The sequence below is a fragment of the Pseudomonas putida genome (assembly GCF_025905425.1).
GTDB lineage: Bacteria > Pseudomonadota > Gammaproteobacteria > Pseudomonadales > Pseudomonadaceae > Aquipseudomonas > Aquipseudomonas putida_AF.
Genome location: NZ_CP109603.1, coordinates 3,762,205 through 3,817,892, shown reverse-complemented (window position 1 = coordinate 3,817,892; position 55,688 = coordinate 3,762,205). Strand labels below are relative to the sequence as shown.

The 55,688-nt window shown below is 62.1% G+C and carries 51 protein-coding genes, 1 tRNA gene and 1 pseudogene (1 of these 53 running past the window's edge); 24 read left to right on the top strand and 29 right to left on the bottom strand.

Annotated features, from left to right (window positions below; translation table 11 throughout):
- The 4 genes in view from OGV19_RS17005 to wecB are tightly spaced (at most 13 nt apart) and all read right to left on the bottom strand, a layout consistent with a single transcriptional unit that may run on beyond the window.
- Nucleotides 1–1,503, bottom strand: partial view of a glycosyltransferase gene (locus OGV19_RS17005; RefSeq protein WP_264309817.1) — the 5' portion only. 297 nt of this gene lie to the left of the window's left edge; 1,503 of the gene's 1,800 nt are visible here — the first part of the coding sequence; its start codon is at nt 1,501–1,503; the stop codon falls past the left edge of the window.
- Between the two features lie 8 nt (nt 1,504–1,511).
- Nucleotides 1,512–8,981, bottom strand: a complete 7,470-nt coding sequence (locus OGV19_RS17000; protein WP_264309816.1) for a methyltransferase domain-containing protein — start codon at nt 8,979–8,981, stop codon at nt 1,512–1,514.
- Between the two features lie 13 nt (nt 8,982–8,994).
- Nucleotides 8,995–10,257: a UDP-N-acetyl-D-mannosamine dehydrogenase gene (gene wecC / locus OGV19_RS16995; RefSeq protein ID WP_264309815.1), complete on the bottom strand. Its 1,263-nt coding sequence runs from the start codon at nt 10,255–10,257 to the stop codon at nt 8,995–8,997.
- Nucleotides 10,254–11,396 carry a non-hydrolyzing UDP-N-acetylglucosamine 2-epimerase gene (gene wecB / locus OGV19_RS16990; RefSeq protein ID WP_264309814.1) on the bottom strand — a complete coding sequence of 381 codons (1,143 nt, stop codon included), beginning with the start codon at nt 11,394–11,396 and terminating at the stop codon, nt 10,254–10,256. The genes wecC and wecB overlap by 4 nt, the downstream gene beginning before the upstream one ends.
- Nucleotides 11,397–12,084: 688 nt before the next feature.
- Between wecB and OGV19_RS16985 the strand changes: the two genes are divergently transcribed.
- Nucleotides 12,085–12,417 (top strand): ComEA family DNA-binding protein, encoded by a 333-nt coding sequence (locus OGV19_RS16985; RefSeq protein WP_264313959.1) that lies wholly within the window; start codon nt 12,085–12,087, stop codon nt 12,415–12,417.
- A 49-nt stretch (nt 12,418–12,466) separates the two neighbouring features.
- Here OGV19_RS16985 and OGV19_RS16980 read toward each other — a convergent pair whose 3' ends face one another.
- On the bottom strand, nt 12,467–12,634 hold the full coding sequence (locus OGV19_RS16980) for a DUF2897 family protein (RefSeq protein WP_264309813.1): 168 nt from the start codon (nt 12,632–12,634) through the stop codon (nt 12,467–12,469).
- Nucleotides 12,635–12,816: 182 nt separating this feature from the next.
- On the opposite strand from OGV19_RS16980, the gene pyrF reads away from it, so the two are divergent.
- Nucleotides 12,817–13,518: an orotidine-5'-phosphate decarboxylase gene (pyrF, locus tag OGV19_RS16975; RefSeq protein WP_264309812.1), complete on the top strand. Its 702-nt coding sequence runs from the start codon at nt 12,817–12,819 to the stop codon at nt 13,516–13,518.
- Between the two features lie 95 nt (nt 13,519–13,613).
- On the opposite strand, the gene OGV19_RS16970 is transcribed toward pyrF, so the two are convergent.
- Complete coding sequence (locus tag OGV19_RS16970; protein ID WP_264309811.1) at nt 13,614–14,639, bottom strand: acyltransferase; 1,026 nt, start codon at nt 14,637–14,639, stop codon at nt 13,614–13,616.
- 149 nt (nt 14,640–14,788) lie between these two features.
- Entirely contained in the window at nt 14,789–15,790 is a 1,002-nt protein-coding gene (locus tag OGV19_RS16965) for an NADP-dependent oxidoreductase (RefSeq protein WP_264309810.1), read from the bottom strand.
- Nucleotides 15,791–15,975: 185 nt separating this feature from the next.
- Here OGV19_RS16965 and OGV19_RS16960 point away from each other — a divergent pair, with 185 nt between their 5' ends.
- Entirely contained in the window at nt 15,976–16,737 is a 762-nt protein-coding gene (locus OGV19_RS16960) for an SDR family oxidoreductase (protein ID WP_264309809.1), read from the top strand.
- Here the strand turns inward: OGV19_RS16960 and OGV19_RS16955 are convergent.
- Nucleotides 16,730–17,890, bottom strand: a complete 1,161-nt coding sequence (locus OGV19_RS16955; protein ID WP_264309808.1) for an MFS transporter — start codon at nt 17,888–17,890, stop codon at nt 16,730–16,732. The two genes, OGV19_RS16960 and OGV19_RS16955, sit on opposite strands and share 8 nt — an antisense overlap.
- 229 nt (nt 17,891–18,119) lie before the next feature.
- Here OGV19_RS16955 and OGV19_RS16950 point away from each other — a divergent pair, with 229 nt between their 5' ends.
- The 3 genes and pseudogenes from OGV19_RS16950 to OGV19_RS27870 all read left to right on the top strand — a co-directional run bounded on the left by OGV19_RS16950 (nt 18,120) and on the right by OGV19_RS27870 (nt 21,575).
- A complete protein-coding gene (locus OGV19_RS16950; RefSeq protein ID WP_264309807.1) occupies nt 18,120–19,517 on the top strand; it encodes an aminotransferase-like domain-containing protein in 1,398 nt (465 codons plus the stop codon).
- Nucleotides 19,518–19,634: 117 nt separating this feature from the next.
- Nucleotides 19,635–20,666, top strand: a pseudogene (locus tag OGV19_RS27875) (methyl-accepting chemotaxis protein); the annotation flags it as partial.
- A 27-nt stretch (nt 20,667–20,693) separates the two neighbouring features.
- Nucleotides 20,694–21,575 carry a methyl-accepting chemotaxis protein gene (locus OGV19_RS27870; protein WP_413470140.1) on the top strand — a complete coding sequence of 294 codons (882 nt, stop codon included), beginning with the start codon at nt 20,694–20,696 and terminating at the stop codon, nt 21,573–21,575.
- A gap of 131 nt (nt 21,576–21,706) precedes the next feature.
- Here the strand turns inward: OGV19_RS27870 and OGV19_RS16940 are convergent, their stop codons facing one another.
- Nucleotides 21,707–22,897, bottom strand: coding sequence for a benzoate/H(+) symporter BenE family transporter (locus OGV19_RS16940; protein ID WP_264309805.1), 1,191 nt, complete (start codon nt 22,895–22,897; stop codon nt 21,707–21,709).
- Between the two features lie 142 nt (nt 22,898–23,039).
- On the opposite strand from OGV19_RS16940, the gene OGV19_RS16935 reads away from it, so the two are divergent.
- Nucleotides 23,040–23,642 carry a glutathione S-transferase family protein gene (locus OGV19_RS16935; RefSeq protein ID WP_264309804.1) on the top strand — a complete coding sequence of 201 codons (603 nt, stop codon included), beginning with the start codon at nt 23,040–23,042 and terminating at the stop codon, nt 23,640–23,642.
- Between the two features lie 124 nt (nt 23,643–23,766).
- Here the strand turns inward: OGV19_RS16935 and OGV19_RS16930 are convergent, their stop codons facing one another.
- The 5 genes from OGV19_RS16930 to OGV19_RS16910 form a co-directional block, all read right to left on the bottom strand.
- Nucleotides 23,767–24,138, bottom strand: coding sequence for a glutaredoxin family protein (locus OGV19_RS16930; protein ID WP_264309803.1), 372 nt, complete (start codon nt 24,136–24,138; stop codon nt 23,767–23,769).
- Between the two features lie 59 nt (nt 24,139–24,197).
- Nucleotides 24,198–24,743, bottom strand: coding sequence for a GTP cyclohydrolase I FolE (gene folE / locus OGV19_RS16925; protein ID WP_264309802.1), 546 nt, complete (start codon nt 24,741–24,743; stop codon nt 24,198–24,200).
- A 69-nt stretch (nt 24,744–24,812) separates the two neighbouring features.
- Entirely contained in the window at nt 24,813–25,373 is a 561-nt protein-coding gene (locus tag OGV19_RS16920; RefSeq protein WP_264309801.1) for a Smr/MutS family protein, read from the bottom strand.
- Between the two features lie 160 nt (nt 25,374–25,533).
- The gene (locus tag OGV19_RS16915; RefSeq protein ID WP_264309800.1) at nt 25,534–25,854 is read right to left on the bottom strand and encodes a hypothetical protein; all 321 of its coding nucleotides are present in this window, start codon (nt 25,852–25,854) and stop codon (nt 25,534–25,536) included.
- A gap of 90 nt (nt 25,855–25,944) precedes the next feature.
- The gene (locus tag OGV19_RS16910) at nt 25,945–26,535 is read right to left on the bottom strand and encodes a cysteine hydrolase family protein (protein WP_264309799.1); all 591 of its coding nucleotides are present in this window, start codon (nt 26,533–26,535) and stop codon (nt 25,945–25,947) included.
- A 179-nt stretch (nt 26,536–26,714) separates the two neighbouring features.
- On the opposite strand from OGV19_RS16910, the gene prmB reads away from it, so the two are divergent.
- Entirely contained in the window at nt 26,715–27,623 is a 909-nt protein-coding gene (gene prmB, locus OGV19_RS16905) for a 50S ribosomal protein L3 N(5)-glutamine methyltransferase (RefSeq protein WP_264309798.1), read from the top strand.
- Between the two features lie 105 nt (nt 27,624–27,728).
- Here prmB and OGV19_RS16900 read toward each other — a convergent pair whose 3' ends face one another.
- Entirely contained in the window at nt 27,729–28,517 is a 789-nt protein-coding gene (locus tag OGV19_RS16900) for a hypothetical protein (RefSeq protein WP_264309797.1), read from the bottom strand.
- A 101-nt stretch (nt 28,518–28,618) separates the two neighbouring features.
- Complete coding sequence (locus OGV19_RS16895) at nt 28,619–29,581, bottom strand: alpha/beta hydrolase (RefSeq protein WP_264309796.1); 963 nt, start codon at nt 29,579–29,581, stop codon at nt 28,619–28,621.
- Nucleotides 29,582–29,825: 244 nt separating this feature from the next.
- Here OGV19_RS16895 and aroC point away from each other — a divergent pair, with 244 nt between their 5' ends.
- The 3 genes from aroC (at nt 29,826) to OGV19_RS16880 (ending at nt 32,729) form a co-directional block, all read left to right on the top strand.
- Nucleotides 29,826–30,917, top strand: coding sequence for a chorismate synthase (gene aroC / locus OGV19_RS16890; protein ID WP_264309795.1), 1,092 nt, complete (start codon nt 29,826–29,828; stop codon nt 30,915–30,917).
- A 121-nt stretch (nt 30,918–31,038) separates the two neighbouring features.
- Nucleotides 31,039–32,193, top strand: coding sequence for an MFS transporter (locus tag OGV19_RS16885; RefSeq protein ID WP_264309794.1), 1,155 nt, complete (start codon nt 31,039–31,041; stop codon nt 32,191–32,193).
- Nucleotides 32,193–32,729 carry an oxidase gene (locus OGV19_RS16880; protein ID WP_264309793.1) on the top strand — a complete coding sequence of 179 codons (537 nt, stop codon included), beginning with the start codon at nt 32,193–32,195 and terminating at the stop codon, nt 32,727–32,729. Before OGV19_RS16885 ends, OGV19_RS16880 begins: the two co-directional genes overlap by 1 nt.
- A gap of 115 nt (nt 32,730–32,844) precedes the next feature.
- On the opposite strand, the gene OGV19_RS16875 is transcribed toward OGV19_RS16880, so the two are convergent.
- Nucleotides 32,845–33,117, bottom strand: a complete 273-nt coding sequence (locus OGV19_RS16875; RefSeq protein WP_027596016.1) for a DUF3509 domain-containing protein — start codon at nt 33,115–33,117, stop codon at nt 32,845–32,847.
- Nucleotides 33,118–33,383: 266 nt separating this feature from the next.
- On the opposite strand from OGV19_RS16875, the gene OGV19_RS16870 reads away from it, so the two are divergent.
- Both OGV19_RS16870 and OGV19_RS16865 read left to right on the top strand, forming a co-directional pair.
- Complete coding sequence (locus OGV19_RS16870) at nt 33,384–33,908, top strand: ankyrin repeat domain-containing protein (RefSeq protein WP_264309792.1); 525 nt, start codon at nt 33,384–33,386, stop codon at nt 33,906–33,908.
- 61 nt (nt 33,909–33,969) lie between these two features.
- Nucleotides 33,970–34,500 (top strand): hypothetical protein, encoded by a 531-nt coding sequence (locus OGV19_RS16865; protein WP_264309791.1) that lies wholly within the window; start codon nt 33,970–33,972, stop codon nt 34,498–34,500.
- A gap of 135 nt (nt 34,501–34,635) precedes the next feature.
- Here OGV19_RS16865 and OGV19_RS16860 read toward each other — a convergent pair whose 3' ends face one another.
- The gene (locus OGV19_RS16860; RefSeq protein WP_264309790.1) at nt 34,636–35,574 is read right to left on the bottom strand and encodes a ZIP family metal transporter; all 939 of its coding nucleotides are present in this window, start codon (nt 35,572–35,574) and stop codon (nt 34,636–34,638) included.
- A 127-nt stretch (nt 35,575–35,701) separates the two neighbouring features.
- On the opposite strand from OGV19_RS16860, the gene OGV19_RS16855 reads away from it, so the two are divergent.
- The 4 genes from OGV19_RS16855 to OGV19_RS16840 all read left to right on the top strand — a co-directional run bounded on the left by OGV19_RS16855 (nt 35,702) and on the right by OGV19_RS16840 (nt 39,030).
- Nucleotides 35,702–35,893 carry a PLDc N-terminal domain-containing protein gene (locus tag OGV19_RS16855; RefSeq protein WP_264309789.1) on the top strand — a complete coding sequence of 64 codons (192 nt, stop codon included), beginning with the start codon at nt 35,702–35,704 and terminating at the stop codon, nt 35,891–35,893.
- 154 nt (nt 35,894–36,047) lie between these two features.
- Entirely contained in the window at nt 36,048–38,120 is a 2,073-nt protein-coding gene (locus OGV19_RS16850) for an LTA synthase family protein (protein ID WP_264309788.1), read from the top strand.
- A 157-nt stretch (nt 38,121–38,277) separates the two neighbouring features.
- Nucleotides 38,278–38,514, top strand: coding sequence for a hypothetical protein (locus OGV19_RS16845; protein WP_264309787.1), 237 nt, complete (start codon nt 38,278–38,280; stop codon nt 38,512–38,514).
- A gap of 183 nt (nt 38,515–38,697) precedes the next feature.
- Nucleotides 38,698–39,030 (top strand): ribonuclease E inhibitor RraB, encoded by a 333-nt coding sequence (locus tag OGV19_RS16840; RefSeq protein WP_264309786.1) that lies wholly within the window; start codon nt 38,698–38,700, stop codon nt 39,028–39,030.
- Nucleotides 39,031–39,067: 37 nt separating this feature from the next.
- Here OGV19_RS16840 and OGV19_RS16835 read toward each other — a convergent pair whose 3' ends face one another.
- Nucleotides 39,068–39,868, bottom strand: coding sequence for a c-type cytochrome (locus OGV19_RS16835; protein ID WP_264309785.1), 801 nt, complete (start codon nt 39,866–39,868; stop codon nt 39,068–39,070).
- Between the two features lie 528 nt (nt 39,869–40,396).
- Between OGV19_RS16835 and OGV19_RS16830 the strand changes: the two genes are divergently transcribed.
- Nucleotides 40,397–41,113, top strand: a complete 717-nt coding sequence (locus tag OGV19_RS16830) for an amidotransferase (protein ID WP_264309784.1) — start codon at nt 40,397–40,399, stop codon at nt 41,111–41,113.
- A gap of 40 nt (nt 41,114–41,153) precedes the next feature.
- Here OGV19_RS16830 and OGV19_RS16825 read toward each other — a convergent pair whose 3' ends face one another.
- The 3 genes from OGV19_RS16825 to OGV19_RS16815 form a co-directional block, all read right to left on the bottom strand.
- Nucleotides 41,154–42,125, bottom strand: a complete 972-nt coding sequence (locus tag OGV19_RS16825) for a magnesium and cobalt transport protein CorA (protein ID WP_264309783.1) — start codon at nt 42,123–42,125, stop codon at nt 41,154–41,156.
- A gap of 63 nt (nt 42,126–42,188) precedes the next feature.
- Nucleotides 42,189–42,908, bottom strand: a complete 720-nt coding sequence (locus OGV19_RS16820) for a lysophospholipid acyltransferase family protein (protein ID WP_264309782.1) — start codon at nt 42,906–42,908, stop codon at nt 42,189–42,191.
- An 89-nt stretch (nt 42,909–42,997) separates the two neighbouring features.
- Nucleotides 42,998–43,687: a crotonase/enoyl-CoA hydratase family protein gene (locus tag OGV19_RS16815; RefSeq protein WP_264309781.1), complete on the bottom strand. Its 690-nt coding sequence runs from the start codon at nt 43,685–43,687 to the stop codon at nt 42,998–43,000.
- A 199-nt stretch (nt 43,688–43,886) separates the two neighbouring features.
- Here OGV19_RS16815 and OGV19_RS16810 point away from each other — a divergent pair.
- Together OGV19_RS16810 and OGV19_RS16805 are read left to right on the top strand one after the other, a co-directional pair.
- Nucleotides 43,887–43,976 (top strand) — tRNA-Ser (locus OGV19_RS16810).
- Nucleotides 43,977–44,083: 107 nt separating this feature from the next.
- Nucleotides 44,084–45,303 (top strand): IS3 family transposase gene (locus OGV19_RS16805; RefSeq protein ID WP_264309780.1). Its coding sequence is split into 2 segments (ribosomal slippage): nt 44,084–44,432 and nt 44,432–45,303, totalling 1,221 coding nucleotides; the frame shifts between segments, so codons are not numbered across the junction.
- Between the two features lie 189 nt (nt 45,304–45,492).
- Here OGV19_RS16805 and OGV19_RS16800 read toward each other — a convergent pair.
- From OGV19_RS16800 to OGV19_RS16790, 3 genes are all read right to left on the bottom strand, one after another.
- Entirely contained in the window at nt 45,493–47,634 is a 2,142-nt protein-coding gene (locus OGV19_RS16800) for a TonB-dependent siderophore receptor (protein WP_264309779.1), read from the bottom strand.
- A gap of 197 nt (nt 47,635–47,831) precedes the next feature.
- On the bottom strand, nt 47,832–48,212 hold the full coding sequence (locus OGV19_RS16795; protein WP_264309778.1) for a hypothetical protein: 381 nt from the start codon (nt 48,210–48,212) through the stop codon (nt 47,832–47,834).
- Nucleotides 48,213–48,276: 64 nt separating this feature from the next.
- Complete coding sequence (locus OGV19_RS16790) at nt 48,277–49,488, bottom strand: MFS transporter (RefSeq protein ID WP_264309777.1); 1,212 nt, start codon at nt 49,486–49,488, stop codon at nt 48,277–48,279.
- A gap of 107 nt (nt 49,489–49,595) precedes the next feature.
- Between OGV19_RS16790 and OGV19_RS16785 the strand changes: the two genes are divergently transcribed.
- Entirely contained in the window at nt 49,596–50,480 is an 885-nt protein-coding gene (locus tag OGV19_RS16785; protein WP_264309776.1) for a LysR family transcriptional regulator, read from the top strand.
- 49 nt (nt 50,481–50,529) lie between these two features.
- On the opposite strand, the gene OGV19_RS16780 is transcribed toward OGV19_RS16785, so the two are convergent.
- Nucleotides 50,530–51,279: a 3-oxoacyl-ACP reductase family protein gene (locus tag OGV19_RS16780; protein WP_264309775.1), complete on the bottom strand. Its 750-nt coding sequence runs from the start codon at nt 51,277–51,279 to the stop codon at nt 50,530–50,532.
- A 118-nt stretch (nt 51,280–51,397) separates the two neighbouring features.
- Between OGV19_RS16780 and OGV19_RS16775 the strand changes: the two genes are divergently transcribed.
- The gene (locus tag OGV19_RS16775) at nt 51,398–52,351 is read left to right on the top strand and encodes a LysR family transcriptional regulator (RefSeq protein WP_264309774.1); all 954 of its coding nucleotides are present in this window, start codon (nt 51,398–51,400) and stop codon (nt 52,349–52,351) included.
- 101 nt (nt 52,352–52,452) lie between these two features.
- On the opposite strand, the gene OGV19_RS16770 is transcribed toward OGV19_RS16775, so the two are convergent.
- Nucleotides 52,453–52,923, bottom strand: a complete 471-nt coding sequence (locus tag OGV19_RS16770) for a GreA/GreB family elongation factor (RefSeq protein ID WP_264309773.1) — start codon at nt 52,921–52,923, stop codon at nt 52,453–52,455.
- Between the two features lie 2 nt (nt 52,924–52,925).
- Nucleotides 52,926–53,309: a hypothetical protein gene (locus OGV19_RS16765; protein WP_264309772.1), complete on the bottom strand. Its 384-nt coding sequence runs from the start codon at nt 53,307–53,309 to the stop codon at nt 52,926–52,928.
- A 131-nt stretch (nt 53,310–53,440) separates the two neighbouring features.
- On the opposite strand from OGV19_RS16765, the gene earP reads away from it, so the two are divergent.
- Nucleotides 53,441–54,574 carry an elongation factor P maturation arginine rhamnosyltransferase EarP gene (gene earP, locus OGV19_RS16760; protein WP_264309771.1) on the top strand — a complete coding sequence of 378 codons (1,134 nt, stop codon included), beginning with the start codon at nt 53,441–53,443 and terminating at the stop codon, nt 54,572–54,574.
- Between the two features lie 48 nt (nt 54,575–54,622).
- Nucleotides 54,623–55,192, top strand: a complete 570-nt coding sequence (gene efp, locus OGV19_RS16755) for an elongation factor P (RefSeq protein WP_264309770.1) — start codon at nt 54,623–54,625, stop codon at nt 55,190–55,192.
- A 58-nt stretch (nt 55,193–55,250) separates the two neighbouring features.
- Here the strand turns inward: efp and OGV19_RS16750 are convergent, their stop codons facing one another.
- Nucleotides 55,251–55,679 carry an organic hydroperoxide resistance protein gene (locus OGV19_RS16750; protein WP_264309769.1) on the bottom strand — a complete coding sequence of 143 codons (429 nt, stop codon included), beginning with the start codon at nt 55,677–55,679 and terminating at the stop codon, nt 55,251–55,253.
- Between the last annotated feature and the right edge of the window lie 9 nt (nt 55,680–55,688).

The window sequence follows — 55,688 nt, the reverse complement described above, 5'->3', positions numbered from 1 at the left end:
GATCAAGCTCTCGAAGGTGCTCCCGGCGAAGCTTGCAACGGTTTCCTTGCTTTTGTACTGGTTCGCCCAGTTAGCCTGGTGCACAAAAATGTTCGGGCACAGGCTGGCCAGGCGCTCAAGGAACATGGGCAGCGCCCAGGCGCGCAATTGTTTCGCCTCTTCACTCCATGGGGCCTGCAGCTTGTACTCGATACCACAGCGCGCCAGGGTTTTGAGCATGAGCGGGCTGGCCGAAACGATGGAGGTCCCACATGTTGCAATGCCGATGCTTTCGTCAAGGAAATCGACAATCACGATGTCGGGGCGCGATTGCTCAAGCTGTTGCCAGTGTGCTTTAGAGGCATCCCATTGAATACGCTTGGCCTCGGCGTCTTCGGTCTCGACCTTGAACCGAGCATCGAGGCAGGGCGGCGCCATGTAAGCGATAACCGACGATTGAGACATGTAAAAACACACCTCGAAGCGTTCCAGGGTTTCTCTTTGAAACGTGAACAAATTGTGCGAAGCGCTTGAGCCGAGAATGGCAACGCGAATCTTCCCCGCGTTGGCTTTCACCGGGTTCGGGCGCGATGCCTTGACCTCAAGCCGGGCTTTTTGCGACAACAGGTTGTTCAATACCGTTTCGTCGGCACCAAATACGTTCTGTTGCTCTGCCTTGATTTGCTGGCGAACGGTGCTCAGCTTCTCAAGGTACTTGTGGGGCATGCCCAGCGGAGACTCTCGCAGCAGCTGAGTCAGGTATTCAAGCTGGGTAGTCTGCAGGCCGAACCGTGCAAACAGCTCGGGATCGAACCCGTTCACGCATTCAGGGGCGCTGAGTATCCGCGCGCGGGCGCCAAAGAAGTACGAGTCGCTGAGCGGGTGCTTGGTATACAGGTAAAGCGGTTCCGCTCTCGTCAGATGGATGTGCTCGGCTGAAATCCGATGCTGTTCCAGCGTTGAGACGACGAGGTGGTGGGCGTACTGGGTAATGGCGTGTGACTTGGGCCCTGCGGTCTTGTCGACCAGCGTCAGCGCAATTGCCAGCGTGTCGTATTCGACCGGGCGATGGCACTCATCCGAAGGCAGAAATTCGATACCGTTTTTAAGCGATATCAGCAGCACCTCCGAGATGTTGTGCTCAGAGGTGGCCTCGGTTTGAATCAGCTCGATGACCTGCTCATGAATGCAGTCATCATCATCGATGCGCGACGTTACCAGTACCGCCTCGTCAACGTCCTTGATGAGGCGCAGGATTTCGCGACTGACCATGGAGTAGTCGCTGACCTGAAGCGTTCGCGCATTCAGGCCAGAACCACTTAGCAGCGTCTCCAGGCGCGTTCGGTGCAGGGTCGGCAGTGCCTTATCAACGAAGATGATCCATTCGAAACCCTGATTGCTCTGGTTGACCAAAGACGGGAGAGCAGTATTGCTAAAGATCTCCAGTCTGTAGGTCAGCCACAGTTCATCCTTGATGCCGATACCAAAGTTGGTAAAAACGAAATGCTTCAAAGCGGGTTTCATCATCGTCTTCAGTGATTCTGAATCACAGCAACTTCCCGTTCCGCCATTTTGTCGCTGGCGCTTTGCCCACGAACGCGCTTGGCTGCGGCGTTGGACTTCGCAACGAAGGTGTTGCCATTGTGGTACATGTCCTCGATCGCTTTCGCCAGTTGCTCGTGGCTTTCTGGCTCGACCACGTATCCAGACTGGTTGTCGACGAACTCAGGGACTGCCGCTACAGCGGTCGTCACAGGAACCAGACCTGACGACATGGCCTCATCGCGGGATACGCCTTGGGTGTCCATGCGGCTCGGGCACAGGAAAATCCCGTAGTCTTTATGGGTTTGAGCGATTTCCGTGTGGTTGAGGAAGCCCTGTTGGATTTTCACGTTGGCGTAGCTGCGCAGCGGAGCCAGGGTTTCTTCAAACAGAGGGCCGTCACCGATCAGGCAGAACTCCATGTCATTGAACCAGGGCTTGGTCGCCAGGCTCTGGATTGCCTTGACGGTCAGGTCGTTGGCGTAGGTCTTCGAGGCATAAGGGCGAATCGAGAGCACTTTCTTGCGCTGCTCGGCCGATTTCTCCCGATGATCGAACAACTCGGTGTTGATCGGGTTGTGAATGATCTCGTACTGGCCTTCTGGCAGGCGGAACCCAAGGTCCTCCATCACTTCTTCGGCGAAGTAGCGAGACACGAACACCAGCTTGAGGTTCGGGTGCATCGGTTGCAGCAGGCCGCGCCAGAACGTCATGCGTTTTTCGCTGGCGAGCTTGCCCAGGTGCAGCTGTTCGTCAGTCACGAAGTTGAACTCACGACGCCACCAAGGCTGAATATCCGCGCCGTGTACCCAGACAGTGATGCGTGTGCTGTTCAGGAACGGACGCAGGACATTCCACATCTGCTCGTCGAGGAAGTGCACAAGGATCGATTTGTAGCGATTCTTCTCGAGCATTTTCGACAAGGTCGACGTGCAACCCGTGACGACATCGATGTTCTGGAATTCGTGGTAGCTCACCGTTTCGTTGGGCCGCAGACGGAACACGTCTACATCGATGCCGTGTTCCTGGTAGGCCGTAACCCGGGTGTGTACGAACTTGTTGCGATACAGGTCGGAGTAAGACGGGTAGTGGTTGGTCAGCAGCAGGTGCTCGCCGCGGCCCATCATTTCCGAGGGCTGCAGGTTACGATGCCCCAGCACCAGTGCCTTCAGGTCTGTGCTGCCCGCAGAGTAGGCGCGCAGGCCAAAACGCACGAACACAGCTTCTGGCGGAACATCGGCGGTCTGGTTGCGGTTCGCATACTGCATGACGTGGCTGATGCGCTGTTTGTCAGCATCCAGGAACAGCACGACCAACTGCAGATTCAAGCCGGGCGTGCAGTCGAGGAACAGCTTGAGGCGGCCATCTTCGCAACCCATTTCGTCGACGCGGACTTCCTGTTGGGCGTAGATGTATTCGTGCTTGCCGTCGGCGAGCTTGGAATGCACGCGCCAGTTGTCGCCGTCGACCAGCAGGTCAACGAACTTGTTGCGAATGACGCCAAACATGTCGGCCAAGCCGCGGCCAGTGATTTCAGGCGCGTCGTGGCTGATTTGCAGCGGCGCGATCGATTGTGCACGGGCTTGCAACTGATCGATGGTCATGCCCATGTTCAGTTCGAGGTCGTTGACCTTGGTGCTGATGCTCTCGTGTTGTGCCGCGCCGTTCTCGCAGTAGTTGAACGGATCGATGGCCAGGCCTTGAGCGTGGGTGTACTGCATCGATGGCAGGTTCTTCAGCCAGCTGCGCAGGGGTTGGGCGGCGACGATCTCGGTCGCAACCAGCGAACGGCGGGCGCTCAGCGACGGCGTCGGGCGGTAGGCCTGTTCGTTCGACAGCAGTTCGGCAGTTTGGCCTTTGCAGGTGAAGTGGGCCGCTTTACCGATCACTTGGGCGCGGCTGTAGCGGGTTGCCAGCGCCAGGTCGAGCAGGTAGTTGGGGCCGTAGTAGTCGCCAGGTACGAAGGCGGCAACCCAAGGGGTATTGCCGACCAGCTCACCGAGAGACGTCTTCTTCAGTTGGGCAGGCTTGAGCACCAGGATACGTGGGTCGTCAGTCACGATGCTGCTCTGGTAGGCATCGCTGATGATGACCATGCGCACTTGGCTATAGGTCTGGCGGTTCAGGTGGGCACGCAGCATGTCGAACTGCTGGCGATTTTGGGCTTCGCAGACAACCACGATCTCCGGCAGGCGCTGGGCCTTCGAGGTGCCGGTGACCTTGCTCATCACGTATTCCAGACGCTGGGTATAGGTGTGCTCCTGCATCACTTTACGCAGGGCGGCCAGCCGCAGCTTGTCGCTGTTGAGCGGGTCTTCTGCCAGCAACTGCAGGCGACGCAGCATCTCTTCGCCATTGTCGGTGGTGACAACCAGGTCGCCGAACAGCAGGCGCACACCGCGTGAGAAGTTGCTCACGGTCAGGGTGTTGCAGCCGAGCAGCTCGAAGACGCGGCGGGCAAACATCGATTGCGACTGCTTGATCGAGTTCAGGTTGATCGCGTAGCGGTAACCTTTGTAAGCCGTGTCGATTTTCTCGAAGGGCAGGGTGCCGACGATGTACGGCTGGTATTCCTCGGGGAACTGGTAGTTGACATCGTTCTTGCCGAAGTTACGGTCGAAGATTTCCAGTGGGCGGAACTTGGGCAGCTCGGTGACGAAGTTGCCCAGGTCGCGGGTACGCTCCGGGTAACGGGCGTAGTAGGCGCCGGCGAAGCAGAAGGCGTCCTTGCGCTCGTACAGCTCGATCGGGTTATGCAGCGCAGGCTGGCAAGCGAACGGCAGCAGATAGACGCGGTCATGACCCAGTGCGCCCTTGTAGCGGTGGATGCAGTCGATATCGGTGGTGAACACGTGATCGAACTGCTTGACCGTCGTCAGGAAGGTCTCGAAGTGGACCGGGTCTTCCTTGTTCCAGAAGACAGTCGGCACTTTGTTCTGGCGGCACCAGGCAATAATGTCCTGCAGCTCCTGGCCGTTGTGGCCGACCTTGCTACCCCACAGGTCATCCTTGCCGCGCCAGGCAGACTCGATGAACAGCAACTCGGGGCCGAAGCCTTCGATTTCGGCTTTCCAGTTGGCCGGGGTGAGCGGCATCAGGTCGCATTCATAGCGATACGAGCCGAAGGTGAACTCGTCCATCACGCACGCCACTTTCAGGCGGCTGACGGGCTGGTCGACCTGGCGCAGCAGGGTGGTGCGGCTTTGTTCGCTAGTAGGCAGGGCCGCTGGCAGCTTGAGGTAGTTTTCGTCCTGCACGGCAGGTGGTGGCGGCAGCAGTGCCTTGAGCGGTTCGTTGGCCAGCAGTTTTTGCTCATTTTGCTGGCGTTGCTGGTTGGCCTTGCGGTAAAGCCGCAGCAGGCGCACCGGCAGCTTGACCAGGCCGCCCAGGGAGCTGGCGCTGTTCTTGATCTGGTAGCCGAGCTGATAGGTCATGCTGGAACGCGTCTTGACCAGACGCTGTTCAGCCAGGTGGCGCTGGGTGTTTGCCCGGTCCAGGTTTTCGTTGAGCTCGTCGATCTTGCGTTGCTGAACGGTGCTACGCTCCAGCAGCTGATTGAGGCTGGCCTTCAACTGCGGAATCTGCTCGCCGGTGAGGGCGCGGTACTTCATGTTTGCTGCGCCAAGGCCTGCCTTGGACGAATTGAGTTCGGCTTCCAGTTGCAGGCGCAGACCTTGCCATTCCTCGTTGGTAGCGGCGAGGCTGGCCTCGGCCGCCTGGCGGCTGACGCTCTCCAGCTGGAGCTGCTCCTCAAGCATGGTCTTGGCCTGGTTCAGGGACGCAATGGTCTCCGTCAGCGAGGCCCGGGCTGCTTCCGACTGGGTGTTGGCCTGGTTCAGTGCTTGCAACCGGTCTTCCAACACGGCGCGTTGTTCAACCAAAGCATTGATGGAGTTGACCTGAGCGGCATGCTCGCGCTGGCTCTGTGCCTGAACATCGTTCATTACCTGCAACTGAACTTCCAGCTCAGTCTGGCGGTTTTGCAAGGCACTAATCGTGTTCGCTTGAATGGCATTGGCCTGCTGGCTCTGAGCCTGCAGTTCGTTCATGGTCTGGCGCTGATCGGCCAGCTCTGTTTCCAGTTCAGCTTGACGGGCTTTCAACAGAGCGATGGTTTCAGCCTGAGCGGCGTCGGCCCGTTGGGTTTGGGCCAGCAATTCGTTCATATACTCCAACTCGCTTTCAAGTTCGGCTTCCAGTTCCGCTTGGCGCATGCGCAGCGTGGTGATCGTGTCGTCCTTCTCGGCAATATCCTGATCGCTTTGGGTTTGCAAACGGGTCATTGCCTGAATCTGGTTTTCCAGCTCGGTTTCCAGGGCTGCCTGGTGTGCACGCAGAGTGGCGATGTCTTCAACGTGAGCTGTGTTGGCCAGATGGGTTTGTTCTTGCAGTTCGGCGGCCTCTAACAACTGGCTTTCCAGTTCGGCATGGCTCGAATGCAACGCTGCAATGGTGTCCAAGTGCGCAGCATTGGCCCGGTCAGCCTGGTCCTGCAGCTCGGCAGCCAGGTGCAGCTGGGTGTGCAGATCGGCATGGCCCGATTGCAAGGCTGCGATGGTATCGAGGTGGGCAGCGTTAGCCTGGTCGGCCTGCGCTTGCAGCTCGGCAGCCTGTTGCAGCTGGGTGTGCAGGTCGGTGTGGCCCGACTGCAAGGCCGCGATGGTGTCGAGGTGTGCAGCATTGGCCTGGTCGGCCAGAGCCTGCTGCTCGGCAGCCTGTTGCAGCTGGGTGTGCAGGTCGGTGTGGTCCGACTGCAAGGCCGCGATGGTGTCGAGGTGTGCAGCATTGGCCTGGTCGGCCAGCGCCTGCAGCTCGGCAGCCTGTTGCAGCTGGGTGTGCAGATCGGCATGGCCCGATTGCAAGGCTGCGATGGTGTCGAGGTGGGCAGCGTTAGCCTGGTCGGCCTGCACTTGCAGCTCGGCAGCCTGTTGCAGCTGGGTGTGCAGATCGGCATGGCCCAATTGCAAGGCTGCGATGGTGTCGAGGTGGGCAGCGTTAGCCTGGTCGGCCTGCGCTTGCAGCTCGGCAGCCTGTTGCAGCTGGGTGTGCAGGTCGGTGTGGCCCGACTGCAAGGCCGCGATGGTGTCGAGGTGTGCAGCATTGGCCTGGTCGGCCAGAGCCTGCTGCTCGGCAGCCTGTTGCAGCTGGGTGTGCAGGTCGGTGTGGTCCGACTGCAAGGCCGCGATGGTGTCGAGGTGTGCAGCATTGGCCTGGTCGGCCAGCGCCTGCAGCTCGGCAGCCTGTTGCAGCTGGGTGTGCAGATCGGCATGGCCCGATTGCAAGGCTGTGATGGTGTCGAGGTGGGCAGCGTTGGCCTGGTCGGCCTGCGCTTGCAGCTCGGCAGCCTGTTGCAGCTGGGTGTGCAGGTCGGCTTGGCCCGACTGCAAGGCTGCGATGGTGTCGAGATGGGCCGCTTCTTTGTCCTGAGCCTGAGCTTGGTATTCGCTCATGGCTTCAGCCTGGTCTTCAAGCTTGGCATGCACTGCCGCTTGATGAGCACGCAGGGCGGTAATGGTGTCTATATGCTCAACATTGGTTTGCTGCGCCTGCGCCAGTAGATCAGACGACTGCTGCCGCTGATTCTCCAACTCGGCTTCCAGTGCTGTCTGGTGGGCACGCAAGCCGGTGATGGTGGCGACGTGGCCCTCATTGACCTGCTGTACCTCGGCCAGTTGTTCGGCAACCGAGCGGAACTGGTTTTCCAGTTCACTGTGCTGCTCGCGAAGCGCGGCGAGGCTATCGCCCAAGGTCACGTTTTCGCGCCGGTCCTCAGTGCGCAGTTCAGACATCTGTTGCAGCTGTGCGGCGAGCGCATCATGCTCCGCCCTCAGGGTTTCGAGCCTTGCAGCCTTGTTCGCTGCCCGCTCTTCGGCGGCAGTTCGCTGCTGGGACGTTGCTTGCAATTGCTCCTCGATGGATTGATGCAATTGCTGCAGCGATTCCAGCGCAGATTCCCGCTGGCTGAGTTCCGCGCTGAGCTGGTTGATGTGCCCGTTCTGCGCGTCAGTATTGTGCTGCGCCTCTTGCAATTGAGCCTGGGTGCTCTGCAGTTGCTCTTCCAGGGCGCGTTGCAGGTCGGCGGAGCTAGTCAGGTTGTCTTGCAGGTCGCTGTTGCTTTGAGCCAGCGCAGCGAGTTCGTCGCTGGCTTCACTCAATTGCTTTCGCGCTTCTTCATGTTGGCTCAGCAGCGCGTCAAAGCGTTGCTCGGCGTCTGCAAGGCTCTGTACTTGGGCCTCTTCGAGCGCCGCGAACTGCTGTTCCAGCAGCGTGTACTGCTCGGCAGCCGTTAGGCACTTCTGGTTTGCCTCGGTCAGTTGCGCCTTGAAGGCGTCGAGCTCTTCGCTGAGCGCCTGAATATTGCGAACGCTGGCTTCAAGCGACTCCCGGCTCGACTGTTCAAGCGAGGCGATATCCGCTTCACGATCCTGGAGCTGGCGAGAGAGGGCTTCGGCTTTCAGCGCTTCGGGTTTGAGCAGGGCAAGCTGCTCGGTCGCCACGCGATACTTCTTGTTGGCGTCTTCCAACCGTTGTTTGATTTCCTCAAGCTCCTGGGCCCGCTGGGTCTTGGCGTCGAGGATTTCACGGTTGGACTTCTGCAGGGTTGCAATGTCCGCATCGCGGGTCTGCAACTGCTTGGACAGCGCCTCGGCCCGCTGGGCCTCAGGCTTGAGTTGGGCGATCTGCTCGGTAGCGCCGCGATACTTCTTGTTCGCTTCTTCCAGGCGTTTGCTGATCGCGCCAATGTTCTCGCGCAGGGTGCGCTCGATGGACTCAAACGCCTTTTCCAGCTCACGCACGCGCTCAACCGTCAGCGAGTCGACGATGCCGGGTTTATGCGTTTCGCTTTTGACTGCGACAATCCCCAGCCACTTGCCGAGCATCTTGATCTCGATGATCTGCAAGTGCTCGGCCAGCAGCCGGAAGGGTTCCATCAGGTAGAACGTGTGCTTGTGGTCAATGAAGTCATTGACCCCGAACGGCACGGTAATCACCAGGCGGCCACCCTGCTTGAGCAGTTGGTTGGCCTTTTCGACGAACAGCTCCGGGCGCACCAGGTGTTCGAGTACTTCGCTGATGACGACGGTGTCGGGTTCGACCTCGAGCGTGTCCAGCGCGAGGAAGTCAGAATTGATATACGTGACGTTTTGCTGGATGTGGGCCGGCTCGGTCGACAGGTAACCCTTGGCCTCTTCAATGGCCTGCGGGCTGGTGTCCACACCGGTGACCTGGCAGCCTTCACGTGCCAGCAGCAGGGGCACGATACCCTGCGAGCAGCCGACATCCAGGATCCGACGCCCTTTTACCTGGGCGCAGATCCAGTGGATGCGGGCTTGGGTTTCCCGCATGAACTGATCACCCAGCTTGCCGTAGTAGGCTTCCATCACACGGTCATGAATATCGGCCAAAGGTGACGGCAGCTCATTGTTCACGGTAGGTTTCTCAAGCGTGGTGTTGTTCATGCGGAGTGTTCCATCAACCCTGGGTAACGCCAGCGGCGTCGATCACGAAGGCAGCATCACGGACGGTGAAGGTGCCGCGGAATTCGCGGTGCTTAACCAGCAGTACGTGAATGTCGGCGCTGTCCTGGGCGAAGTCGAAGTCCACGTGCTCGTGGTGCGCCAGGCGCTGCGGCAGGGCTTCGATGTTCGGCTCGACCAGGTGCAGGGTGGCTTCCAGTTCGTTGCCCAGGCGCTCGGCAATGCTCAGGGCCGGGCTTTCGCGCAGGTCGTCGATGTCGGCTTTGAAGGCCAGGCCGTAGCAAGCGATTTTGACTTGCTGGGCCGTTTTACCTGGGTTCTTGATCAGGAAGTTGGCCAGGGCCATCTTGACCTTGTCGATCACCCACTCAGGCTTGCTGTCGTTGACCACACGGGCGGTGCGGATCAAACGCGCCTGCTCTGGAGTCTGGCTGACGATGAACCATGGATCGACGGCGATGCAGTGGCCGCCTACGCCTGGGCCCGGCTGCAGGATGTTGACGCGAGGGTGGTGGTTGGCCAGGCGGATCAGTTCCCAGACGTCGATGTCCAGCTTGTCGCAGATGATCGACAGTTCGTTGGCGAACGCGATGTTCACGTCACGGAAGCTGTTTTCGGTCAGCTTGCACATCTCGGCGGTGCGGGCGTTGGTGACGATGCACTCGCCCTCGACGAAGGTGCGGTACAGGCGTACGGCAGCATCCGAGCACTTTTTGGTCATGCCGCCGATGATGCGGTCGTTCTCGACCAGCTCACGCAGCACGTGGCCTGGCAGTACGCGCTCAGGGCAGTGGGCGATGCGAATGTCGGACTCTTCGCCGTGGGTCTGCGGGAAGCTCAGGTCTGGGCGAGCCTGGGCCAGCCAGAAGGCCATCTGCTCGGTGGCGCCGACCGGGGAGGTCGATTCCAGAATGACCAGGTCGCCCTGTTTCAGTACTGGGGCGATGGCTTTGCTCGCGGACTCGATGTAGCTCAGGTCCGGCTGGTGGTCGTCCATGAACGGCGTCGGTACGGCGATCAGGAAGGCATCGGCGGCTTCCGGCACGGTGGAGGCACGCAGGAACCCTTCGGTCACGGCGGCGTGAACAACCATGTCCAGCTCAGGCTCGACGATGTGGATTTCACCGCGGTTGATGGTGTCGACCGCGTGCTGGTTGACGTCGATGCCGATGACATGCTTCTTGCGGGCGGCGAAAACGGCGGCAGTTGGCAGGCCGATATAGCCCAGACCTACGACAGAAATCTTGTTGAAGCTCATGCTGCGTCCTTGGAGTTAGAGAATACGGAAAGGGCGTCAAGGATTCGCGCGCACGCTTTTCCGTCGCCGTAGGGGTTGTGGGCAACGCTCATCTCGCGATAGGTCGCTTCATCGGTGAGCAGCTGCACCAGGTGTTCTTTGATCGAGTCGACGTCGGTGCCAACCAGCTTGACGGTGCCCGCCGCGACCGCTTCCGGGCGCTCGGTGGTGTCACGCATGACCAGTACCGGCTTGCCCAGGGCAGGGGCTTCTTCCTGGATGCCACCGGAGTCGGTGAGGATCAGGTACGAGCGGCTCATCAGGTAGACGAACGGCAGGTAGTCCAGTGGCTCGATCAGGTGAATATTGTCGACCCCGGCCAGCAGGCGGTTGACCGGCTCGCGCACGTTGGGGTTGAGGTGGACCGGGTACACCACGTCCACATCCGGGAACTGGCGAGCGGTCTGCACCAGCGCCTGGCAGATGCGTTCGAAGCCATCGCCAAAGTTTTCGCGGCGGTGGCCGGTCACCAGCACCATGCGGCGGCTGGCGTCGAGGAATTCGAACTGTTTTTCGAAGTGGCTCTTGAGCGCTGGGCTTTCCAGCTTGCGGACCACTTCCAGCAGCGCATCGATCACGGTGTTGCCGGTGGTGTAAATGGTCGCGGCGTCGGTGCCTTCCTTGAGCAGGTTGTCACGCGAGGTCGAGGTCGGCGCGAAGTGCAGCGCTGCCAGCGTGCCGGTCAGGCGACGGTTGCCTTCTTCAGGCCATGGCGAATACAGGTTGTTGGTGCGCAGGCCGGCTTCGACGTGGGCGATTGGAATCTGCTGGTAGTAGGCCGCAAGGCTGGTCGCCAGGGTGGTTGCGGTGTCGCCGTGAACTAGCACCACGTCCGGCTTGAACTCGGCCAGCACGGGCTTGAGCCCCTGCAGGATGGCCGTGGTCACGTCAGTCAGGTCCTGGCCTGGCTTCATGATGTTCAGGTCGTAGTCGGGAGTGATCTCGAACAGTTCCAGTACCTGGTCGAGCATCTGGCGATGCTGGCCAGTGACGCAAACGCGCGACTCGAAACGGTCGTCCTGGGCAAGGTTGAGGGCCAGAGGTGCCATTTTAATGGCCTCTGGGCGGGTGCCAAATACGATGAGGGTCTTGAGGGACACGGCGACGGTCTTCTTTGTGTTGAGTGAAGGCGGTTGTTACTGGGCTAAGGCTGTGAAACTCAGGGGTTATGCAATTCGGCCGGGGGGGTTGGCCTGGCTGGCGCCGCGTACGAGGAAACGAGCGGTTCCAGTGGAAGGTGTGAAAAAAATTTCATTTTGCTCGGATCCTTCAAGCACAGCGGTTGTCCAATTGCCGCAAATTTATCACTTAGTCATCAGAATGGCATCCCGTCTGGCACGTTTTTTTCCCCTGAATTTGCGAATTGGCTTATTGATATCGAATTATTGGATCCGATCTTTGCCAGAGCAATCAACAAAAACGATTGTTTGATGTTATTCAGGCATCGTGCCAATAAAGTCAATCGAGCGAGGGTATGCGACGAGCGGATGGGGACCACATACGGCAAGGCTTGTAGGAAAAGCAACAGCGTTTGGTCTGAATGAAACGTAGGTTAAACGGGAATTCACCTATAAGGCTATCGGCTTCCTCAGTTAGTTCATGAAGTTAGCTCAAAATGTGGCATTGCGCCATTATTTTTGGGGGCGTGAAGTTGCCTTGCTTGCTGTTCGATTCGGTAACGATTCGCCAGGGGGAGTGCCTGTTGCGATAACAGGCGAACCGCTAGGGTTGATTGCGCAGCCACAGGAAAGCGGCTGTTTGGCTAAACCAACCCAAGGAATATTCATGATGCGTAATACTGTTCTGTCCTACCTGCTGATACCGCTGTTCGCCAGCCTGTCCTTCACCCTCAGCGCCGCCCCGGCAAGTACCACTGCGGTGCAGGACCCGGTGCCGGTGGTCAGTCAGATGACAGCCCAGCCGTCGCGGCTGGACCTGAACAAGGCCGATGCCGTGACCCTGCAAAAAGAGCTCAACGGGATTGGCAAGACCAAGGCTGAAGCCATCGTTGCCTATCGGGAGGCCAATGGGCCGTTTGCTTCGGTGGATGAGCTGCTGGAGATAAGGGGCATTGGCAGCGCCTTGTTGGAGCGCAACCGGGACAAGGTGATGGTGGAGTAAGGGGAGGGGGCTTGCCCTGCCTCATCGCGGGGCAAGCCAGTACCAGAGGCTAGCGGTCCTGCGCATCCTTGGCATCCGCCTCGGCATTGCGCTCATGCACCTTGCGCAGCTCCTCCTCGGTCAGCGGCAGTTTTTTCGCTGTATCACGTAGCAGCATCAACCCGCCGACAATCGAGCCGAGGGCTAAAATGAGTATCAGCCAGGCATACCAGGGCATTGTCGTTCTCCTTCGATCGTCAGTGGGCGGCACTTGTACAGATTTTGAGCAATTGCCGGATCCTTTGGTTCAATTATAGGAGCCACGCACTGCGGGGCCAATTCCGTGACCCGCGGCCCCCAAAGCCTGCGCCACTTCGTTTACAATGCGCGCCGTTTTCGACTTGCCAAGAGACCCTGACCATGTCCGCCTGCCAGACGCCCCTGATCGTCGCCCTCGACTTCCCAACCCGTGAGGCCGCCCTGAAGCTGGCTGACCAGCTCGACCCTGCGCTGTGCCGGGTAAAGGTTGGCAAGGAATTGTTCACCAGCAGTGCCTCGGGCATCGTCGAGACCCTGTGTGCCAAGGGCTTCGAAGTGTTCCTCGACCTCAAATTCCACGATATCCCCAACACCACGGCAATGGCGGTCAAGGCCGCCGCCGAGATGGGCGTGTGGATGGTCAACGTGCACTGCTCCGGGGGGCTGCGCATGATGTCGGCCTGCCGTGAAGAGCTGGCCAAGCGCAGCGGCCCCCAGCCATTGCTGATTGGTGTGACCGTGCTGACCAGCATGGAGCGTGAAGACCTGGCCGGTATCGGCCTGGATGTCGAACCGCAGGAGCAAGTGCTGCGCCTGGCGGCGCTGGCCGAGAAAGCCGGGATGGATGGCTTGGTGTGCTCGGCGCTGGAAGCACCGGCGCTGAAGGCTGCGCACCCTTCGCTGCAGCTGGTGACCCCAGGCATTCGCCCTGCCGGTAGCGCCCAGGATGACCAGCGCCGGATTCTGACCCCGCGCCAGGCGCTGGATGCAGGCTCGGATTACCTGGTGATCGGGCGCCCAATCAGCCAGGCGGCAGACCCGGCCAAGGCATTGGCCGCAGTGGTTGCGCAGATTCGTGGTTAACCGGTCCGCTCGCCGTTGAGGCGGGACACTGAAAAGTAAAAGGCCAGCACCCGTGCTGGCCTTTTACTTTTTAGTGCGCGGCGCGGCCAAACCCGTCAAATGACCGCGCGTACGGGTTTGATCATCCTGATGAGATAGATCGGAAGGAGCGTCAACAAGAACACCGCCACCGAAAGCAGCGGAATCAACCACGACATACCGTGGCCTTCGATCAAAGGGCCGTAGACAATACTTGATCGGTTCATGACGAAGACGTGCAAGCAATAGAGCCCGAGCGTGCAGCCCGAAAGCTCTGCCAGCAGCTTGCTGTGCCGTGTGAGCAGCCCTCCGAAGGAAATCAGCAGCCGAAAGCCATAAATTGAGGCGAGGACCACCAGCGGCGAGACGTAGGAATAGAAAATTTGGCTGGGCGCGTTTTGCTGTACCGACAGGTAATGCGTAGCGAGCGCCGTCAGGGCGCCGGTCACAAGAAAACCGACAAGGTCCCGCGCTCTGTGGGTAGCGCCGTTCTCGCGAATGCGCTCGAATACATAGGCCCCCAGGAATGTGTAGCCGGCAAACCCCACAAATGAAAACAGCTCGTAAGTGTGGGTAAAGTTGGCGAGCGATGGGTTGAATTGTGCGGCGGTAGGGAGAATGCAGCTGACCACCAACCAGATCCCCAGGAAGGCGAGCTTTTCCTGCTGGCCTGAATGCTGGTAGACCTTGGCCATGAATGGCATGAACAGGTAAATGCCAATGATCGCGTACAAATACCAGAGGTGGTAGTAGACCGGGCCTTGTAGGATCGCCACGACAGCCTGGGCTAAACCCCCGGGGCCTGCACCCATCGAGGCCCTCCAGAGCACATAGAACACCGACCAGAACAGAAGAGGCGGCAGTATCCGCACAAAGCGTTTCTGGTAGAACGCCAGGGCGCTTTCCGTCCGGTGCAGTAGCAAGGCGCCCGATAACATCAGGAACAGCGGAACGCATGACCTGACCATGGAGTTGTAGATATTGGAGGACATCCAGTTGTCATCCAGTTGCGTTGCCCCGGCCGAAGCGATGTGCAGCACTACCACCATGAAGCACGCTGCGATCCTGCAAAAATCCAGTCCAGCATTCAAGCGCTGTTGCATTGATTGCCCACCTTATGGCTACCTTGCGCAATGGGTTCTGATGAACGTCTGAATGTAGGCTGGTTAGGCGAAGTTGCAAGCGCCAAGTCGCAGGGCGCTAGCGGTACAAGGGTCACGCGAAGCAACGGGGCCCCCGTGACCCTGCAGCTTCAGACCTTCAATACCAGCTTGCCAAAATTCTCCCCGCTGAACAGCTTGAGCAGCGTCTCTGGGAAGGTTTCCAACCCTTCCACCACATCTTCCTTACTCTTCACCTGGCCGCTGGCCAGCCAGCCGGCGATCTCCTGCGCGGCCTTGCCATAGTCCTTGGCGTGGTCGAATACCACAAAGCCTTCCATGCGCGCACGGTTCACCAGTAGCGCCAGGTAATTGGCCGGGCCTTTCACGGCTTCTTTGTTGTTGTACTGGCTGATTGCGCCGCAGATGACGATACGGGCCCTGAGGTTGATGCGGGTGAGCACGGCATCAAGGATGTCGCCACCGACGTTGTCGAAGTACACGTCCACCCCTTTGGGGCATTCGCGCTTGAGGCCGGCCAGCACGTCCTCGGCCTTGTAGTCGATGACGCCGTCGAAGCCGAGTTCGTCCTTGAGGTAGTGGCATTTTTCGGCGCCGCCGGCGATGCCGACTACGCGGCAGCCTTTGAGTTTGGCGATCTGCCCGACGATGCTGCCCACCGCCCCGGCGGCGCCGGAAATGACCACGGTGTCACCAGCTTTGGGCTGGCCGACTTCGAGCAGGGCGAAGTAGGCGGTCATGCCGGTCATGCCTAGGGCCGAGAGGTAGCGGGGCAGGGGCGCGAGGTTAGGGTCTATCTTGTGCAGGCCCTGGGGCTCGCCGGTGAAGTAGTCCTGTACGCCGAGGGCACCGCTGACGTGGTCGCCAGGCTTGAAGTCGGGGTGGTTCGAGGCCACCACTTCGCCGACGCCGAGGGCGCGCATCACCTGGCCGAGGGCCACCGGAGGAATGTAGGACTTGCCCTCGTTCATCCAGCCGCGCATGGCAGGGTCGAGGGACAGGTACAGGTTGCGCACCAGGATCTGGCCGTCGACGGGCTGTTCGGCAGGTACTCGCTCGAAGCTGAAGTCGTCACGGCGCACGGCGCCGACCGGGCGTTTGGCGAGCAGGAAGCGGCGATTGGTCTGGGTCATGGCGGGTCCTTGTGGGCAGTTGAGGGTGGGCTGTGTTCAATTTACCTTGCTGATGCAGCCAGGTGCATAACATCACTGGTAAGCATGGTAGACCAACCGTTGGCCTGATGATGCTGCCCAGCCGGTCAGCTGGCTGACTATGCTTGGCTGCGATGTCCACGACCTTCCTTGTTCAGGAGCAAACAATGAGCATGACCTTTTCCGGCCAGGTCGCCCTGGTCACCGGCGGTGCTGCAGGTATTGGCCGGGCGACGGCGCTGGCCTTTGCCCGTGAAGGCTTGAAGGTGGTGGTCGCCGACCTCGACCCGGTCGGCGGCGAGGCCACAGTGGCGTTGATCCACGATGCAGGCGGCGAGGCCATGTTCATCGCCTGCGACGTGACCCGGGAGGCTGAGGTGCGCCAGCTGCATGAGCGGATCGTTGCCGCCTATGGCCGGCTGGACTACGCCTACAACAATGCCGGCATCGAGATTGAGCAGGGCCGCTTGGCCGAGGGCAGCGAGGCTCAGTTCGACGCCATCATGGGCGTCAACGTCAAAGGTGTGTGGCTGTGCATGAAGTACCAGCTGCCGTTGCTGCTGGCCCAGGGCGGTGGGGCGATCGTCAATACCGCGTCGGTGGCGGGGCTGGGGGCGGCGCCGAAGATGAGCATCTACAGTGCCTCAAAGCATGCCGTGATCGGCCTGACCAAGTCGGCAGCCATCGAGTATGCCAAGAAAGGCATCCGGGTTAACGCGGTATGCCCGGCCGTGATCGATACCGACATGTTCCGCCGTGCCTACGAAGCCGACCCGCGCAAAGCGGAGTTCGCGGCGGCGATGCACCCGGTGGGGCGCATCGGCAAGGTCGAGGAAATTGCCAGTGCGGTGTTGTACCTGTGCAGTGATGGCGCGGCCTTCACCACGGGGCACAGCCTGACAGTGGACGGTGGGGCGACGGCTATCTGATCGGCCCGAGCGCCGGCGAGGCGGCACGCGCAGACACCGCCAGTGCCAGGCCAACCAGCGCACACCCCAGCAGCAAGCCCCCACCAAACACCAGCAAGGCCATCCGCGACCCCAGTCGGTCGCTCAGCAAGCCGGTAAAAATCACCGGCAAGCTGAACCCCAGGTACGCCAACAGGAAGAACCCGGCACTGGCCCGGGTCTTCTCGCTGCCGGCCAGTTGGTTCACCGCCGCCAGGCCGCCCAGGTAGATAAACCCATAACACGCACTGCTGGCCGCCACGGCGCCCAGCAGTACCGCACCCAGCTGCCCGCTATCGGCGCCCCAGGCCAGCACCGCGTAGCTGCACGGCAGAATCGCCAGCCCCAGCAGCGTGGCTTTGAGGCTCGACAGGCGACGTGCCATCGGCTGGAACAACACACCGCAGCTGATCACGCAGAAGGTCGAGAACCCCGACCAGGCGCTCAAGCCATGCTGGCGCAGGATCCCCGGCAGCAGTGCGATGACCAGGCCGACGCAGGCCCAGGCCAGCAAGATGGCCAGGCCATACGCAACGCTGCCGCGCGGGTAGCAAGGCAGCCGCAGCATGGCGCTTCGCTGTGCCGGGCGAGGGTCGGGCAAGCGCCAGACCAGCACCAGTGCAGCGGTGGCCAGCAGCAGGTGCAGGTGGAAGCTGCCAGGGGTCAGGCTTGGGCCGCGCAGCAGGAACAGGCTGGTGAGTGCCGCGCCCAGGCCAAAGCCCAGCGAGGTGCTGGCGGTGACCCAGTTGGCGGCGCGGGCGCTGCCGTCGCTGCCCATCAGCTCGCCCATGTAAGCGGTGGCCGTGGCCGAGGCAAGGCCGGTGCCCAGGCCCAGGAACAGGCGTGCCAGGCCGAGGGTTTGCAGGTTGGGGGCCAGTAGCATGAGCACGGTGGCGATCATCGACAGCAACAGCGCGGCGACGATCAGCGGGCGGCGCCCGACTCGGTCAGCCAGCCCGCCCAGGGCCAGGAGTACGGGCAGTGCGCCCAGGACGTAGCCGGAGAAGGCCACCGCAGTGGCGGCGGCCCCTTGGCCGGAGAGGTCGGCGTAGGTGATGTAGAGCGGGGCCTGGAGGTTGACCGCGAGGGTGATCAGGCACAGGGCGAAGGCCAGTCGGGTGGGGGCGCGGGGCATGGGTAGGATCCTGGGTTTTTAGATGTCAGTGCCGGCCTCTTCGCGGGCAAGCCTGCTCCCACAGAGAAATATCACTAGGTCTGAGACAGCGAGTGGGGCATTTGTGGGAGTGGGCTTGCCCGCGAAGAGGCCGGCACTGCCATCATTGATTCCAATCACTCCGCGCAACCAGACACACCGCTTTCCCATTTATGCTTAACTGTTCGCTCAAAATCAGCGAACACTCCCCATGCACTTCCCTCTAGACCGCACCAGCAGCACCCCCCTGGTGCAGCAACTCACCGACCACCTGCAAGCCTGGATCGACCACCAACGCCTGCGCCCCGGTGCCCGTCTGCCGTCGATCCGTGCGTTGGCGCGCAGCCAGGCGGTCAGCGCGTCCTGTGTAATCGAGGCTTATGATCGGCTGGTCGCCAGCGGCTGGCTGGAGGCGCGTCACGGCACCGGCTTCTTCGTCGCTGAGCGCAAAGCGGGGGGTGAGGCAGATGATGGTCTGCCCTGGGGCGAGGCCGGTGATGGCAACTGGCGGCAATTTCGCGAAGGCCATGACGAACTGCTCAAGCTTGGTTGCGGCTGGTTGCCCACTACCTGGCGTGCGGCTACCGAGCTGGCCCAGGCAATACGCCAGGTCAGCCGCGGCAACCCGCAAGACCTGTTCGACTACTGCCCACCCCTTGGCTTGGCCAGCCTGCGTCAGCAGTTGCACAAGCGCCTGGCGCGCCTGGACATCGCCGCCGGCCCCGAGCGCATTCTCACCACCCAGGGTGCCAGCCATGGCCTCGACTTGTTGGTCCGCACCCTGCTGCGCCCGGGCGATACGGTGCTGGTGGAAAACCCCGGTTACTACAACTTGTACAACCTGCTGCGTCAGCACCAGGTGCGCATGCTGCCCGTGCCGCGCCTGGCCGAAGGCCCGGACCTGGCCACCCTTGAGCGGCTGCTTGCCGAACACCGACCGCGCTGCCTGTTCATCAACAGCCTGTACCACAACCCGACGGGCACCAGCCTTACCCCCAAGGTTGCCTACCGCCTGCTGGAGCTGGCCCGCGAGCACGACCTGCGCATCGTCGAAGACGATATCTACGCCGACTTCCAGGAGGGCCCGGCAACGCGCTTGGCCACCCTCGACAGCGAGCAGCGGGTGATCTACATGGCCAGCTTCTCCAAGACCCTGAGCAGTTCGTTGCGGGTGGGTTACCTGGTCGCCGACCCGGCGCTGCTGGCGCGGCTGGCCGAGCTGAAGATGGTCAGTGGCATCGGCACGTCGCGGTTCGCCGAGCGGGTGGTGGGGCAGATGCTGGCCAACGGCAGCTACCGCAAAACCGTGCAACGCCTGCGCGTACGCCTTGGCCAGCACATGGCCAAGCTGCTCGGGCAGCTGGAGCAGGCAGGCTGGGAGGTGTTCTGTGAACCCTATGGCGGCATGTTCGTCTGGGCGCGGGTGCCGGGGCGTGACGTTGCCAGCCTCGAACAGTTGGCCCTGGAGCATGCAGTGCTGCTCACCCCCGGCAGTGCCTTCGATTACCAGGGCGCCGCCAGCGACTGGCTGCGCATCAATGTCGCGTATGGGCAGGATTCTCGCGCTCAGGCCTTCCTGAAACACGCAGGGCGACCTTCAGCACGCTGATAGCGACACGCTCATAGCTATTTGACACTATTCTGGCGTCAGGCCCTTGTGAGCGGACTGGCATCGTTGCCACGCTTGGCCTTCGGCAAAACCTGACAAGGTGAAGGGGAATCGGCGATGGGCGCGACCAAGCACGGTGTTCTGGCCAACCTGGGCATGGCCCGCAAACTCGGCCTGGGCTTTGCCTTGGTGCTGTTGCTGACCCTGGCCGTTGCGGCCATTGGCATCGCCGCGCTGCACAGTGTCGGCCAACGCTTTGACGGCTTGCGCCAGCTGGCCCAGTTCAATACTGACCTGCTCAGGTTGCGCCAGCACGAACAAACCTTTGCCGTGAGTTCCGATATCAAGCAGGCCGAAGCCTTGCGCAGCGGTTTGCAGGGGTTGGCCGAACGCGCCCGTGGTTTGCCGGCGCTGGCGGCGGCCCAGGCCGAGTTGAGCGCCTACGGCCAGGCGTTCGAGGCCTTTGTCGAGGCGGTGCAGGCCAAGGAGCTTGCGCTGGACATGGCCAGTTGGTCGGTGTCCAGCGTTGCCAATAACCTTGATGTACTGCAGGCGGGGTTGGCCGATGATGGCACCTATACCCTCAAACAATCCCAAGGCCAGCAGGGCGGCGAGTTTCTTGAGCAGGCCGCGCAGGTGTCGCAGGTGTCGCGGTTAATGCTGCAGGCGATGGACGAAGCACGTGTGCGCCTGGACAAGAGCCGCAAGGGTGAGCAAGACGTCGGCCAGACGCGCATCGCCCAGACGGTCGAAGCCGCGAGCCTGGTCGAACAGCTCAAGGGCGCCGTCAGCGATGCCGGCTACCAGAGTGTGCTGGGTGAAGTGGCCGGGCACATCGGCAGTTTCTCCGACAAGCTCAACGAATACACCGACCTGCTGGCCAAGGAACAAGGGCTCAAGGCCCAGTTGCAGGCGCGGGCCGAGCAGGTCACCGGTCGCGTCGACCAGGCCTACCTTGGCCAGGAGCAGGCCTTGCAGGGTGAGCTGTCGCGCAATGCCCTGGCCATTGCCCTGGCCACGGGGTTGGCGCTGTTGGTGGGTGTGCTGGCTGCGTGGCTGATCACCCGCGCGGTGGTGGGCCCGCTCAAGCGCGTCATCGCCCGCGCCCAGCGCATTGCAGCAGGGGAGTTGAGCCTGGAGGCAGAAGCACCGCGTCGCGATGAGGTCGGGCAGTTGATGCAGGCCATGCAGCAAATGGCGGCCGGCCTGTCGGGCATCGTCAGCGGCCTGCAGCAGGGCATCGAGCAACTGGCGGGTAGCGCTCAGGCATTGTCGGCGGTGACCGAGCAGACCAATCGCGAGGTCGGCAGCCAGAAGGACGAAACCGAACAGGTAGCGACCGCCATGCAGCAGATGACGGCCACCGTGCACGATGTGGCGCGCAATGCCGAGGAGGCCGCGCAGGCGGCTCAGTCTGCCGACGACAAGGTCGAGTCCGGGCAGTTGGTGGTACGTCAGAGCATGCAGCGTATCGAGCAGTTGGCGGTGGCTGCGGAGACGGCCAGTGCCGGTATCGACAGCCTCAGTGCCGAGATCCACACCATTGGCGATGTGCTCGAAGTGATCAAGAGCGTTGCCGAGCAGACCAACCTGTTGGCGCTCAACGCCGCGATCGAGGCGGCCCGTGCCGGCGAGCAGGGGCGTGGTTTTGCCGTGGTGGCCGATGAGGTGCGGGCGCTGGCGCGGCGTACCCGGCAATCGACCGAACAGATCGAGACGCTGGTCGCCAGCCTGCGCGGCAATGCCCAGCAGTCGGTGGCGCAGATCCGTGGCAGCACGGAGCTGGTGCGCCTGGCGGTGGCTGATGCCTTGCAGACCGAAAGTGCGTTGGGCAGCATCGCCGTGGCGGTTTCATTGATTCAGCAGATGAACCAGCAGATTGCCGCCGCGGCCGAGCAGCAGAGCTCGGTGGCCGAAGAGATCAGCCGCAGCGTCACGCAGATCCGCGGCAGTGCCGATCAGGCGGCGTTGGCGATGCAGGACAATGCCAGGTCGAGTGTCGAGCTGGCGCAGTTGGGGACGGACCTGAAGGGGATGGTGGGGCATTTCAGGCTCTGAGCCTTGTATTGCCTACACCGGCCTCTTCGCGGGCAAGCCCGCTTCCACAGGGGTATCACTAAGCCTGAGGGTAACGAGGAACCTGTGGGAGCGGGCTTGCCCGCGAAGAGGCCGGTACAGGCTATAAAAACTCAGCCCTTGCGTGGATTGAGGATCATCAAGGTCAAAACCCCCGCCACAATCCCCCAGAACGCCGACCCGATCGAGAATAGCGTCAACCCAGAAGCCGTCACCATGAAGGTGATCAACGCTGCCTCCCGCTCACGCGCCTCGCTCATCGCCACCGTCAGCCCATTCATGATCGAACCGAACAGCGCCAAGGCCGCAATCGACAGCACCAGCTCTTTTGGCAGCGCAGCAAACAACGCCGCCAAGGTCGCCCCGAATACCCCGGCAATGCCATAGAAAATCCCGCACCACACCGCTGCGGTGTAGCGTTTGCTTGGGTCTTCATGGGCATGTGGCCCGGTGCAGATCGCCGCGCTGATCGCCGCCAGGTTGACCCCGTGCGAGCCAAACGGTGCCAGCAGCAATGAGGCAAACCCGGTCGCCGAAATCAGCGGTGAGGCCGGTACCTGGTAGCCATCGGCACGCAGTACCGCCACGCCGGGCATGTTTTGCGAGGTCATCGCCACCACGAACAGCGGAATACCGATGCTGATGGTCGCCGCCAGCGAGAAGCTTGGCGTGGTCCACACAGGTGTAGCCACTTCCAGGTGGAAGCCGCTGAAGTCCAGCAGGCCAAGGGCGCCGGACAGCGCCGTGCCGACCAGCAACGCCGCCAGCACGCAGTAGCGCGGCGACAGGCGCTTGACTAGCAGGTAGCTGAAGAACATGCCCAGCACCAGCAAGGTGCGGTGCTGGGCGGCGACGAAGATCTCGCTGCCGATCTTGAACAGGATGCCTGCCAGCAGCGCCGAGGCCAGCGATGCTGGAATGCGCTTGACCAGGCGCTCGAAGCTGCCGGTCAGGCCGCAGATAAGCACCAGCACCGCGCAGGTGATGTAAGCGCCAATGGCTTCGCCATAGCTGACACCGCCGAGGCTGGTGATCAGCAGTGCGGCGCCCGGCGTCGACCAGGCCACGGTGATCGGCGTGCGGTAGCGCAGCGAAAGGCCAATGCTGCACACTGCCATGCCGATCGACAGCGCCCAGATCCATGATGAGATCTGCGCGGTGGTCAGCCCGGCCGCCTGGCCGGCCTGAAACATCAGCACCAGCGAACTGGTATAGCCGGTGAGCATGGCGATGAAGCCGGCGACTACCGCCGACGGGGAGCTGTCTGCCAGGGGCCGCAGGCGTGCGGAAGTGGCATCGGTCATGAACAAAATCCTTGTAAAGGTGTAAGCAGTTTTTTCAGACTAACGCGAGCAAGGTTGATCTTTGCCATACAGCGGCCATTGCTTTTAGCCGTACAGTCACCAACTATTGGGCACGAATGCACAACTGCATGGGGGGAGGGCGATGTACAAGGTCTATGGCGATTACCAGTCGGGCAACTGCTACAAGGTCAAGCTGATGTTGAGCCTGCTGGGCCGACCGTATGAGTGGCACCCGGTGGATATTCTCAAGGGGGAGACCGAGACGCCTGAGTTTTTGGCGATGAACCCCAATGGCAAGGTGCCGGTGCTGGAGTTGGAAGACGGCACGTACCTGTGGGAGTCCAACGCCATTCTCAACTTCCTTGCCGACGGCAGCGAGTTCCTGCCCAGCGAGCCGCGCTTGCGCACGCAGGTGCTGCAGTGGCAGTTCTTCGAGCAGTACAGCCATGAGCCGTACATCGCCGTGGCGCGATTCATCCAGTTCTACCTCGGGCTGCCGGATGATCGGCTGGAGGAATACCGCAAGCTGCACAAAGGCGGGTACAAGGCGCTGAGGGTGATGGAGCGGCAGTTGCAGATGACGCCGTATCTGGTCGGCGAGCAGTATTCGATTGCCGATGTGGCGCTGTATGCCTACACCCATGTGGCGCAGCAGGGTGGGTTCGACCTGGCGGATTACCCGGCGGTCAGGGCCTGGCTGGAGCGCGTGGCCAGCCATCCGCGGCATGTGCCGATGGTGGGTTGAACCTGGTACATCTGTAGCCTGTACCGGCCCTTTCGCGGGGCAAGCCCGCTCCCACAGCGTGAAGTGTCATTCCTGTGGGAGCGGGCTTGCCCCGCGAACACAGGCGAAGCCTGTGCCGTCCACCTCAGGCCGAGGCGAAGCGCTTGTCCAGGTAGGCAATGATGGCCTTGGACTCGTACATCCAGCTCACCTTGCCGTCTTCTTCGATGCGCAGGCACGGCACTTTCACCCGGCCACCGCCTTCGAGCAGTGCCTGGCGATGCACGGGGTCGTTTTTGGCGTCACGCAGCGCCACCGGCACGTTCAGACGGTGCAGGGTGCGGCGGGTCTTGACGCAGAACGGGCAGGCATGGAACTGGTACAGCGCAAGGCCACTGGCCGCTTGCTCGACGCGCGCCTGGGCGGCGGCATCGCGCTTGCGCTTGGCCGGGCGGCTGATCCAGTCGCCGAACACGATGAGCTGGCCGAGGCCGACCCGCAGGGCTTTGACGATCATGGGCAACTCCTGAAAAGAAAAAGCCGACCCCGCAGGGTCGGCTCGGGGTCTTCAGCCGATCACTTGATCAGGCTGAGGAACTCGCTGCGGGTGGCGGCGTTTTCGCGGAACTCGCCCAGCATCACCGACGTGATCATGCTCGAGTTCTGCTTCTCGACACCGCGCATCATCATGCACATGTGCTTGGCTTCGATGACCACGGCCACGCCAGCAGCGCCGGTCACTTGCTCGACGGCTTCGGCGATCTGACGGCTGAGGTTTTCCTGAATCTGCAGGCGACGGGCGTACATGTCGACGATACGCGCCACCTTCGACAGGCCCAGGACCTTGCCCTTGGGCAGGTAGGCAACGTGAGCCTTGCCGATGAAGGGCAGCATGTGGTGCTCGCACATCGAGTACAGCTCGATGTCCCGGACCAGTACCATCTCGCTGTTGTCGGAGGTGAACAGCGCGCCGTTGGTGACTTCTTCCAGCGTCTGCTCATAACCGCGGCAAAGGTACTTCATGGCCTTTGCAGCCCGCTTGGGCGTGTCGAGCAGGCCCTCACGGGAGACGTCCTCGCCGATCTGGCTGAGAATCTCGGTGTAGTTCTGTTCCAGGGACATGTATCTACCTGTGGGAAAAATCGCAAAAACGAAGGGTACGGCGGCAAGGGCGGCGCTGCAAGCGCGGCGTTACTCGTCGCGTCCTTCAAGCATGGTTCGTTTGAGCATCACATAGACCGCGCCGGTACCGCCATGGCGCGCGTTGCACGAGGCGAAACCGAGCACCTGCGGGTGCTGGCGCAGCCAGGTGTTGACGTGACTCTTGATCATCGGGCGCTTGCCGTCCAGGCGTGCAGCCTTGCCATGGGTGACGCGCACACAGCGGACTTCCAGCTTGGTGGCCTCGGCGATGAAGTCCCAGAGTGTCTCTCGGGCTTTCTCGACGGTCATGCCGTGCAGGTCGAGGCTGCCCTCGAAAGCGATCTGGCCGAGCTTGAGTTTGCGCAGCTGGCCTTCCTGCACGCCGTCACGGCGCCACATCAGCTCGTCTTCGGCGCCGACGTCGATGACGAACTGGTCGGACATGCCGTCGATCACCAGTGCCTTGTCGCTGCGCACGGTCGCCGCCTGCCGCAGGCCGGCCAGCTGCTTGCGATCGGCCTTGGGTTTGCCGACCTCGGCACGGTCGTGCTTGATCGGTTTGACGCCACGCACTTCGGCATGGAACAGGGAAAAGTCGTCGTCTTGCATGATGCCTCCACGTGGGCGGCGTAGTTTACGCGACTGTGGCCGGCTGTGCAGCCATGGCTAGCCTGTGCGGGCCTCTTCGCGGGGCAAGCCCGCGCCCACAGGGTTAGCGCTGGGCTTGCCCCGCGAAGAGGCCGGCGGCATCAGTAGAAAAACTCAGTCCTCAGTCGTGTTTTTTCATCAAATGCGGCGACAGGTTCAACTCCCGCCCACGGCGCAGGCGAATACGGCTGCGCCGCCAGAAGCGCACGCCCAACCACAGCAGCAGCAAGCCAGCCCCGGTGAGGATGCTGGCCAGTGGTTTGTTGGCGTTGAGTTCGGCCAGGGCCGGGTAATTGCCCAGCAGGCCGGCGATACCGGCCATGGCCAGCAGCACACCCAGCGTTGCCAGCAGGGCCGACAGGCCGGCAGCCAGGCGTGCGCCCCAGTTGCGCGGTTCGCGCGTGCGCAGGCGTTTGGCGTCGAAACTGCCTTTGAGCTTCATTCCGATTTCCTCTGTGGATATCCGGAATTCGACCTGTGCTCGCCCTTTGGGTTCCGCCCGGCTGCCGGGCGGTAGTCACTGGCCTTGGAATCAGATCAGGCTGGCGGTTGGGGCGACACAGGCGAAGTTGTCGGCCATCACGGCCATTTCACACTGGTGAATCTGTGCGGCCGGGATGACCCCGTCCTTGAACGCCAGGTCGCGGGTCGCCGAGGCGTCCTCCACCAGGGTGCAACGATAACCATAGTCCTTGGCGCGGCGCACGGTGGTGCTGACGCTGGAGTGGCTCATGAAACCGCAGACGATCAGGTCCAGGTGGCCCAGCGCCTGCAGGGTGTCGTGCAGCTTGGTGTTCTTGAAGGCGTTGGGCATGCGCTTTTCGATGACGATTTCGCCGTCATGCGGCTCAAGCCCCGGGATGAACTGGCCGCCGCTGCCTTGCGGGTCGAAGCGGCCACCGACAGTGCCCAGGTGGCGTACGTGGATGATCGGACGGCCGCTCTTGCGCGCAGCGTCGAGCAACCGGGCGATGTTGGCCACAGCCTCGTCCATGCCCGACAGCGCCAGGGGACCACTGAGGTACTCCTTTTGCGCATCGATGATGATCAGGCTGGCGTGGCTCAGCTTGGCCGGCGGGTAGTCGCGACCAGTGAGGCGGAACATCGTGGTTGGAACGGACATCAAGGGCTCCTTGGAAGGGCTTTTGTATACCTATTGTCCCTTGCCTTGGCGTCAATGGGAATGGTTGACATCGCAGACAGCGTGGTTACTGGCCTGTGGCTAGCCATTAAGGCATGCGGAGGAACATTTGTGCGGGTTGGGCTGGTAGACTTTTGTCAGGTCTGAATTAGGAGTACCCCGTGATCACATCCCGTCTGCGCACGCTGCGCGACTACATCCGCTGGGCGGTCAGCCGCTTCCATGAGCGCGAGCTGTTCTTCGGCCACGGTGCCGACAACGCCTGGGACGAAGCCCGCCTGCTGGTGCTGGGCGCCGTGCACCTGCCGTGGGAGGTGGCCGACAGCTACCTGGACTGCATGCTCGAAGACGACGAGCGCGTGCGCCTGCAGCATTTGCTTAAGCGGCGCATCGAAGAACGTGTGCCAACTGCCTACCTGCTGGGCGAGGCGTGGTTCTGCGGCATGTCGTTCATCGTCGACGAGCGGGTGCTGGTGCCCCGTTCACCGATTGGCGAGCTGCTCGAAAAACGTTTCGAGCCGTGGCTGGCGTCAGAGCCTGCACGCATTCTCGACCTGTGCACGGGCTCCGGTTGCATCGGCATCGTGGCGGCCGAGGTGTTCCCCGAGGCCGAAGTGGTGCTGGGCGACCTGTCGTTCGATGCCCTTGAGGTGGCGAACCAGAACATCGAACGGCACGGCCTGGACATGCGCGTCTACACCGTGCAGGGCGACGGCTTCGATGGTCTGCCGGGGCAGCGCTTTGACCTGATCCTGTCCAACCCGCCGTACGTCGATGCCGAGGACTTCGGCGACATGCCGGCCGAGTACCACCATGAGCCCGAGCTGGGCCTGGCCTGCGGTAACGATGGCCTGGATTTGGTGCGGCGCATGCTCGCCGAGGCCGCTGACCACCTGAACGACAAGGGCTTGCTGATTGTCGAGGTGGGCAACAGCCAGGTGCATGTCGAGTCGCTGTACCCCGAGGTGGATTTTGCCTGGCTGGAATTCGAGCGTGGCGGGCATGGGGTGTTCATGCTGACGGCCGAGCAGTGCCGCCAGCATCAGGAGCTGTTCAAAGCCCGCGTTTGAGCTACGTGTTTGAAACTGGGGCCGCTTTGCGGCCCTTTTCGACCGGTCCGGCGCCCCGGCAAGGCCGCTCCTACAGGTTAGTGCTGCCCTTGAGTCAGGTGCTGTTCAGCGGGTGGCAATCCAGATCAGCAACCCGGCCTGAAACACCGCAAATGCCACCAGGCAGGTGATGGTAAAGCGCAAGCCGCTGTCTTCGCGCCGGTACTTGGACACCCGCTCATCCCGCTCGCGCAGTTGGCCTTCCATTTCTTGCAACTGCTGATCGGCCTGCTGCAGCAGGTTGGCCGCATCGAGGATCTCGACCCGCTGCAGCCGCTCGTTGCTCCAGGCGCCCTTGAGCTGGCCTACCGTGATTTCCACGGTACGGCCCTTCAGGTGCTGAGGGTCTTCATATTCGACCTCGATACCCACGCCACGCAGAAACTGATCGCGGCGCAGGCGTGAATCCTCGCTCAGGGCGTCCTTGCTCGGCAATGCCATGCCTTCGACCCGGTAATGCGACCACTTGCGCTGCAACCATTGCACGGCCTGGGCCAGCATGAAGCGGCCGATGCCGCGGTTCAGCGGTTCCAGCTGCAGGCCCTGGTCATGGCCAATGCGGACCAGGCGCTCGGCATGATCGACGCGGATATCCAGATGGTTCTGTTCTTTGCGCACTTTTTGCCCAGGCAGCTGGATTTCCATGCGCAGCAGGCTGTGTGTCTTGTCGTGGCGCTCGGCATAGCCGAACTGCACGAACCGCAGGGGGCGGGCACCTGTGGATCGGTCGGTGGGCAGGGGCGCCAGGCGCAGCAACTGGAAGTGTTCGGCGGCAAGGTCTGCCCAAGGCAGCGTGGCGCCGTCCTGGGGGTGTGGCTCTTCGGCCGGCTCTACGGCGGCGGGGGCAATTGTCATGGGGGCTGTCCTTATGTGCGTGCTGGCAGCCAGAGGGGGCGCAGCGGCCCCAATTCTTGCCGCCATCTACTCTATCGGCAGCCCCGGCCAAGACCTGAGGGTCAGGCCGATGGCAAATGCTGGATGAAGGTAACGATCCGCTCCCCCAGTTCGCGGGCCAGCGGCAGTTCCGGGTTGAGGTAGCTGTCACGTTGCTGGCTCATGTCCTTGGGGCTGATGCGCAGCATGTGGTTCATGCCATCGATCAGGACCAGTTGCGCATCGGGTTTCGCGGCCTTGAGGCGTTCGGCGTCGGTCACGTTTACCTGCACGTCATTGCGGCCCTGGACGATCAGCGCCGGCATCGGCAGCTGCGCGAACGCCGCTGCCGGGTTCTGCCGAAACAGCGAAATCAGGTAGGGCTGCACGCTGGGCCGGAACACCTGGCGCAGCGGGGCGGGTACATCCAGGCTGGTCTGCCCGGCCTGCAGGCGGTCGAGCAAGGCACTGCTTCGGGCCAGTTGGGCGGGCGGTAGGCGCTGGGCCAGCTGTTCGTGCAGCACCTCGGCCAGTGGGCGGCCGCTGCCGGCCAGGGTGATCACCGCACTGGCACCCGCTTGCTCGGCGGCGAGGCTTGCGATCAGCGCGCCTTCGCTGTGGCCAACCAGGATCAGCGGCCCGAAACGTGGGTCGGCCTTGAGCTTGCGACTCCAGGCGACCACATCGGCGACATAGCGCTCGACGCTGAGGTCACGCTCATCGGGCGTGGCCGGCTGGCTGGCGGCCACGCCGCGTTTGTCGAAGCGCACGCTGGCAATGTGGTCGTTTGCCAGCAGCAGGGCCAGCCGTTTGAGGATGTCGATACGCCCCGAGGCCGGGTTGTTGCCGTCGCGGTCGGTGGGGCCGGAACCTGCGATGATCAACACCACCGGTGGCGGGGTGGACTGTTGCGGCAACAGCAGGCTGCCATGCAGCACACCTTGGCCTGTGTCCAGGTCGATGGGGCGTTGCAGTACGGTGGGGGAGGCGGCCTGGGCAAGGCCGGCGCAGAGCATGAAAAGCAAGGCGACGAGGCGCGGCATCATGGGGTACTACGGTGGTGAGATGTCGGTTTGACCCAATGTTTGCGGGAAGGTTCGGTGCCTGGTTACCTGGGTGGGCCTCTTCGCGGGCAAGCGCGCTCCCACAGCAACATCTGTGCTTTCAGGCTATGGGTAATCCGGTGGGAGCGGGCTTGCCCGCGAAGAGGCCCGCACAGACAACCAATCCCTCTGGATTTTTCCGTATACTGCCGCTTTCGTTCACCTCAGGCAGACTCGCGGAGCGTCCATGTCCGGCAATACCTACGGCAAGCTGTTCACTGTCACCACCGCTGGCGAAAGCCATGGCCCGGCGTTGGTCGCCATTGTCGATGGATGCCCGCCGGGCCTGGAGATCTCCCTGGCCGATCTGCAGCATGACCTCGACCGGCGCAAGCCCGGCACCAGCCGGCACACTACCCAGCGCCAGGAGCCGGACGAGGTCGAAATCCTCTCCGGCGTGTTCGAAGGCCGCACCACCGGCTGCTCGATTGGCCTGCTGATCCGCAACACTGATCAGAAGTCCAAGGACTACTCGGCGATCAAGGACCTGTTCCGCCCGGCTCACGCGGACTACACCTACCACCACAAGTACGGTGTGCGTGACTACCGCGGCGGCGGCCGCAGCTCGGCCCGCGAAACCGCCATGCGCGTGGCGGCGGGGGCCATCGCCAAGAAGTACCTGGCCACCCAGGGCATCACCGTGCGTGGCTACATGAGCCAGCTCGGCCCGATCGAGATCCCGTTCAAGACCTGGGCGTCGGTAGAGCAGAACGCCTTCTTCAGCCCGGACCCGGACAAGGTGCCGGAGCTTGAGGCCTACATGGACCAGCTGCGCCGTGACCAGGACTCGGTCGGGGCGAAGATCACCGTGGTGGCCGAAGGCGTGATGCCTGGCCTGGGCGAGCCTATCTTCGACCGCCTCGATGCGGAACTGGCCCATGCGCTGATGAGCATCAACGCGGTCAAGGGCGTGGAAATCGGCGCCGGTTTTGCCAGCGTTGCCCAGCGCGGTACCGAGCACCGTGACGAACTGACCCCGGAAGGGTTCCTCAGCAATAACGCTGGCGGCATTCTCGGCGGTATTTCCTCTGGTCAGCCGATCGTTGCCCACCTGGCGCTGAAACCGACCTCCAGCATCACCACGCCGGGCCGCTCCATCGACGTGGAGGGCAACCCGGTTGAAGTGGTCACCAAGGGGCGTCATGACCCTTGCGTCGGCATCCGTGCCACGCCGATCGCCGAGGCGATGATGGCCATCGCCCTGATGGACCACCTGCTGCGTCACCGTGCACAGAATGCCGAGGTGAAGGTCAGTACTCCGGTGCTGGGCCAGCTCTGATCCGTCTGTGCCGGCCGTTTCGCGGGGCAAGCCCGCTCCCACAGACCCGTGTGATCCTGTGGGAGCGGGCTTGCCCCGCGAAGAGGCCGGTACAGGCAACAACAAAACCGGCTGAGCCCCCATGCCCCCAATTCCCTACTGGCGCCTGTCCAGCTTCTACCTCTTCTACTTCGCCCTGCTAGGCTCTACGGCCCCCTTCCTGGCGCTGTACTTCGACCACCTGGGTTTCTCCCCGGCGCGCATCGGCGAGCTGGTGGCCATCCCCATGCTGATGCGCTGCATCGCCCCGAACCTGTGGGGCTGGTTGGGCGACCGTACCGGCCAACGCCTGCTGATCGTGCGCCTGGGTGCGCTGTCGACCCTGGCCAGCTTCGCCCTGATCTTCTTCGGCAAGAGCTACGCCTGGCTGGCGCTAGTGATGGCCCTGCACGCGTTCTTCTGGCACGCGGTGCTGCCGCAGTTCGAGGTCATCACCCTGGCGCATCTGCACGGGCAAACGGCCCGTTACAGCCAGGTACGTCTGTGGGGGTCGATCGGTTTCATCCTCACGGTGGTGGGCTTGGGGCGGCTGTTCGAATGGCTTAGCCTGGACATCTACCCGGTTGCCCTGGTGACGATCATGGCGGGCATCGTTCTCGCCAGCCTGTGGGTGCCCAATGCCCAGCCGGTGGAGCAGGGCGAGCGCAGCGCTGCAGGCGGCTTTGTGCAGCAGCTGCGGGCACCTGGGGTGATCGCGTTCTATGTGTGCGTGGCCTTGATGCAGCTCAGCCACGGGCCGTATTACACCTTCCTCACCCTGCACCTGGAACACCTGGGCTACAGCCGCGGCGCCATCGGCCTTTTGTGGGCGTTGGGGGTGGTGGCCGAGGTGCTGGTGTTCATGGCCATGAGCCGGATCTTCGCGCGGTTTAGCGTGCAGCGGGTGTTGCTGGCCAGCTTCCTGCTGGCGGCATTGCGTTGGCTGTTGCTTGGCAACCTGGCTGATGACCCAGCGGTGCTGGTGCTGGCCCAGGTGCTGCACGCGGCCACCTTCGGCTGCTTCCATGCCGCCTGCATCGCGTTTGTCCAGGCCAGCTTCGGTGCTCGTCAGCAAGGCCAGGGCCAGGCGTTGTACGCGGCGTTGTCGGGCACCGGCGGTGCGCTCGGCGCCTTGTACTCGGGTTACAGCTGGAAACTGCTGGGCCCGGCCTTCACCTTTGGTATGGCCAGCGCCGCAGCCTTGGCCGCAGCCGTTATCATTGCCCTTTGTTCGCAATCGACCAGGACCCGCCACTGATGAGTATCCTCAGCGTTTTTCACCCGTCCAGCCCAGGCCTGCCGAACAAGCTGCTGACCCACCACGACGATATCGCCGCGACCCTAGCTGAACAGGGCGTGCGTTTTGTCCATCGTCCGCTGGAGCTGCGGGTTCGCCCTGGCAGCGCAGCGGACGAGGTCATGGCAGCGTGCCGGGGGTACCTCGATCAGTTGATGACTGGCCATGGCAGCGCAGCTTTCGCAGTACTCAACCGTGAGGGTGTGGACCCGGCGCAGGTCGATGTACGTGACGAGCATGTGCATGACGCCGAAGAGGTGTTTGCTGTCGTCAGCGGCCGGGCACAGGTTGGCCTGCGTTTGGGCCAATTCGTGTATTCGGTGCTGTGCGAGAAGGGCGACCAGCTGGTCGTGCCGGCCGGGACGCGGCGCTGGGTGGAGTTGGGGGAGACGCCGTTCTGCCTGGCCTTGCGCTTGTTCGGGAGTGAGCAGGGGATGCAGGCGCGGTTTACCGGGGATGAGACTGCACGGGCGTTTCTGGGCATCGACGAGCTGTAATACCTATACCAGCCTCTTCGCGGGGCAAGCCCGCTCCCACATGATCACCACGGCTCATGGGCCATTGTTAATCCTGTAGGAGCGGGCTGGCCCGCGAAGAGGCCCGTTCAGCAAGTCAGCGATAGGTCGGCAAAGCAAACCGCTGCTGGCTCTGCAGCATCGAAATCACCGGCAACTCGCTGGCCTGTTCGGCCAGGTCACGGCGAATGGCGCTGATCGCCCAGGACAGCTGCTCGGCGCTGTGCAGTTGGCCGTAGGTCAAGACGCGACGGGTAACCTTGCCATCAGCGGCGCGCAGGGTCAGCAAGACACCACCATCGGGGCGGGGCTGGGTGGCGACCTGGTAGGCCGAAAACACCGAGACGAACTTTTCCTGGATGAGGTCCATATCAACTCCTGACTGTTGTGTGGCAGACGTGAGTTGATGGTTGCAGTGACCGTGCCAAAACGGCCTATAAGTAAAAATCCTTTAAATTCAATGAGTTGAATACATTTAAGTGAGTCGGCTTCGTGCAGTTTGCATGGTCATGCATTTTGCACAGTGCATTTTGCACGGGCCAAACACACGCTATCGGCCCGATAGAATCTGAACCTTTGACCCGGCAGCCTTGCCTGACAAAGACTTGGGCAACACTTTTTGCCAGGAGGTTCAACATGTCTACCCAACCAGCGCCCGCTGCCATGACCGATGACGAAACCGCTGCCTTCGCCGAGCAGGTCTTCGAACGCGCCCGCCAAGGCGATGCCCAGATGCTCGGGCGTCTGCTTGCCAGTGGCCTGCCGGCCAACCTGCGCAACCACAAGGGCGATACCCTGCTGATGCTGGCCAGCTATCACGGCCACCATGATGCCGTTCGCGTGCTACTGGAGCACGGCGCCGACCCGTTGATCGCCAATGACAACGGCCAGTTGCCGATCGCCGGCGCTGCGTTCAAAGGCGACCTGGCGATGATCCGCCTGCTGCTGGAGCATGGCGTGCCAGTGGATGCCGCCGCGCAGGACGGGCGTACCGCGCTGATGTTGGCGGCCATGTTCAACCGCCGCGAGATCCTCGACTACCTGCTGGCCCAAGGCGCCGACCCGGCCCAGCAGGATGCCCGTGGCGCCACCGCTCTGATGGCCGCGCAGACCATGGGCGCGGCAGACGCCGTGGCGCGTTTGCAGGCGCTGGTCGGCTAACGGTAAGGGGGCGTTTGCGGCTATCCTTGGCGACTTTTTCACCCGCCGCAGGCCCCCTTTCATGAAAAACCAATTGCTCGAACTCATCACCCTCATCGGCGCCGGTTGCATGCGCGATGAAGACATCGAGCGCATCGCCGACGAGGCCGCCCAGGCCTACGCCGATCCGGCTGCCTTCCTGGCGGCCAACCCGGACATCAACTACGACGACAGCTTCCCCATCCCGCTGGGCGAATGGGTCGTGCTTGGCAGCCTGCCGGATACCGTGCTGTTTCAGGCAGACAGCTATCAGGAACTGTTCCAGAACATCAGCGATTCGTTCGACAAGAGCGTCCCGTTCACCCTCAAGCCCAAGCAACTGGCGCGCACCGAGCCACTGACCGCGCTCAATCGCATTCAGGTGCAGATGGGGGCGTTGAACAAAGAAGCGGGGGGGTATGTGCTGCTGAACTTCAGCCAGTTGCTGGATGATGAATTGCAGATGGTGATGGTCGGCCAGCATGACCTGGCACGGGTGCTGGAGCTGGGGGCAGCGGTTGGGATCAAGACCGAGCCGGCGTTGGAGGCTTTGAAGGTCGCGGTACACGTTTGATTTGATCGGTTGGCTGTAGCGGCCTCTTCGCGGGGCAAGCCCGCTCCCACAGGAATACCACTGGCCTCTGAGCGGTGGTATTCCTGTGGGAGCGGGCTTGCCCCGCGAAGAGGCCGCTACAGGCAGTCGAAGAACTCAGCCCAGCGCCGTATCCAGAAACATCATCACCCCGAACCCACCCATCAAGCCCAGGGTCGCCGCCGTCTGGTGGCCATTGCGATGGGTTTCGGGAATCACCTCGTGGGACACCACGAAGATCATCGCCCCCGCCGCCAACCCCATGCTCACCGGGTAGGCCAGGGCAAAGCCAGTGGAGATGCCCAGGCCGATCACCGCGCCAAGCGGTTCCATCAAGCCTGAACCCACCGCCACCAACGCCGCCTTCATGTTCGAAAGCCCTGTGGCGCGCAACGCCAAGGCCACGGCCAGGCCTTCAGGAATGTCCTGGATGGCGATTGCGCTGGTCAGCGGCAGGCCGATGTTCATGTCGCCGTTGGCGAAGCTCACGCCAATCGCCATGCCTTCGGGCAGGTTGTGCAGGGTAATCGCCAGCACGAACAGCCATACCCGGTTGATGCGTTCTGCCTCCGGGCCGCAGGGGCCGGTGCTTTCATGCTCGTGCGGGGTGAAGCGGTCCAGGCCCAGCATCAGCAGCACGCCCAGGCCCATGCCCAGGACCACGGTGAAGGCTGCTGCCGGGCCGTTGCCGGTGATCTCACGGGCAGCATCCAGGCCCGGCAGAATCAGCGAAAACGAACTGGCCGCGAGCATCATGCCTGCGGCAAAGCCAAGCATCACATCCTGGGTGCGCGCGTTCACATCACGCAGCACCACGGCCAATACCGCCCCCAGGGCGGTAGCGCCGAAGCCGGACAACCCGCCAAGCAACGCCAGGTGCAGGTTGTCGGCATGGTCGCCGTTGACCGCGTTCCACAGGCTCGCCGCCAGCAGCACGACGACCGCCAGTAAGCTCAGCCCCAGGCCGGCGCTAAGCCAGGGGGTACTGACCACCTGTTGGCGCCAGGCGTTGCGCAGCGAGGGTGGAGTGGCCGTGTCGGTATGGGCTGGGGGCATGCGAACCTCTAATCAGTGAATGCAGGCAGTCTAAGCAAGGACCTGCGTGATCGGCCAAGGATTCCCTTCTATTGACGCGATAGCTGGCTATGCTGTGCTGCAACGTCTTTGCATGGGAGTAACGGACATGGGGTCCACATTCAATAGCCTGGTTGGCCTGATCATTCTGGCGCTGGATATCTGGGCGATCCTCAATGTGATCAAGAGCGGCCGCGAAGTGGGGGTCAAGGTGCTGTGGATTCTGCTGATCGCGTTGCTGCCGGTGATCGGGCTGGTGATCTGGGCGATTGCCGGGCCCAGGGGCAATATCCGTATCTGATCGCCCCTACAAGGGCACGCTTGCGACATAAGCAGAAATGCGGCCGTGACAAAATTTTCACATTGGTTTAAACAGAATCCGCACCCGCACAATGCTGCGTTGGTATTAACCTTCGCCATCTCCGCAAACCCGCAATCCTAGGACTTTCCCATTCATGGCTAACACGGATGCCTTGAAACAGGGCGCGCGAGCTTCGCTCGCGCCGACCCTGAAATCCCACCTGGCCTACACGCTGTTCAGCGCTCTGGTCATCATGCTGATGCTCAGCCTCGTGCGCCTGGCGCTGTTGGTCTACAACAGCGACATGATCGGCGATACGCCCTATGCGACCGTCGCCGAGGGCTTCCTCAACGGATTGCGCTTCGATTTGCGGGTGGTGGTGTACATCAGCATTCCGCTGCTGCTGGCCATTCTCAGCCCCTGGGCCATGGCCCGGCGTGGCGTGTTCCGGTTGTGGCTGACCATCGCTTCGAGCGTGGTGATGTTCCTCGGCCTGATGGAGATGGACTTCTACCGCGAGTTCCACCAGCGCCTCAATGGCCTGGTGTTCCAGTACATCAAGGAAGACCCCAAGACCGTCATGAGCATGCTCTGGTACGGCTTCCCGGTGGTCCGCTACCTGCTGGCCTGGGTCGTCGGCACCTGGCTGCTGAGCCTGCTGTTCAAGGGCATCGACCGCATGACCCGTGGCGGCCAGTCGGGCAGTGCTACCCTGCAGCGCCGCGCCGCGCCCTGGTACAACCGCCTGGCGGTGTTCATGGTGATCCTGCTGGTGGCCGTGGTCGCCGCCCGTGGCACCCTGCGCCAGGGCCCGCCGATGCGTTGGGGGGATGCCTTCACCACTGACTCCAACTTCGTCAACCAGCTTGGCCTGAACGGCACCCTGACCCTGATCGATGCCGCCAAGAGCCGCTTCGGCGAAGACCGCGCCAACATCTGGAAGCCTGTGCTGGACCAGCCGCTGGCCACGCAGACCGTGCGTGAACAACTGCTGACCGCCCACGATACCCTGGTCGACGCCGACGAAGCCGCGATCCGCCGTGACTTCGTGCCGCCAGCCGACCGTACCCTGCCGATCAAGAACGTCGTGGTGATCCTCATGGAGAGCTTCGCCGGCCACTCGGTGGGCGCCCTGGGCAGCCCCAATAACATCACTCCGTACTTCGACAAGCTGGCCAAGGAAGGGTTGCTGTTCGACCGCTTCTTCTCCAACGGCACCCATACCCACCAGGGTATGTTCGCCACCATGGCCTGCTTCCCCAACCTGCCAGGTTTCGAATACCTGATGCAGACCCCGGAAGGCGGCCACAAGCTGTCCGGCCTGCCCGCGCTGCTCAGCGCCCGCGACTATGACGATGTGTACGTCTACAACGGTGATTTTGCCTGGGACAACCAGTCTGGTTTCTTCGGCAACCAGGGCATGACCACCTTCATCGGCCGTAACGACTTCGTCAACCCGGTGTTCTCCGACCCGACCTGGGGTGTATCCGACCAGGACATGTTCGACCGTGGCGCTGAAGAACTGGCCAAGCACGATGGCAAGAAGCCGATCTATGCGCTGCTGCAGACCCTGTCCAACCACACGCCTTACGCGCTGCCTAAGGACCTGCCGGTAGCGCCTGTCACCGGCCAGGGCCGCCTGGACGAGCACCTCACCGCCATGCGCTATTCCGACTGGGCGCTGGGCCAGTTCTTCGAGAAGGCGCGCAAAGAGCCGTACTTCAAGGAGACGCTGTTCGTCATCGTGGGCGACCACGGCTTTGGCAACCATCAACAGGTCACCGAACTGGACCTGGGCCGCTTCAACGTGCCGCTGCTGCTGATTGCCCCGGGCATTCAGGAGAAGTTTGGTGCGGTTGACCACACCGTGGGTACCCAGGTCGACATCGTGCCGACCATCATGGGCCGCCTGGGTGGCCAGACCCGTCACCAGTGCTGGGGGCGCGACCTGCTCAACCTGCCTGAAGGCGACCAGGGCATGGGCATGATCAAACCGTCGGGTAGCGAGCAGATCGTTGGCCTGGTGCAGGGTGACCGCATCCTCATCGAGTCCAAGGACATGACTCCGCGCATGTACCGCTACCAGTTGGGCAGCGAGTTCAAGGCCGAGCTGATCGAAAGCCCGGACCAGCCGCAAATGCTGAAAACGCTCGAAGCGTACATCCAGACGGCGACCAAGAGCCTGCTGGATAACACCGCTGGCGTTGTACACGGCACGCCCAAGTAACCCCCGCCCTGCACGATCGTTGTAGGCGCAGCCTTGTGCTGCGCCTACCCCAATCAAGGGCTACCGCAAGGCCCCGCCAACTGAACAAATACCCCCGCCCAAGGTCAAGGTATACAGGCGCCACACACCCGGCGTTCTTTGATTGAGGGCTCGTTCCATGAAAGAGTGGGAAGTCATCTTTGCCGACCAGAAAGGCGAACCGACGTCATTGCGGCTGCGGGCAGAGCATTGCCCCAGTGAGGAAGACGCGGCACGCGCCATTCGCTCGCACCTGTTTCCGGTCATGGATGAGCTGGACCTCAACGACTTCCAGGACCGCGCGGTATCCCCAACGGCACGCTGGCTCAAAGAGCAAAGTGGCGTGACCATCACCGCTATTCACGAAGCGCCCTGATCCGTTCGTTGACGTGGTGCCTGCGCAGGCACTACGCTGGAGCCAGGTGCCTGCCTTTTCTGCGGGCCGGTACCTGTTCAATTCGTGTCTTGCATCAGCTCTATACAACTCGACTTGCCCGGCCCAGCCGGCAGGTACGTAGTGCCCGGAAAGTCTATCCATAGCTTTGCAGGAGGACGATTCATGAGCAGCCAGAACGACGATATCAGCAGCAACGTCCTGCGCCAGATGAAAGCAGGCGGTTTCGATTTCACCCGTATCCATCCCATCGAGTTCTACGCAATATTCCCTGACGAAGCCGGCGCGCGACGGGCAGCCGGGCAATTTCGTGGTGAGTCCCTCAACGCCCAGGTGCGTGAGATGAAAGACGGCGCCTGGCACCTTGAACTGAGCAAGGTCATGTATGCCACTTACGGAGGGATTGGCGACTTTGAAGAAGCGTTTGAACAGCTCGTTTCACCTTACGGCGGCGAGGTCGAAGGGTGGGGGGTCAAGCACGAGCGGCTATGTGCCTGACGCTCATGGACCGGGGTCGCAGCGCGGCCCCAACATTTCAAGGCTTACGCCCAGCCATATGCCCCAGATAAGCCAGCAGCGCATCCAGCTCCTGCTCGCTTAGCACATTCTTTGTAAACCCCGGCATCTTCGCCTGCGGCCACTTTCGAAGGCTTTGCGGGTCTCGTATCAGCTGGCGCAGAAACGCCGGTTGGAAATACTCGGTAGGGTTGTGCGGCAGGTTCAGGTCCGGCCCTAGCTGGGCATCACCCGCACCATTGAGGCGGTGGCAGGCCAGGCAGTTTTGCTGGAACAGCGCAAACCCTTGGCGCACCGGGTCATCGGCCGAGAGCTTCGGGTCTGGCAGCAGCGCCGGAAATCGCTGTTCGACCGAGGCCAAGCGGCGAATTGAGGCGATCTGAAACGGCCACTGCTCCGGGCGGATGCCGCTGGCTTGCGGTGCGGTCCACACCAGGTAGAAGGGCCCTGCACTTGGCTTGCCTTTGCCCAGTGCGGGCCACGGCTTGGCCGGGTCCTCGATCGCCAACCAGGCACGTGCCGGCGCTTCCTGCAACAGTGGGGCGGCGGGCATTTCGGCGGCAAAACCATCCAGGGCCACCGCTTGCAGATGGTCGCTTGCACCCACGCCCTGCAGCAGCGCAGCCAGGGGGACGGCCCGATAGTGCATGGGGCGCTTATAGGAAACGTCCTGCTCGATGCTGATGGTCTGGGCCTGAGGATGGTCAAGCAGCTCGGCGCTGTCCCACTGGCGCGACGTGTCGCCCAACTGCAGGTGCAACTGCGCCGCCGACACGGGCAGGCTAAAAAGCAAGGCGAGTAGGGCAAGGCAGTGGCGCATGGGGAGTCTCCGACCTTCAAGGCCGGCAGGTTACATGCGTGCTGCCTGTTAGCGCCACAGCCACCGTCAGCCGAATAAACGTGTCAGGTTCGGCAAGATCAGCAGTAAAGTCGTGGCGAAGAGAATGAGCCCCGCTTGGCGTATTTTTGATTGTCTGAACATGGCGGACCGCCTTCTTGTTGTTATTCCTGAATACCCGTTGGCTTCCGTGTCGCGTTTCGGGTCGATCGCAGTGGCGTATGTTGACGCCTGTTCTGCTTGCCTCTTGAAAGTGGATATACAACCAACAGTAGGGTGTGCGTCATCCATGTTTGAGAACCCTTTGTTCTAATTATAAGGTCGATTAATTTCATTGGGTTATGAGGCCAATTGCCAGCTGGCTGGCATGCTCTCACTAGACAGCTGCGTTACTGCAAACGACACGCCGACCAAATACGACCGTTCGTCAGTGCGGCCTACTTGCTTGTACGTGCCTTTGGCGGCAGTCTCTACAGCAGATTCCCACCCATGTCGTTCAGGACTATCCCTATGTCGTTACGCATCTGCATCCTGGAAACCGATGTCCTGCGGCCGGAGTTGACGGCGCAGTACCACGGCTATGGCAGGATGTTCGAGCAGCTGTTCTCGCGTCAGCCGATCGCCGCCGAGTTTCGTGTGTACAACGTGATGAACGGCGACTATCCCGCCGACAATGAAAAGTTCGATGCCTATCTGGTGACCGGCAGCAAGGCCGACTCGTTCGGTTCCGACCCATGGATCCAGACGCTCAAGGCTTACCTGTTGAAACTCTACGAACGTGGCGAAAAGCTGCTGGGCGTGTGTTTTGGTCATCAGTTGCTGGCCTTGACCCTGGGTGGCAAGGCCGAGCGCGCTGATAAGGGCTGGGGTGTGGGTATTCACCGTTACTCATTGGCGGCCCATGCACCATGGATGGACCCGGAGGTTTCCGAGCTGACCTTGCTGATCAGCCACCAGGACCAGGTCACCGAGTTGCCGGACGGCGCTACGGTGATTGCCTCCAGCGATTTTTGCCCGAACGCCGCCTACCACATTCGTGATCAGGTGCTGTGCTTCCAGGGGCACCCGGAGTTTGTGCATGACTACTCCCGGGCCTTGCTGGATGCGCGCCAGACGTCTCTGGGCGATGAGGTGTACCACAAGGCCATTGCCAGCCTGGCCACCGAGCACCAGGGGGACCTGGTGGGCGAGTGGATGTTGCGGTTCATTAGGCAGTCGGGGGAGTAAAGACAGCGTCGCGAAGGGCCGCACAGCGGCCCCGGCCATCTCAAAGCCAGCCCGACTTCTTGAAGCTGGCATACAACCCCGTGCACCCCAACCCAATCACCCCCAGCACGCCAAAATACCCGTACTGCCACGCCAGCTCCGGCATGTTCTGAAAGTTCATCCCATAGATCCCGGCAATCGCCGTGGGGAAGGCCAGGATTGCCGCCCAAGCCGCGAACTTGCGCTGCACGATGCTCTGGCGCGACGACTCCAGCAACATGCCGATCTCGATGGTTTGACTGGCGATATCGCGGATGCCGGCCAGGTCTTCCATCTGCCGCGTGACGTGAATCTGTACGTCGCGAAAATACGGCCGCATGTTCTTGTCGATGAACGGAAAGCTCAAGCGCTGCAGCTCTTCGCTCACTTCCACCATCGGCGCCACATAGCGGCGCAGGCGCAGGATGTCGCGACGCAGGCTGTGCAGGCGGCGGATGTCATCTTCCTGCAGCGAGCCGCCAAGCACGCTCTGCTCCAGCTCTTCGATTTCGCCATGAATCGCTTCGCTGACCGGTTGGTAGTTCTCGGTCACGAAGTCGAGTAGCGCGTACAGCACAAAATCCTCGCCGTGCTCCAGCAGCAGCGGCCGCGCCTCGCAGCGTTGGCGCACCAGGGCGTAGGATTTTGAGTGGCCGTTGCGGCAGGTGATGATGTAGCCATTACCCGCGAAGATGTGGGTTTCGATGAACTCCAGCTTGCCCTCATGCCGCACCGGTGAATAGGTGACGATGAACAGGGCGTCGCCGAAGGTTTCAAGTTTGGGCCGGCTGTGTTTTTCCAGGGCATCTTCGATGGCCAGTTCGTGCAGGTTGAACTGGCGCTGCAGGTTGGCCAGCTCCTCGGCGTTAGGCTCTTCGAGCCCAATCCATACGAAGTGCCCAGGCTTGCGCGCCCATTCGCTGCCTTCGTCGATGCTGATATTGGTGACTTTTCTGCCGGCGCTGTACACCGCCGATGCCACGACTCGACCCATGGTTGTCCACTTATTCGGTTGAACACGGGTTACAGCTTGGGCTGTAAGGGGCGCGAGGGCAACCTAGCGGCTTGCCAGTTCATCTTCCATGCGATCGATGCAGTGCTGCATCTGGCTGCGGCACTGCTCGATCAGTGCGGGGATGTCCCGTTGGCTCAAGCCTGCCGTGGCAATCGGTGGCAGCGAGCGCACGATCACCGTTCGCTGCCGCCAGCTGTTCAGGCTCAGGCGCCGGGCATAGCGGCTGACGCACACCGGCACGATCGGCACACCGGCTTCGATGGCCATGTGGAACGCGCCTTTCTTGAAGGCCAGCAAATGGTCAGCAGGGTTGCGGGTGCCTTCCGGGAAAATCCAGATCGAGGTGTCGTCCTGCAGCACCTGCGTGGTCTTCTGCAGCGCCTTGCGCGCCTGGTAGGCGTTGTTGCGGTCGATCAATACATTGCCACCGAGCCAGAACAGCTGGCCGAACAGCGGGATCCAGCCCAGGCTTTTCTTGCCGATAGCCACGGTGCGCTGCGGCACCACCTGGCCGATGACGAACAGGTCGAAATTGGACTGGTGATTGGCAACGATGACGCAACCGGGAGGGTGATCGAACAGCGGGCCGACTTCGGCCTTGACCTTGATACCCATCAACCAGGTGGCCGGCACGCTGTAGAGCCGGGCAAACACCCGGCTGTTGTCGGGGTTGAAGGGGCGGCACAGGCCGATGATCAGGCCTACGGCGCCCACCAGCAGAAAGTGCAGGGCCAGCAGGAGCATGCGCAACGAATAAAGCATGGTATGACTCACACCAGATAGTCGCATTCCAGTGTACGAGTGTGCACTGAAAGAGGCAATTGCTGTGTGAGTCTGTCGCTCAGGCAGGGTTAGCCCATATGGCTTTGATCGAGCTCGATAGCCTTGTCGAGCGTTTCCAGCAGGCCTTTGCGCACTTTCAGCTTGGTGTTCTTGTGCGCCAGCATGTTCAGCTTCTTCAGTTCACAGGCAGCGGCCAGGGCAGCTTCGTGCAGTTGCTCGGCCGGTACTACCTTGTCGAGGAAGCCGGCGTCCAGCGCGCCCTGTGGGTCGAAGATCTCGGCATTGATCACCGAGCGGTGGAAGGCCGAACGACGCAAGCGGTCGCGGGCCAGCTCGATGCCGGCATGGTGCATGGTCATGCCGATCTGCACTTCGTTCAGGCAAACTTTGTACGGCCCGTCGACACCGATGCGGTAGTCAGCCGACAGCAGCAGGAAGGCACCTTTGGCCACGGCATTACCGGGGCAGGCGACAATCACCGGGAATGGGTGCGACAGCAGGCGGCGGGCGAGGGTGGAGCCGGCGGTGACCAGAGCGACTGCTTCCTTGGGGCCGCTGGTCATCACCTTCAGGTCGTAGCCACCCGAAAGTATGCCCGGCTGCCCGGTGATGATCACCACCGCGCGTTCCTCCACGGCGCGGTCGAGGGCGGCGTTGAAGGCGGTGATGACATCCGGCGAGATGGCGTTGACCTTGCCGTTGTTCAGGGTCAGGGTGGCGATGCCGTCTTCGGCGTGGTAGGTAATCAGCTCGCTCATGGCAGAGTCCTTTTGTTGGCGTGGCGACGACGTTACCCAGCGCCGTCGGCCAGGTAAAGCAGCAAGGCTGACTGGTCGGTCAGCGTTTGCCGGGCCTCAAATGCAAATGCATGAAAAATTTGAAAAAAATGCTTGCCAAAGGAAGGACCTTCCACTAAATTAGCGCGCCTCGACAGGCTGAAAGGCTTGAAGAGAAAACGGTGAAGTGTCCGAGTGGTCGAAGGAGCACGCCTGGAAAGTGTGTATACGAGAAATCGTATCAAGGGTTCAAATCCCTTCTTCACCGCCACATTCTACAAAAAGCCCCCGCGCTGAAAAGCTCGGGGGCTTTTTGTTTTTTCGTGTCCCGTCCTGAATAAGGTTTACACCTCCCATCCCGAATTTCCGGAGAGTCAGATGGAGCAAGGTGTAAAGCGCACACAGCGGGATTACTCACTGTCTTTTAAATTGGCGGTGGTTGATCAGATTGAAAAAGGCGAACTGACCTACAAGCAGGCCCAGGTGCGGTATGGCATCCAGGGTCGGTCGACGGTTCTGGTATGGTTGCGTAAGCACGGTCGGCAGGATTGGAGCCAGGGGGCCTCGATCCGCGACGAGAGGAGCTGCGCGATGTCTGACCCCAAAACGCTTACTCCAGAGCAGCGGATCAAAGAGCTTGAGCAACAGCTTGAGCTGATGAGCCAGAAGGCCCAGTTTTTTGAAACGGTCGTTGATGTTCTGAAAAATGACTATGGTGTCTCGGTCGTAAAAAAGCGATCCGGCAAGTCCTCTCGCAAGGTCAAGTCGCAGGACTGAGCATTGCCAGGGCTTGTCAGTTTCTAGGCATCAGTCGACAGGCTTACTACAAGCGCAACCGAGCTGCTGATGGCAAAGAGCGCCAGGCTGATCGGGTGGTTGAGTTTGTTCAGCAAGTCCGGATGCGCCAGCCTCGTCTGGGTACACGCAAGCTGCACTATCTGCTGCATTGCCAACCGGACAAACGATTCCAAGTCGGCCGAGATAGGCTGTTCCAGGTCTTGGGAGAGCGCCGTCTGCTAGTGCTGCCTAAGCGGGCTTACCACAAGACAACACAAAGCTTTCATCGCTTCTACTGCCATCCCAACTTACTCAAGTCGGGCCCAAGCCAAGTCGTTCCGACAAGACCGGAGCACGTCTGGGTTGCCGATATTACTTACCTGCCCGCACGTAACGGCCCGTTATACCTGAGCCTGGTAACGGATGCGTACTCCAGGAAAATTGTTGGCCACCACGTCCATGAAAGCCTGCATGCCGAGTCAGTGGCGCAAGCCTTCAAGCAGGCATTACGAAAGCGACGTCGTCGCCAGCCATTAGTCCACCATTCGGATCGAGGCATCCAATATTGCTCGGCGCTGTACCAGTCACTGCACCAACGGCACGATGTTCAGTGCTCCATGACTGATGGGTATGACTGCTACCAGAACGCGCTGGCCGAGCGAATCAACGGAATCCTCAAGATGGAGCTGCTGTTGAGCAGCCCTGAAGATCTTGAGCAGGCGAGGCAGATGGTTGACGAGGCAGTGCAGATCTACAACACAGAACGGCCCCATATGGCCCTGAAAAATAAAACGCCCGATGCAGTGCATCGGGCGTTTTGAGGCCTGTCGGCCTACCTGAACAGGTGTAAACCTATTTCAGGACTAGACATCGGCTTCCGCGAGCTCTGTGTAGGCGCGGCCTTGCGTCGCGAAAGGGGCGCGTAGCGGCCCCAGCAATAGGGGTAGCGGCGCTGAAACCTGGGGCCGCTACGCAGCCCTTTCGCGACGCAAGGCCGCTCCTACAGGGCCTCAGAAGTTCACGGACGCCGACAAACGTGCCGTGCGCGGCGCCCCCTGGAACAGGTAGTTATCCCCCAGGTAATCCCCCACATCGCGCCAGTAACGCTTGTTGAATACGTTATCCACGGTCAACCGCAGCACCGTGTCATACCCCCCGATGCGCGTGCGGTAACGGCTACCCACGTCGAACACGGTATAACCCCCTACCTCGACATTGCCCGCCTGGCTGGCATATTTGCTGGCGCTGTAGCGCGCGCCGCCCAGCAGCGCCAGGCCCGGCACCGGCAGGTTGTATTCGGCCTGCAGGGCCGCACGCAGCTTGGGCACGTTGATTGCCTGATGGCCTTCGTAATCATCGGTCCCGCTGTTTTTTACCCGCGCGCGAAGGGCGGCGGCGCTGGCCTGGATCTGCAGGTTCGAGGTCACCCAGCCACTGGCACCCAGCTCCAGGCCGATGTTCTTCTGCTGGCCTTGCTGGACGTAGGTGGAGCTGCCCTCGCTATCCGGGCGTGCGTATTGATACGCCTGGCGGATCTGGAACAGGGCAGCACTCAAGCTCATGCCCTGCCAGTCGCGCTTGATGCCCAGCTCCAGCTGGCGTGACAAGGTTGGGGCAAGGATTTCGGATTGGTTAAGGGTGAACCAAGGTGCCGTGCCCCCTGCCGAAAGCCCTTTCGAGTAGCTTGCGTACAGCGTGGTATCCGGGCGCGGTTTGTAAATGAGCGCAGCATTAGGAAGCAGCTGATACTGCTGGGTATGGCGCCCGGCCACACCGTCCTCATTCCATGTTTTCTCGTCGAGGCGTACCTCGCGAGCGCCAATCACGGTTTGCCACTGTTCGTTGAACGTGATGCGATCGCTGATGAACAGGCCATATTGGCGGCTGTCGAGGCGACGCTCGCTTGAACCAATCGGCTTGTCGGAGGGCGGTTGAGCTGGCGATCCGTTGTAGATGTTTCCACCTTGCTCCAGCAACTCGTTGTAGTAACTGCGCTGATCGACGGTCCGCCGTTGAGCGCTGGTGCCCAACGTCAGCTCGTGGCTGACGCCCATGGCGTCGAAGCGGCCATTGAGCATGGCCTGTGCTTCATCTATGCGACGCGTATCGTCGGGGCTGCGGAAGTCGTAGATGTCGTAGTCACCCTCCGGGCTGAAATGCGACTGCCAGCCCTCTTCGCTGCCCCACGCAAACGCGCTGTAATCGTCGATCACCACCTTGCTGCGTGACGCACTCAACGTCCCGGTCCAGGCCTCGCTGAAGCGGTACTCGAAACGCCCGCCGAGGTTCAGCGAATCGTTCTGCACAGGCTTTGCCCACTGCTGGTAAGCCAGGCGATCATGCGGGTCGATACCATGGGGCACCTCGGTGCCGCCGAGCAACTGGTAACCGGGGACCGAGCGCTGTTCGCGGTGCTGATACTCGGCGTCCAGTTGCAGTGTGGCATCCGGGTTGATCTGCCAGTCGAAGGCCAGCGAGGCGAAGTCGCGCTTGCCGTCGGCATGGTCGACATAACTGCGGATGTCTTCATGGGCCAGGTTGGCGCGCAGGCCGAACTGCCGCTCGCTGCCGAACCAGCCGCCCAGGTCGGTGGCCAGGTAGCGCTCGCCTTGTTCATTGGTCGATACCGTCACGCTGCGCACGTCTTCGGCGCGTTTGGTCACGTAGTTGATCAGGCCGCCCGGCTCTGAAACGCCGCTTTGCAGCCCGGACAAGCCCTTGAGCAACTCTACCTGCTGCTTGTTTTCCAACGCCACGTTCTGCTCGCCGACGAGGGTCTGGCCATTGATTCGGTAGCTGCTGGCGGCATTCAGCTCGAAGCCGCGCACGTTGAAGTTTTCGTAATAGCCGATGGGCGCATAGCTTTCGCCCACTGAGGCGTCGCTTTGCAGCACTTCGCTGAGTTTGCGTACTTGGCGGTCTTCCAGCAGTTGTTGGCTGAACACGCTGATCGAGGCCGGGGTGTCGAGCAGTGGCGCGGCGTGGAAGCCACCCACCGAGGCTTCGCGTGCCTGATAGCCGTCGTTGCCGAAGCTGTCGGAGACCTGCAGCGGGTCAAGCACGACGCTGTCTTCGGCAAGAACGTGAGGGCAATGCAGGGCCAGGCCCAGGCTGAGCAAGCTCAGGGGCAGGTGGGGGCGAAGCGGGGGCATGCGGGGCTCCTGGATACGCGACACCTGTGCGGGCCTCTTCGCGGGGCAAGCCCGCTCCCACAGATTTGCGCCAACTTCAGGCGAGCTGCAATCTCTGTGGGAGCGGGCTTGCCCCGCGAAGAGGCCCGCACAGGCCATGAAAAAGGCGGCATCTTAACAGCCGCCTTCAACATAAAACGATCAGGCCCGCGCGATATTCAATCGTTGCTGGCCGGGCGCTTATGCTGGCGCCAACTGTCGTCGATCTTCGACCAGGTTTTGCCATCGGTGACGGCCAACAGCTTGCGCCCGTCCTTGAAGGTGGCAAGGAAGGTGGCTTCTTCCTCCTTGCCACCCAGCCAGAGCCCGGCCAGCAACCCCACCGGCCCGGCCACCAGAGCGCCGGCCACGCCCCAGCCAAGGGCAGTGCCCAGGCTGCGGCTGGACTCAAGGCTCGCCAGCCTGAGGTCGCTGATGCGTGTGAGTGAGATCCGCTCGCCAGGCGAGGGGCTGCGCGGGGTCTTGAGTGTGAGCGATCCGTTGCGATACTCGCCTTCACCTTGCAAGAAATCGCCGGATTGCACCGTGAGTCTTGTCATAAAGTCGTCCTGTCAGGGATAGGGCATTGTCCAGCGTCTACTGAGCGCTGCCCGGTCTGGCAAGTCAACGGCCAAGCGACGGAGGGTAGTGCGTTGCAGTGTCGCGGCCCACGCGCTTGCGCTCGGCCAGTGCCCAGGCCAGCAGCGCCAACGTACCGATCACCAGCCCGGCCACCACGATGCCCATCCAGCCCTGGCGCTGGAACAATTGCGTGCCCAGCAGCGACCCCAGCGCACCGCCGATGAAGTAGCAGGTGATGTAGCCGGCATTGAGCCGCGTGCGTGCCTCGGGTCGCAGCGCGATCACCGCATTCTGGTTGCTGACATGCACCAGTTGCACGGCCAGGTCGAGCATCAGCACCCCCAGCAGCAGGGCCAGCAGCGAGTATTCGGCAAAGCCCAGCGGCACCCACGACAGCAGCAGTACCACCAGCCCGACCGTGGTGCCCAGCGAGCCCTTGCCACGGTCGGCCAGGCGCCCGGCCCAGTTGGCCGACAATGCCCCCGCCGCGCCCGCCAGGCCGAACAGGCCGATCACCGCATCCGAGTAGTGGTAGGGGCCTTGAGCCAGCAGGAAGGCCAGTGGCGTCCAGAACAGCGCGAACAGACTGAACGCCAGCAGGCCGAGCAACGAGCGCAGGCGCAGCACCGGCTCCTCGATGAACAGGCGGAACACCGAGCCGATCAGCGCCGGGTACTTCAGCCCGGCATGGCTGTGGTGCTGCGGCAGGCTGCGGTACAGGGCCAGGGCGGTGATGGCCATCAGCACCGCCGCCAGCACGTAGATGCTGCGCCAGCCACCCAGTTCAGCCATGAAACCGGCCGCCGTACGCGCCAGCAGAATGCCCAGCAGTAAACCGCTCATCAGCGTGCCAACTGCGCGCCCGCGCTGATGCGGCTCGCTCAAGCTCGCGGCCATTGGCACCAGGATTTGCGCCACTACCGAGAACAGGCCAGTCAGCGCGGTGCCGAGGAGCAACCATGGCAGGCTCGGTGCGCAGGCGCTGATGACCAGGCCGAGGGTGGCAATGACGGTCATTACGGTGATCAGGCGGCGCTGTTCGAACAGATCACCCAGCGGCGCCAGCAGCAGCAGGCCGGCGCCATAGCTGAGCTGGGCGGCGATGACGATGCTGCCGGCGCTGGCCGTGCTCAGGCCGAATTGCTGGGCGATGCTGTGCAGCAAGGGTTGGGCGTAGTAGTTGCTGGCCACGGCCAGGCCGGTGGCGGTTGCCATCAGCAGGATCAGGGCGCGACTGAGGGTCGGGGCGTTCATGGGGATCTCGGGGCGGGCAGTGGTAAGTGGTGGTGATTATCGAGAAGTGTCAGGCATGACACCAATGTATAGTTTTCAGCTAATCCATCTTGAAAACAGATCAATCGATGAACCTCAAGCAACTGGAATATGCCTTGGCCGTGGCCGACACCGGCAGTTTCACCCGTGCCGCCGAGCGCTGCCACGTCGTGCAGTCGGCACTCAGCCATCAGGTGGCACGGCTGGAGGCGCAGCTGGGTGTCAGCTTGTTCGAGCGCACGTCGCGGCGGGTACGGCTGACCCCCGCAGGCGAGGCGTTCGTGCTCAGTGCTCGGCCGGCGGTGGAGGCAGCCCGGCGTATTGCCGACGATGTGGCCGCCGCCTGCGGCCAGGTGCGCGGGCGGCTGTCGATTGGTGAAATCAGTTCGCTGACCGCGCTGGATCTGGTTGACCTGCTGGCGGTGTTCCACGATCGCTACCCGGATGTGGACGTGCGCTGGCTGACGGCCAAGAGCGAGCTGTTGATCGCCGATGTCTGCGAGCGGCGCCTGGATGTGGGCTTCATCGGGCTGTGGCAGGGCGAGCACGTGCAGGGCGTGCAGCACCGGCTGTTGGCCAAAGAAGCGCTGGTGGCGTTGCTGTCGGCCACCCATCGGCTGGCGGGCAGGGCGCAGCTGGCGCTGGCGGATCTGGCGGGTGAGGTGTTGGTCGACTTCCCCGAGGGGACTGGCGCGCGGCGGCAGACTGACGAGGCGTTTCAGGCGGCGGGCTTGCAGCGTCGGGTGCAGTTCGAGATCGGGCATATTCGTCTGGTGGAGAAATTCGTTCGGCGCGGCATGGCGGTCGGCCTGGTGCCGGAGCGGGTTGCCCAGGGGGTCGAGGGGGTGGCGGTGGCGCGCTTGGTCGATGCGCCGGTACGGCATCTGTATGCCGTTTGGTCGCCAAGCCCGACTCCTGCGGCCAGGGCGTTTCTGGAGGTCATGGAGCAGGTCCTGAAGGTGGGTGAGGGCTGATACGCCGGCCCCATTGCCAGCAAGCCAGCAATGGGGTTGCTACCGCGTGTCAGGCCGCAAAGCCACCATCGGCCGTCAAACTGGCGCCCGTGATGTACCCCGCCTCCGGTCCCGCCAGGTAAGCCACGAAACTGGCAATTTCGTCCACCTGGCCATAGCGCCCGATCGCCATCAGCGGTATCAGGCTCTCGGCAAATTCACCGCTGGCCGGGTTCATGTCGGTGTCCACCGGGCCGGGTTGCACGTTGTTGACGGTGATGCCTTGTGGGCCAAGGTCGCGTGCCATGCCGCGTGTCAGGCCAACCAGTGCCGACTTGCTCATGGCATAGGGTGCGCCCCCGGCGAACGGCATGCGCTCGGCGTTGGTGCTGCCAATGTTGATGATGCGCCCGCCCTGGCCCATGTAGCGCACTGCCGCTTGGCTGGCGACGAACACACTGCGCACGTTCACCGCCAGGATGCGGTCGAAGTCCGCCAGGTCGAACTCGGCGATGGGGGCCACAGCGAGTACGCCGGCGTTGTTGACCAGGATGTCGAGCCCCCCGAAGGCCTTGGCGGTGTCATCCACCGCCAGTTGCACGGCCGAGGCGTCGGCACTGTCGGCGCGCAGGGCGAGGGCCTGGCCGCCGTTGCCGATGATTTCCTGTGCCAGCTGTTCTGCCGGGCCGGCGGAGCTTACGTAGGTAAAGGCAACCCGTGCACCGTCGCGGGCCAGGCGGCGGACGATGGCCGCGCCAATGCCGCGGGAGCCCCCTTGTACCAGGGCTACTTTACCTTCGAGTGGAAGTGGCTTGGACATGCTGATCTCCTGCTGGGAAGCAAGGCCGAATGCCTTGGATGGGCGCAGTATCGGTGGCTAATTGCCTGCTGATAAGATGGCAATCACTATTAGCAGAGTAAACCTTTGGTTGTTAATCATGGCCGTGGAATCGTTTAACGCCCTCGAATGCTTTATCCGCAGCGCCGAGGTCGGCAGCTTCGCCGAGGCCGCTCGCCGCCTGAGCCTGACGCCTGCCGCCGTCGGCAAGCATGTGGCCCAGTTGGAAGCCCGGTTGGGTGTGCGACTGTTCCAGCGTAGTACCCGTAAGCTGACCTTGACCGAAGCGGGCCAGCGTTTTCTGGGCGAGGTGAGTGACAGTTTCCGTACCATCCAGTATGCGGTGGCCAACCTGGCCAGTGCCGAAGGCCAGCCGGCCGGGTTGCTGCGGGTCAGCATGGGTACGGTGTTCGGGCGGCTGTACGTGTTGCCCTTGTTGGGTGAATTCTTGCGCCGCTACCCTGCCATTACCCCGGACTGGCATTTCGACAATCGCCAGGTCGACCTGATTGGCCAGGGGTTCGATGCGGCCATCGGTGGGGGGTTCGAATTGCCGCCGGGTGTGGTGGCGCGCAAGCTGACGCCGGCGCACAGGGTGCTGGTGGCAGCGCCTGGCTACCTGGCCCAGCAGCCACCGATCGAGGACCCGCAAGCGCTGCAGCGTCATGCCGGTATTCTGATTCGCTCACCGCAGACTGGCCGGGTGCGCTCCTGGCCGCTGACCAGTCGCTGGCAGGAGCAACAGCCGTTGTTGCTGCGCCAGGCGATGACCATGAGCGATTCGGATGCGGCCTGCGCGGTGGCGCAGCAAGGCTTGGGGATCGCCCTGGTCAGCCTGCCGTTTGCGGTGCCCTACTTGCAGGCCGGGCAGTTGCGGCGGGTGTTGCCCGACTGGTATGTGGACGATGGGCATATCAGCTTGTATTACGCCCAGCACAAGCTGTTGCCTGGGAAGACGCGGGCGTTTATCGATTTTGTCGTGGAGCAGTTTGCGCAGCAGGGGTTGGCGGGGCAGTTCGATGCGTTGCAGGGCCTCTGGATTGATGGTGCCTGAACCGGCCTCTTCGCGGGCAAGCCCGCTCCCACAGGGGCTGCGCCGCACTTACGAGCAGTAATTATCCGGCGGGGGCGGGCTTGCCCCGCGAAGAGGCCGGGTCAAGCAACATCAACAATGAAGAATACCTGCGCCCCCAGGCTCACCTCATCATCCACCCGCTTGCCAGCCAATTGCTGCCCCAGCGGCGAGCGCGGTGTAATCACGGTCACCAGCTCATCCCCTTCACCAATCTTCAATCCCGCCGCCTCAGGCCCGAGGAACAGCCGGCGCTGCTGGCCATCCTCGTCCTCAAGGGTGACCAGGTTGCTCACCTGCACGCCACGCGCCGGGTCGTAGTCACGCAGCAGCAGTTGCTGGTAGATCTGCAGCGCCTGGCGAATTTCGGCAGTGCGGCGCGCTTGGCCGGTGGCCAGGTACGAAGCCTCCAGGCCCAGGGTGTCATACTTGTTCTCGGCGATGTTCTCTTCAGCGGTGGCGGTTTCGTACGCGGTCTGCGCCGCGCGGCTCAGTACGTCGATGTCATGTTCGAGGGTCGCGACGATGCGCGCGAGGAGCAGGGGCTTGTCCATCTTCAGTAACAGAACTCCAGCACATTGGCCTGGCTTTTTTCGGTGGGCGCGGTGCGGTTCTGTTGGAGCCAGAACTGGCACTTGGGGCTGTTGAGGTTGCGCGGGTTGCCTTGGGCAGCCTCGGCGGCTTGTTGCAGTTGCTGCTGGTGCAGGATGTCTTTGTAGCGCTCGAACATCTCGCCCTGCGCATCCGCAGGCGGCGTGGCGGTCTGGCCGAGGGCAGGGGCCACAGCCTGGGCAACCGGTTGCACCTGCTCAGGCCACAGCTGCAACGCCAACCACAGGCTCACGGCGATGGCCACGGCGCCCAGCCACAGGCCAAAGGCCACGCACAGGATCAACTGCAACGGCTTGAGGGTGATCTTGAGTTCACGGTGGCGGGGCATGGCGGCCTCCTGGCAGGGCGGGTCGAGGTGCATTGTCGCACGCCGCCGGCAAATTTTACCCGCCGGTGCTTTTGTCGGCGACAATTTATCCGCAGAATCCGCGGTTTTGGGCACCATGAGGGGGAGGGCGCATGAAGGCCACCTGGGACATCTTTTGCACCGTCGTCGACAACTATGGCGACATCGGCGTGACCTGGCGCCTGGCGCGGCAACTGGTGGACGAGCACGATCTGGCGGTGCGCCTGTGGGTGGACGACCTGAACGCCTTCGTGCCGATGTGCCCCGAGGCCGATGCCGCAGCGTTGCAACAATGGCTGCAGGGGGTCGATGTGCGCCAGTGGCTTGCCAAATGGGTGCCGGTGGAACCTGCGGATGTGGTGATCGGTGCCTTCGCCTGCCTGCTGCCGGTGCACTATGTCGAGGCCATGCGCGCCCGGCCTAGGCCGCCGTTGTGGCTGAACCTTGAGTACCTGAGCGCCGAGGACTGGGTGGAGGGTTGCCATGGTTTGCCGTCACCCCAGCCAAACGGCTTGCGCAAGGTGTTCTTCTTCCCAGGCTTTACCGAGAAAACCGGGGGGCTGTTGCGTGAGGGCAATCTGCTGGCGCGGCGCGAAGCCTTCGAGCAGTCTGCCGAGGCCCGTCAGGCATTCTTGCAGCGCCTTGGCGTGTACCCCGAGCCGCAGGCACGGCTGATCTCGCTGTTTGCTTATGAAAATACCCAGCTGGGCAACTGGCTGGATGCCCTGGCGGCAGGTACGCAGCCAACCCATCTGTTGGTGCCGCAAGGGCGCATTCTGACTGACGTTGCCAGATGGCTAGGCGCGGCGGGGCTTGAGGTGGGCGATGTGCGCCTGCGCGGGGCGCTGACCGTGCAGATTTTGCCGTTCGTCAGTCAAGACGATTATGATCGGCTGCTGTGGAGCTGCGATTTCAACGCCGTGCGCGGCGAAGACTCGTTCGTGCGTGCGCAATGGGCCGGGCGGCCAATGCTGTGGCACATCTACGTGCAGGACGAGAACGCCCACTGGGAAAAGCTCGACGCATTCCTTGAGCATTATCGACACGGCCTGTCAGCCGATGCCGCTGCCGCACTGGTTGCGTTGTGGCGCGCGTGGAACATGGACCGTGACGTCGGCCAGGCGTGGCAAGCGGCCCAGCCGCACTGGCCAGAACTGCAGCAGCATGCCCGAAATTGGGCGGCGCGGCAGGCCGCTCGGCCGGACCTTGCCATGACGCTGGTACAGTTTTACCGAAATTGGCTATGATATGCGGCCTCGATTTTTATAAATCCATCCAGATTCGGATACTTCGTAATGAAAACTGGTAAAGAACTGAAACCCGGTACCGTACTGCGGATCGACAACGACCCGTGGCTGGTTCAAAAAGCTGAGTTCACCAAATCGGGCCGTAACAGCGCGATCATGAAAACCAAGCTGAAGAACCTGCTGACCGGCTACAAGACCGAAACCGTATACGGTGCGGACGACAAGCTGGACGACGTGATCCTGGATCGCAAAGAAGCGACCCTGTCGTTCATCAGCGGTGACTCGTACACCTTCATGGACACCACCGACTACACCATGTACGAACTGAACGCCGAAGACATCGAGGCTGTTCTGCCGTACATCGAAGAAGGCATGGAAGACATCTGCGAAGCCGTCTTCTTCGAAGACCGCCTGGTATCGGTAGAACTGCCGACCACCATCAGCCGTAAAGTTGCCTACACCGAGAACGCTGCTCGCGGTGACACCTCCGGCAAAGTGATGAAGCCTGCCAAACTGGCGAACGGTACCGAGATCTCGGTTGCCGACTTCATCCAGATCGACGAGTGGATCGACATCGACACTCGCGACAACAGCTTCAAGGGCCGTTCCAAGAAGTAATTCTTCTTGCGATGAGCACAAAAAACCCGGCCTCGGCCGGGTTTTTTTATGCCTGCACTCAGACCGTCACATGAAGCCTGACATCCACATTGCCGCGGGTGGCATTGGAGTAAGGGCAGACTTGGTGCGCCTTTTCCACCAGGCTTTCGGCCTCAGCCTGGGCCAGGCCCGGCAGCTTGATGTGCAGGTCGATGTCCAGGCCGAAACCACCCGGGATCTGACCAATGCCCACGTTTGCGGTGATCGAGGAATCTGCCGGCAGGGCTTTTTTCTCTTGCCCGGCGACAAATTTCAGTGCGCCGATGAAGCAGGCCGAGTAACCGGCAGCGAACATCTGTTCAGGGTTGGTGCCCTCACCACCTGCGCCGCCCAGTTCCTTGGGGGTGCTCAGCTTGACGTCCAGCTTGCCGTCGCTGGAGCGGGATTTACCGTCGCGTCCGCCCGTGGAAGTGGCTTCTGCGATGTACAGCGGAGTGACCTTTTGCATCTTGAGCCT

Bases quoted from the DNA above. Each gene is read 5' to 3' on its own strand.
- OGV19_RS16800 (WP_264309779.1), bottom strand. From the start codon at position 47,634: ATGCCCCCGCTTCGCCCCCACCTGCCCCTGAGCTTGCTCAGCCTGGGC.
- aroC (WP_264309795.1), top strand. From the start codon at position 29,826: ATGTCCGGCAATACCTACGGCAAGCTGTTCACTGTCACCACCGCTGGC.
- OGV19_RS16935 (WP_264309804.1), top strand. From the start codon at position 23,040: ATGTACAAGGTCTATGGCGATTACCAGTCGGGCAACTGCTACAAGGTC.
- OGV19_RS16815 (WP_264309781.1), bottom strand. From the start codon at position 43,687: ATGAGCGAGCTGATTACCTACCACGCCGAAGACGGCATCGCCACCCTG.
- OGV19_RS16840 (WP_264309786.1), top strand. From the start codon at position 38,698: ATGAGCAGCCAGAACGACGATATCAGCAGCAACGTCCTGCGCCAGATG.
- OGV19_RS16870 (WP_264309792.1), top strand. From the start codon at position 33,384: ATGTCTACCCAACCAGCGCCCGCTGCCATGACCGATGACGAAACCGCT.
- OGV19_RS16795 (WP_264309778.1), bottom strand. From the start codon at position 48,212: ATGACAAGACTCACGGTGCAATCCGGCGATTTCTTGCAAGGTGAAGGC.
- OGV19_RS16955 (WP_264309808.1), bottom strand. From the start codon at position 17,890: ATGCCCCGCGCCCCCACCCGACTGGCCTTCGCCCTGTGCCTGATCACC.
- OGV19_RS16770 (WP_264309773.1), bottom strand. From the start codon at position 52,923: ATGGACAAGCCCCTGCTCCTCGCGCGCATCGTCGCGACCCTCGAACAT.
- OGV19_RS16860 (WP_264309790.1), bottom strand. From the start codon at position 35,574: ATGCCCCCAGCCCATACCGACACGGCCACTCCACCCTCGCTGCGCAAC.
- OGV19_RS27870 (WP_413470140.1), top strand. From the start codon at position 20,694: ATGCAGGCCATGCAGCAAATGGCGGCCGGCCTGTCGGGCATCGTCAGC.
- OGV19_RS16780 (WP_264309775.1), bottom strand. From the start codon at position 51,279: ATGTCCAAGCCACTTCCACTCGAAGGTAAAGTAGCCCTGGTACAAGGG.
- OGV19_RS16765 (WP_264309772.1), bottom strand. From the start codon at position 53,309: ATGCCCCGCCACCGTGAACTCAAGATCACCCTCAAGCCGTTGCAGTTG.
- OGV19_RS16825 (WP_264309783.1), bottom strand. From the start codon at position 42,125: ATGGGTCGAGTCGTGGCATCGGCGGTGTACAGCGCCGGCAGAAAAGTC.
- OGV19_RS16880 (WP_264309793.1), top strand. From the start codon at position 32,193: ATGAGTATCCTCAGCGTTTTTCACCCGTCCAGCCCAGGCCTGCCGAAC.
- OGV19_RS16865 (WP_264309791.1), top strand. From the start codon at position 33,970: ATGAAAAACCAATTGCTCGAACTCATCACCCTCATCGGCGCCGGTTGC.
- OGV19_RS16980 (WP_264309813.1), bottom strand. From the start codon at position 12,634: ATGCCCTGGTATGCCTGGCTGATACTCATTTTAGCCCTCGGCTCGATT.
- OGV19_RS16775 (WP_264309774.1), top strand. From the start codon at position 51,398: ATGGCCGTGGAATCGTTTAACGCCCTCGAATGCTTTATCCGCAGCGCC.
- wecC (WP_264309815.1), bottom strand. From the start codon at position 10,257: ATGAGCTTCAACAAGATTTCTGTCGTAGGTCTGGGCTATATCGGCCTG.
- OGV19_RS16785 (WP_264309776.1), top strand. From the start codon at position 49,596: ATGAACCTCAAGCAACTGGAATATGCCTTGGCCGTGGCCGACACCGGC.
- earP (WP_264309771.1), top strand. From the start codon at position 53,441: ATGAAGGCCACCTGGGACATCTTTTGCACCGTCGTCGACAACTATGGC.
- folE (WP_264309802.1), bottom strand. From the start codon at position 24,743: ATGTCCCTGGAACAGAACTACACCGAGATTCTCAGCCAGATCGGCGAG.
- OGV19_RS16850 (WP_264309788.1), top strand. From the start codon at position 36,048: ATGGCTAACACGGATGCCTTGAAACAGGGCGCGCGAGCTTCGCTCGCG.
- OGV19_RS16960 (WP_264309809.1), top strand. From the start codon at position 15,976: ATGAGCATGACCTTTTCCGGCCAGGTCGCCCTGGTCACCGGCGGTGCT.
- OGV19_RS17000 (WP_264309816.1), bottom strand. From the start codon at position 8,981: ATGAACAACACCACGCTTGAGAAACCTACCGTGAACAATGAGCTGCCG.
- OGV19_RS16855 (WP_264309789.1), top strand. From the start codon at position 35,702: ATGGGGTCCACATTCAATAGCCTGGTTGGCCTGATCATTCTGGCGCTG.
- OGV19_RS16965 (WP_264309810.1), bottom strand. From the start codon at position 15,790: ATGACCCAGACCAATCGCCGCTTCCTGCTCGCCAAACGCCCGGTCGGC.
- pyrF (WP_264309812.1), top strand. From the start codon at position 12,817: ATGTCCGCCTGCCAGACGCCCCTGATCGTCGCCCTCGACTTCCCAACC.
- OGV19_RS16830 (WP_264309784.1), top strand. From the start codon at position 40,397: ATGTCGTTACGCATCTGCATCCTGGAAACCGATGTCCTGCGGCCGGAG.
- OGV19_RS16910 (WP_264309799.1), bottom strand. From the start codon at position 26,535: ATGTCCGTTCCAACCACGATGTTCCGCCTCACTGGTCGCGACTACCCG.
- OGV19_RS16895 (WP_264309796.1), bottom strand. From the start codon at position 29,581: ATGATGCCGCGCCTCGTCGCCTTGCTTTTCATGCTCTGCGCCGGCCTT.
- OGV19_RS16915 (WP_264309800.1), bottom strand. From the start codon at position 25,854: ATGAAGCTCAAAGGCAGTTTCGACGCCAAACGCCTGCGCACGCGCGAA.
- OGV19_RS16970 (WP_264309811.1), bottom strand. From the start codon at position 14,639: ATGCAACAGCGCTTGAATGCTGGACTGGATTTTTGCAGGATCGCAGCG.
- OGV19_RS16835 (WP_264309785.1), bottom strand. From the start codon at position 39,868: ATGCGCCACTGCCTTGCCCTACTCGCCTTGCTTTTTAGCCTGCCCGTG.
- OGV19_RS16845 (WP_264309787.1), top strand. From the start codon at position 38,278: ATGAAAGAGTGGGAAGTCATCTTTGCCGACCAGAAAGGCGAACCGACG.
- OGV19_RS16820 (WP_264309782.1), bottom strand. From the start codon at position 42,908: ATGCTTTATTCGTTGCGCATGCTCCTGCTGGCCCTGCACTTTCTGCTG.
- OGV19_RS16940 (WP_264309805.1), bottom strand. From the start codon at position 22,897: ATGACCGATGCCACTTCCGCACGCCTGCGGCCCCTGGCAGACAGCTCC.
- OGV19_RS16950 (WP_264309807.1), top strand. From the start codon at position 18,120: ATGCACTTCCCTCTAGACCGCACCAGCAGCACCCCCCTGGTGCAGCAA.
- OGV19_RS16750 (WP_264309769.1), bottom strand. From the start codon at position 55,679: ATGCAAAAGGTCACTCCGCTGTACATCGCAGAAGCCACTTCCACGGGC.
- OGV19_RS16985 (WP_264313959.1), top strand. From the start codon at position 12,085: ATGCGTAATACTGTTCTGTCCTACCTGCTGATACCGCTGTTCGCCAGC.
- efp (WP_264309770.1), top strand. From the start codon at position 54,623: ATGAAAACTGGTAAAGAACTGAAACCCGGTACCGTACTGCGGATCGAC.
- OGV19_RS16900 (WP_264309797.1), bottom strand. From the start codon at position 28,517: ATGACAATTGCCCCCGCCGCCGTAGAGCCGGCCGAAGAGCCACACCCC.
- OGV19_RS16790 (WP_264309777.1), bottom strand. From the start codon at position 49,488: ATGAACGCCCCGACCCTCAGTCGCGCCCTGATCCTGCTGATGGCAACC.
- OGV19_RS16885 (WP_264309794.1), top strand. From the start codon at position 31,039: ATGCCCCCAATTCCCTACTGGCGCCTGTCCAGCTTCTACCTCTTCTAC.
- OGV19_RS16930 (WP_264309803.1), bottom strand. From the start codon at position 24,138: ATGATCGTCAAAGCCCTGCGGGTCGGCCTCGGCCAGCTCATCGTGTTC.
- OGV19_RS16875 (WP_027596016.1), bottom strand. From the start codon at position 33,117: ATGGACCTCATCCAGGAAAAGTTCGTCTCGGTGTTTTCGGCCTACCAG.
- OGV19_RS16920 (WP_264309801.1), bottom strand. From the start codon at position 25,373: ATGCAAGACGACGACTTTTCCCTGTTCCATGCCGAAGTGCGTGGCGTC.